52 protein-coding genes and 1 pseudogene (2 of these 53 cut by a window edge) are annotated in these 57,671 nt (G+C 39.4%); 31 read left to right on the top strand and 22 right to left on the bottom strand.

Annotated elements, in window-relative coordinates; translation table 11 throughout:
* On the bottom strand, window positions 1–25 hold the beginning of the coding sequence (locus kam1_RS09755; protein WP_039721459.1) for an L-histidine N(alpha)-methyltransferase. It extends 974 nt beyond the left edge of the window; the window shows 25 of its 999 coding nt (coding positions 1–25); it begins with the start codon at window positions 23–25; its stop codon lies off the left edge, out of view.
* A gap of 71 nt (window positions 26–96) precedes the next feature.
* On the opposite strand from kam1_RS09755, the gene kam1_RS09750 reads away from it, so the two are divergent.
* From kam1_RS09750 to kam1_RS09730, 5 genes are all read left to right on the top strand, one after another.
* On the top strand, window positions 97–825 hold the full coding sequence (locus kam1_RS09750) for an SDR family NAD(P)-dependent oxidoreductase (RefSeq protein ID WP_039721458.1): 729 nt from the start codon (window positions 97–99) through the stop codon (window positions 823–825).
* Window positions 826–871: 46 nt separating this feature from the next.
* Window positions 872–1,474 carry a riboflavin synthase gene (locus kam1_RS09745; RefSeq protein ID WP_039721457.1) on the top strand — a complete coding sequence of 201 codons (603 nt, stop codon included), beginning with the start codon at window positions 872–874 and terminating at the stop codon, window positions 1,472–1,474.
* 655 nt (window positions 1,475–2,129) lie between these two features.
* Entirely contained in the window at window positions 2,130–3,218 is a 1,089-nt protein-coding gene (rfbB, locus tag kam1_RS09740) for a dTDP-glucose 4,6-dehydratase (RefSeq protein ID WP_039721456.1), read from the top strand.
* A gap of 48 nt (window positions 3,219–3,266) precedes the next feature.
* On the top strand, window positions 3,267–4,154 hold the full coding sequence (gene rfbA, locus kam1_RS09735; RefSeq protein WP_039721455.1) for a glucose-1-phosphate thymidylyltransferase RfbA: 888 nt from the start codon (window positions 3,267–3,269) through the stop codon (window positions 4,152–4,154).
* A 499-nt stretch (window positions 4,155–4,653) separates the two neighbouring features.
* On the top strand, window positions 4,654–6,474 hold the full coding sequence (locus tag kam1_RS09730) for a pyruvate kinase (protein WP_039721454.1): 1,821 nt from the start codon (window positions 4,654–4,656) through the stop codon (window positions 6,472–6,474).
* 73 nt (window positions 6,475–6,547) lie between these two features.
* Here kam1_RS09730 and kam1_RS10895 read toward each other — a convergent pair whose 3' ends face one another.
* From kam1_RS10895 to kam1_RS09705, 6 genes are all read right to left on the bottom strand, one after another.
* Complete coding sequence (locus kam1_RS10895) at window positions 6,548–7,273, bottom strand: nickel-dependent hydrogenase large subunit (protein WP_244946073.1); 726 nt, start codon at window positions 7,271–7,273, stop codon at window positions 6,548–6,550.
* 35 nt (window positions 7,274–7,308) lie between these two features.
* Window positions 7,309–7,842 (bottom strand): nickel-dependent hydrogenase large subunit, encoded by a 534-nt coding sequence (locus tag kam1_RS10890; RefSeq protein ID WP_244946199.1) that lies wholly within the window; start codon window positions 7,840–7,842, stop codon window positions 7,309–7,311.
* A complete protein-coding gene (locus tag kam1_RS09720; protein ID WP_039721452.1) occupies window positions 7,829–8,590 on the bottom strand; it encodes an NADH-quinone oxidoreductase subunit B family protein in 762 nt (253 codons plus the stop codon). Before kam1_RS09720 ends, kam1_RS10890 begins: the two co-directional genes overlap by 14 nt.
* 324 nt (window positions 8,591–8,914) lie before the next feature.
* Window positions 8,915–9,760 carry an FAD/NAD(P)-binding protein gene (locus tag kam1_RS09715; protein WP_039721451.1) on the bottom strand — a complete coding sequence of 282 codons (846 nt, stop codon included), beginning with the start codon at window positions 9,758–9,760 and terminating at the stop codon, window positions 8,915–8,917.
* Window positions 9,744–10,157 (bottom strand): cyclic nucleotide-binding domain-containing protein, encoded by a 414-nt coding sequence (locus kam1_RS09710; protein ID WP_244946072.1) that lies wholly within the window; start codon window positions 10,155–10,157, stop codon window positions 9,744–9,746. Before kam1_RS09710 ends, kam1_RS09715 begins: the two co-directional genes overlap by 17 nt.
* 65 nt (window positions 10,158–10,222) lie before the next feature.
* Window positions 10,223–11,371 carry a 4Fe-4S dicluster domain-containing protein gene (locus kam1_RS09705; protein WP_039721449.1) on the bottom strand — a complete coding sequence of 383 codons (1,149 nt, stop codon included), beginning with the start codon at window positions 11,369–11,371 and terminating at the stop codon, window positions 10,223–10,225.
* 132 nt (window positions 11,372–11,503) lie between these two features.
* On the opposite strand from kam1_RS09705, the gene nifJ reads away from it, so the two are divergent.
* The 5 genes from nifJ (at window position 11,504) to kam1_RS09680 (ending at window position 19,230) form a co-directional block, all read left to right on the top strand.
* Entirely contained in the window at window positions 11,504–15,052 is a 3,549-nt protein-coding gene (gene nifJ, locus kam1_RS09700) for a pyruvate:ferredoxin (flavodoxin) oxidoreductase (RefSeq protein WP_039721448.1), read from the top strand.
* Between the two features lie 18 nt (window positions 15,053–15,070).
* Window positions 15,071–16,105: a dihydroorotate dehydrogenase-like protein gene (locus tag kam1_RS09695; RefSeq protein ID WP_079254252.1), complete on the top strand. Its 1,035-nt coding sequence runs from the start codon at window positions 15,071–15,073 to the stop codon at window positions 16,103–16,105.
* Window positions 16,106–16,128: 23 nt separating this feature from the next.
* A complete protein-coding gene (locus kam1_RS09690) occupies window positions 16,129–17,262 on the top strand; it encodes a 4Fe-4S dicluster domain-containing protein (protein ID WP_052250486.1) in 1,134 nt (377 codons plus the stop codon).
* Complete coding sequence (locus kam1_RS09685; protein ID WP_039721447.1) at window positions 17,259–18,119, top strand: FAD/NAD(P)-binding protein; 861 nt, start codon at window positions 17,259–17,261, stop codon at window positions 18,117–18,119. Before kam1_RS09690 ends, kam1_RS09685 begins: the two co-directional genes overlap by 4 nt.
* Before the next feature lie 295 nt (window positions 18,120–18,414).
* Window positions 18,415–19,230, top strand: coding sequence for an FkbM family methyltransferase (locus tag kam1_RS09680; RefSeq protein WP_039721446.1), 816 nt, complete (start codon window positions 18,415–18,417; stop codon window positions 19,228–19,230).
* 67 nt (window positions 19,231–19,297) lie between these two features.
* Here the strand turns inward: kam1_RS09680 and kam1_RS09675 are convergent, their stop codons facing one another.
* On the bottom strand, window positions 19,298–19,636 hold the full coding sequence (locus kam1_RS09675; RefSeq protein WP_172616769.1) for a hypothetical protein: 339 nt from the start codon (window positions 19,634–19,636) through the stop codon (window positions 19,298–19,300).
* 155 nt (window positions 19,637–19,791) lie between these two features.
* On the bottom strand, window positions 19,792–20,280 hold the full coding sequence (locus kam1_RS09670) for a glycosyltransferase family 2 protein (protein ID WP_143958422.1): 489 nt from the start codon (window positions 20,278–20,280) through the stop codon (window positions 19,792–19,794).
* A gap of 420 nt (window positions 20,281–20,700) precedes the next feature.
* Between kam1_RS09670 and kam1_RS09665 the strand changes: the two genes are divergently transcribed.
* The 5 genes from kam1_RS09665 (at window position 20,701) to kam1_RS09645 (ending at window position 25,767) form a co-directional block, all read left to right on the top strand.
* Window positions 20,701–21,063 carry a hypothetical protein gene (locus kam1_RS09665; protein WP_152606291.1) on the top strand — a complete coding sequence of 121 codons (363 nt, stop codon included), beginning with the start codon at window positions 20,701–20,703 and terminating at the stop codon, window positions 21,061–21,063.
* Window positions 21,064–21,549: 486 nt separating this feature from the next.
* A complete protein-coding gene (locus kam1_RS09660) occupies window positions 21,550–22,635 on the top strand; it encodes a DegT/DnrJ/EryC1/StrS family aminotransferase (RefSeq protein ID WP_039721442.1) in 1,086 nt (361 codons plus the stop codon).
* Window position 22,636: 1 nt separating this feature from the next.
* Entirely contained in the window at window positions 22,637–23,482 is an 846-nt protein-coding gene (locus kam1_RS09655) for a hypothetical protein (RefSeq protein ID WP_039721441.1), read from the top strand.
* Between the two features lie 40 nt (window positions 23,483–23,522).
* Window positions 23,523–25,019 carry an aldehyde dehydrogenase family protein gene (locus kam1_RS09650; protein WP_039721586.1) on the top strand — a complete coding sequence of 499 codons (1,497 nt, stop codon included), beginning with the start codon at window positions 23,523–23,525 and terminating at the stop codon, window positions 25,017–25,019.
* Window positions 25,020–25,032: 13 nt separating this feature from the next.
* Complete coding sequence (locus tag kam1_RS09645; protein ID WP_039721440.1) at window positions 25,033–25,767, top strand: Mpv17/PMP22 family protein; 735 nt, start codon at window positions 25,033–25,035, stop codon at window positions 25,765–25,767.
* 360 nt (window positions 25,768–26,127) lie between these two features.
* Here kam1_RS09645 and kam1_RS09640 read toward each other — a convergent pair whose 3' ends face one another.
* From kam1_RS09640 to kam1_RS09630, 3 genes are all read right to left on the bottom strand, one after another.
* Entirely contained in the window at window positions 26,128–27,285 is a 1,158-nt protein-coding gene (locus tag kam1_RS09640) for a VIT1/CCC1 transporter family protein (RefSeq protein WP_052250478.1), read from the bottom strand.
* 69 nt (window positions 27,286–27,354) lie between these two features.
* Window positions 27,355–27,864 carry a hypothetical protein gene (locus kam1_RS09635; protein ID WP_039721439.1) on the bottom strand — a complete coding sequence of 170 codons (510 nt, stop codon included), beginning with the start codon at window positions 27,862–27,864 and terminating at the stop codon, window positions 27,355–27,357.
* Window positions 27,861–28,484: a hypothetical protein gene (locus tag kam1_RS09630; RefSeq protein WP_039721584.1), complete on the bottom strand. Its 624-nt coding sequence runs from the start codon at window positions 28,482–28,484 to the stop codon at window positions 27,861–27,863. The genes kam1_RS09635 and kam1_RS09630 overlap by 4 nt, the downstream gene beginning before the upstream one ends.
* Window positions 28,485–28,821: 337 nt before the next feature.
* Between kam1_RS09630 and hisB the strand changes: the two genes are divergently transcribed.
* Complete coding sequence (gene hisB, locus kam1_RS09625; RefSeq protein ID WP_079254250.1) at window positions 28,822–29,433, top strand: imidazoleglycerol-phosphate dehydratase HisB; 612 nt, start codon at window positions 28,822–28,824, stop codon at window positions 29,431–29,433.
* 28 nt (window positions 29,434–29,461) lie between these two features.
* Window positions 29,462–30,364 (top strand): dihydropteroate synthase, encoded by a 903-nt coding sequence (locus kam1_RS09620; RefSeq protein WP_039721438.1) that lies wholly within the window; start codon window positions 29,462–29,464, stop codon window positions 30,362–30,364.
* Between the two features lie 255 nt (window positions 30,365–30,619).
* On the opposite strand, the gene kam1_RS09615 is transcribed toward kam1_RS09620, so the two are convergent.
* The gene (locus tag kam1_RS09615; protein ID WP_235277212.1) at window positions 30,620–31,537 is read right to left on the bottom strand and encodes an FkbM family methyltransferase; all 918 of its coding nucleotides are present in this window, start codon (window positions 31,535–31,537) and stop codon (window positions 30,620–30,622) included.
* A 763-nt stretch (window positions 31,538–32,300) separates the two neighbouring features.
* On the opposite strand from kam1_RS09615, the gene kam1_RS09610 reads away from it, so the two are divergent.
* Entirely contained in the window at window positions 32,301–32,657 is a 357-nt protein-coding gene (locus tag kam1_RS09610; protein ID WP_052250477.1) for a LysM peptidoglycan-binding domain-containing protein, read from the top strand.
* 180 nt (window positions 32,658–32,837) lie between these two features.
* Here the strand turns inward: kam1_RS09610 and gltB are convergent, their stop codons facing one another.
* Window positions 32,838–37,397, bottom strand: coding sequence for a glutamate synthase large subunit (gltB, locus tag kam1_RS09605; protein WP_039721435.1), 4,560 nt, complete (start codon window positions 37,395–37,397; stop codon window positions 32,838–32,840).
* A 627-nt stretch (window positions 37,398–38,024) separates the two neighbouring features.
* On the opposite strand from gltB, the gene trpA reads away from it, so the two are divergent.
* The 7 genes from trpA to hisF all read left to right on the top strand — a co-directional run bounded on the left by trpA (window position 38,025) and on the right by hisF (window position 42,756).
* A complete protein-coding gene (trpA, locus tag kam1_RS09600) occupies window positions 38,025–38,837 on the top strand; it encodes a tryptophan synthase subunit alpha (RefSeq protein WP_052250476.1) in 813 nt (270 codons plus the stop codon).
* Between the two features lie 27 nt (window positions 38,838–38,864).
* A complete protein-coding gene (ruvX, locus tag kam1_RS09595; protein WP_039721434.1) occupies window positions 38,865–39,305 on the top strand; it encodes a Holliday junction resolvase RuvX in 441 nt (146 codons plus the stop codon).
* Between the two features lie 21 nt (window positions 39,306–39,326).
* Window positions 39,327–40,010 carry an acyloxyacyl hydrolase gene (locus kam1_RS09590; RefSeq protein ID WP_039721433.1) on the top strand — a complete coding sequence of 228 codons (684 nt, stop codon included), beginning with the start codon at window positions 39,327–39,329 and terminating at the stop codon, window positions 40,008–40,010.
* On the top strand, window positions 40,007–40,780 hold the full coding sequence (gene truA / locus kam1_RS09585; RefSeq protein ID WP_039721432.1) for a tRNA pseudouridine(38-40) synthase TruA: 774 nt from the start codon (window positions 40,007–40,009) through the stop codon (window positions 40,778–40,780). Before kam1_RS09590 ends, truA begins: the two co-directional genes overlap by 4 nt.
* Window positions 40,781–40,923: 143 nt before the next feature.
* A complete protein-coding gene (locus tag kam1_RS09580) occupies window positions 40,924–41,385 on the top strand; it encodes a hypothetical protein (protein WP_039721431.1) in 462 nt (153 codons plus the stop codon).
* A 57-nt stretch (window positions 41,386–41,442) separates the two neighbouring features.
* Window positions 41,443–41,937, top strand: a complete 495-nt coding sequence (locus tag kam1_RS09575) for a tRNA (cytidine(34)-2'-O)-methyltransferase (RefSeq protein ID WP_172616768.1) — start codon at window positions 41,443–41,445, stop codon at window positions 41,935–41,937.
* 45 nt (window positions 41,938–41,982) lie between these two features.
* Window positions 41,983–42,756 (top strand): imidazole glycerol phosphate synthase subunit HisF, encoded by a 774-nt coding sequence (gene hisF / locus kam1_RS09570; protein WP_039721430.1) that lies wholly within the window; start codon window positions 41,983–41,985, stop codon window positions 42,754–42,756.
* Here hisF and kam1_RS09565 read toward each other — a convergent pair.
* The 3 genes from kam1_RS09565 to kam1_RS09555 are packed head-to-tail and all read right to left on the bottom strand — an operon-like array spanning window position 42,724 to window position 45,414.
* Entirely contained in the window at window positions 42,724–43,893 is a 1,170-nt protein-coding gene (locus kam1_RS09565; protein ID WP_143958419.1) for a glycosyltransferase family 87 protein, read from the bottom strand. The genes hisF and kam1_RS09565 overlap by 33 nt on opposite strands.
* Window positions 43,890–44,684: a polysaccharide deacetylase family protein gene (locus tag kam1_RS09560; protein ID WP_143958418.1), complete on the bottom strand. Its 795-nt coding sequence runs from the start codon at window positions 44,682–44,684 to the stop codon at window positions 43,890–43,892. Before kam1_RS09560 ends, kam1_RS09565 begins: the two co-directional genes overlap by 4 nt.
* Entirely contained in the window at window positions 44,656–45,414 is a 759-nt protein-coding gene (locus tag kam1_RS09555; RefSeq protein ID WP_039721426.1) for a dolichyl-phosphate beta-glucosyltransferase, read from the bottom strand. The genes kam1_RS09560 and kam1_RS09555 overlap by 29 nt, the downstream gene beginning before the upstream one ends.
* 135 nt (window positions 45,415–45,549) lie before the next feature.
* Between kam1_RS09555 and kam1_RS09550 the strand changes: the two genes are divergently transcribed.
* From kam1_RS09550 to trmB, 3 genes are all read left to right on the top strand, one after another.
* Entirely contained in the window at window positions 45,550–45,996 is a 447-nt protein-coding gene (locus tag kam1_RS09550) for a thiol-disulfide oxidoreductase DCC family protein (RefSeq protein WP_039721425.1), read from the top strand.
* A gap of 33 nt (window positions 45,997–46,029) precedes the next feature.
* Window positions 46,030–46,410 carry a dUTPase gene (locus kam1_RS09545; RefSeq protein WP_009061692.1) on the top strand — a complete coding sequence of 127 codons (381 nt, stop codon included), beginning with the start codon at window positions 46,030–46,032 and terminating at the stop codon, window positions 46,408–46,410.
* Between the two features lie 123 nt (window positions 46,411–46,533).
* On the top strand, window positions 46,534–47,142 hold the full coding sequence (gene trmB, locus kam1_RS09540; RefSeq protein WP_244946071.1) for a tRNA (guanosine(46)-N7)-methyltransferase TrmB: 609 nt from the start codon (window positions 46,534–46,536) through the stop codon (window positions 47,140–47,142).
* A 41-nt stretch (window positions 47,143–47,183) separates the two neighbouring features.
* Here the strand turns inward: trmB and kam1_RS09535 are convergent, their stop codons facing one another.
* Window positions 47,184–47,954, bottom strand: coding sequence for a porin family protein (locus kam1_RS09535; RefSeq protein WP_039721424.1), 771 nt, complete (start codon window positions 47,952–47,954; stop codon window positions 47,184–47,186).
* Window positions 47,955–48,241: 287 nt separating this feature from the next.
* Here kam1_RS09535 and pheT point away from each other — a divergent pair, with 287 nt between their 5' ends.
* Complete coding sequence (gene pheT, locus kam1_RS09530) at window positions 48,242–50,569, top strand: phenylalanine--tRNA ligase subunit beta (protein ID WP_039721423.1); 2,328 nt, start codon at window positions 48,242–48,244, stop codon at window positions 50,567–50,569.
* Window positions 50,570–50,797: 228 nt separating this feature from the next.
* On the opposite strand, the gene trmFO is transcribed toward pheT, so the two are convergent.
* The 4 genes and pseudogenes from trmFO to kam1_RS09510 form a co-directional block, all read right to left on the bottom strand.
* The gene (gene trmFO, locus kam1_RS09525; protein WP_039721580.1) at window positions 50,798–52,135 is read right to left on the bottom strand and encodes a methylenetetrahydrofolate--tRNA-(uracil(54)-C(5))-methyltransferase (FADH(2)-oxidizing) TrmFO; all 1,338 of its coding nucleotides are present in this window, start codon (window positions 52,133–52,135) and stop codon (window positions 50,798–50,800) included.
* Between the two features lie 195 nt (window positions 52,136–52,330).
* Window positions 52,331–54,102: pseudogene (gene ilvD / locus kam1_RS09520) on the bottom strand (dihydroxy-acid dehydratase).
* 20 nt (window positions 54,103–54,122) lie between these two features.
* Window positions 54,123–54,929: a TatD family hydrolase gene (locus kam1_RS09515; RefSeq protein ID WP_039721422.1), complete on the bottom strand. Its 807-nt coding sequence runs from the start codon at window positions 54,927–54,929 to the stop codon at window positions 54,123–54,125.
* Between the two features lie 61 nt (window positions 54,930–54,990).
* On the bottom strand, window positions 54,991–55,785 hold the full coding sequence (locus kam1_RS09510) for an MBL fold metallo-hydrolase (RefSeq protein WP_039721421.1): 795 nt from the start codon (window positions 55,783–55,785) through the stop codon (window positions 54,991–54,993).
* 189 nt (window positions 55,786–55,974) lie between these two features.
* On the opposite strand from kam1_RS09510, the gene kam1_RS09505 reads away from it, so the two are divergent.
* Both kam1_RS09505 and kam1_RS09500 read left to right on the top strand, forming a co-directional pair.
* A complete protein-coding gene (locus tag kam1_RS09505) occupies window positions 55,975–56,520 on the top strand; it encodes an STAS domain-containing protein (protein ID WP_235277195.1) in 546 nt (181 codons plus the stop codon).
* On the top strand, window positions 56,510–57,671 hold the 5' portion of the coding sequence (locus tag kam1_RS09500; RefSeq protein WP_039721420.1) for a PP2C family protein-serine/threonine phosphatase. The gene runs 80 nt beyond the window's last position; only the first 1,162 of its 1,242 coding nucleotides appear in the window; the start codon lies at window positions 56,510–56,512; the stop codon falls past the right edge of the window. Before kam1_RS09505 ends, kam1_RS09500 begins: the two co-directional genes overlap by 11 nt.

Raw genomic sequence — 57,671 nt, 5'->3', positions numbered from 1 at the left:
TAGGAAAATATGGAATAGACTTCATCGAAATAAAATGAATAAACTGTTTTTTCTTTACAATGAGTAAAAGGAAAATTTCTTCATAACCACATTGCTATGATAGGAAAAGAGAAAGTCGTTTTGGTCACTGGGGGGGCTAAAGGATTAGGTGCTTATTTATGCCGTAAGCTTAGCTCGGAAAATTGGAGTGTCGTCATCCACTACTACAAAAGCGAAGAGCAAGCCTTTGCTTTGGAAAAGGAATTAGAAAAGGAAGGGAAAAAGGCGCTCACGGTTCAAGCAGACCTTTCAAAACAGAATGAAGCAAGGGGAATTATTGACAAAATTAGGACAGTTTTTGGAAGACTGGATGCGGTCATCAATAATTCTGGTGTCTATGATGCCGTTCCTCTAGAATTAACAGAAGAAAAGGATTGGTTTCGGGGAATTAATTCTACAGCTAGTGCAGTCTTATTTACCACGCTTGCCTCATTGCCTCTTTTAAGGCTTTCAGGCAGAGGAAGGATTGTTAATATAGGCGATTCGAGTTGTGACCGAATCGGAAGCAGAGAAATGGCACTCGGATATCATTTAGGCAAAATAGGAGTGTATCTTTTAACCAAATCCTTCGCTAGGGAAAATGCGCGTTATGGCATCACCGTTAATGTCGTTTCTCCAGGTTATCTTGAAAACAGCCAAGGACTTCCCCCACTCAGTAAAATTCCAGCTGGCCGATATGGTACCTTTGAAGACATATGGCGTGGAGTAAAATTTTTTTTGGATGAAAAACAGAGCTATATCACGGGTTCGCATCTCATTGTAAGCGGAGGATGGAATCTTCGATGAGGGATTGAATAAAGTTTAAAAGGAAAAGAAACTATTAGGGTTTAAGATGTTCACGGGGATAATCGAATCGGTGGGAATCGTTGAGCGGGTCCCTGATTCAAAAAACAAAACGCTCAGCATCAAAGCAGGATGTCTTTCTGCTGAATTGAAACTAGGAATGAGCCTTGCAGTCAATGGCTGCTGTCTAACTGTTACGCAGATGGTTGAAGAGGAGGTGCAGTTTTTTATTCTTGAAGAAACTTTACGTGCTACAACCTTGGGAGAATTGAAAATGGGAGACGTAGTGAATTTGGAGCTTCCTCTAAGAATGAGCGATCGGTTCGGGGGCCATTTTGTTACAGGCCATGTGGATTGTAAACAAACCATATGTGCGATCGAAAAATTAGGAGAGGAAAAAGAGATATGGATACATTATCCTTCCTTTGCTAAATGCTATATGGTTCCTAAAGGCTCAATTGCCGTTGAAGGGATCAGTCTGACTATAGGGAAGATAACTAACGAAAGTTTTTGTGTTTGGATCACTCCCTTTACTTTAAACCATACAAATTTAAGGACCAAAAGACCGGGAGACAATGTCAACCTGGAGTTTGATCTTTTGGCAAAATACGCTCAAAAAATCATAAAAGAACGGATGGGCACTAATTACTGAATTGTTATGAAAGGGTAGGGATCTCCTCTCAATGGAGATGGGTGAAGGGGTTAGCTGGAAGCATAGTATTTGCCATCTCATAAAGAAGGAACTCAGCGGACTGCGCATTTGTTGTTTCTGATGAGAAAGTCGATTCAGTTTTGGAAGCATTCTTTCTGTTTACGCGAAGTCTATCCTCGAGAAGTTTTAGTAGGAATTCCACTGCTCATAATGGTGGAGCTACCACACAACGATACCCTTTGTTTCTTTCCATTTTCATGATCAATAATTGGAAGTGAAATAGAGGCTGTATTCAAAGATGAATGACTTGCGAGTACTTTCTATGACAGCTCTTCATAACGGTACTTTTCGATCCATATGCAATAATAGGCAATTTGATAGGTGTCCATATAGATGCTTCTTTTAGCAAGCCAAGAACAACTTCCGTATAAAATCATATTTTAATATTAAAAAAGCAAAAGGCCTCTCTTTGCCTATGATAGCGTTGATTTCTTAGCTGTTTCAAAAAGTGAATTTTCTGGAAAAAGGCCAAGGGATGCTTTTCTTGAAAGTCTCAAATGAATGCTTTACAACTATCTTTCCCATGGTATATAAGTTAGGGTTCTCGCTCTGAAGCCTTATTTCAACATAAAATACAACATAAGGAATCTTTGTAATGAAAATTCTTGTTACTGGTGGGGCGGGTTTTATCGGATCCAATTTTTGTGAGTATTGTTTTTCAAATGAGCCATCAAGCATTGTAGAAAAAATAATCGTTATCGATAAGCTTGGCTATTCTGGATCGATCGAAAATATAAAAGAACTTCAAAAAAGAGATAATTTTGTATTTATTCAAGCTGATATTTGTGATCAAGAACTAATCTCTAATATCCTATTTGAGGAAAAGATTAACGCAATTATTCATTTTGCAGCAGAATCGCATGTGGATCGATCGATCGATAATCCAGAAATTTTTGTCCAATCCAATGTTCTTGGGACCTTCAAACTTTTGGAGAGTTCCTTCCACTATGTGACCTCTCTTTCTAGAAAAGAGAGGGATAAATTTCGGTTTGTACACATTTCAACAGATGAAGTCTATGGTTCCATTCCATTGGAGGCTCCACCTGTAAAAGAGGGGGGAGTATATGATCCTTCCAGTCCCTATTCAGCCTCAAAAGCAGCTTCAGATCATTTTGTCCTTGCCTATCATAAGACCTATGGATTTCCGGCGATGGTCACTCATAGTTCCAATAACTATGGACCTCGACAACATCCAGAAAAAATGATTCCACATATGATTTGCAATGCGTTAGAGGAAAAGGAACTCCCTGTGTATGGGAAAGGGTTGAATATTAGAGATTGGATCTATGTCGATGATCATTGTGCGGGCATATGGAAAGTTCTAAATCGAGGAAGGCTGGGAGAAGTTTATCATATAGCAAAAGGAAGAGGAGTGACCAATTTAGAACTTGTTCAAAAAATATGCTCCCAATTAGATGAACTCTTTCCAAGATCTTCTGGCAGAAAGTATGCTGAGCTCATACGTTTTGTAACTGATAGACCGGGTCATGATTTAAGATATGCCATCGATGTCGCCAAGATGAAAAATGAATTGGGATGGGAAGCTCAGGTAGAATTGGAGGAGGGATTGCAAAAAACGATTTTATGGTATGTCCAACATAAAGATTGGATTCGGTCAGTATTGGATAGAGGTTATCTATTAAAAAGACAAGGACTCTATCGATCTGTAGTGAATAGTACATAAAGTTGGATTTTCTAGAATCGAACGAAAAGAACAAAGAATGGGGAAATTATGGAAAGATGTGGTATTGTTCTTGCTGGAGGAACTGGAAGCAGGCTTTATCCAGTGACTGTATCTCTTAGCAAACAACTGCTTCCAATTCATGACAAGCCGATGATCTACTATCCTATTTCCATATTGATGTTGGCAAACATTAGAGACATACTGTTGATTTCAACTCCGCGTGACATAGGCTTGTTTGAAAGGCTTTTGGGAGATGGCTCACAATTCGGACTCCATTTTAGCTATGCGGTACAGCCTTATCCTAATGGACTTGCCGAAGCCTACCTTATTGGTGAGAAATTTCTCAACGGAAGACCTTCTTGTTTGGTACTTGGTGACAATTTATTATATGGACACAGCTTAAGTGCAACTTTAAACAAAGCAGCCCAAAAAACACATGGGGCTACAATATTTGGTTATCATGTTTCGAACCCTTCTGCTTATGGCGTTGTGGAATTCGACCAATCAATGAAAGTTGTGTCGATAGAAGAAAAACCTGCCAAACCGAAATCTTCCTTTGCAGTGCCAGGGATCTATTTTTATGACGGTAGGGCATCTTTTTTTGCTAGCCAACTGAAGCCATCGGCTAGAGGAGAGTTGGAGATAACCGACCTTAATAAGAAATACCTAGAAGAGGGCAGTCTTGAGGTTGAGTTGTTAGGAAGAGGGATAGCTTGGTTGGATACAGGTACTCATGATCTGCTCTATGATGCTTCACTATTTGTGAAAACCATAGAGCAAAGGCAAGGATTAAAAATTGGCTGCCTAGAAGAGATAGCCTACCACAAAGGATGGATTGGGCCTAAAGAGCTTCATTCTCAGATAGAGAAAATGGGGAATTCCACCTATTCAGCTTACCTTCGTCATCTGCTAGAAATTCCAAGATCAGCTGTTTAAATGTCGTTTAATAGAAACCAAGCCAAACCATATCTTAATTTTTGAACATGAATCAAAAAGTAATAGGTTCGATTCAGCTCTAAAAAGCAACGAAATCAATTTTTCTTTGCAGAGAGGATAAAAGGGCAGAACAACCGCCAGCTGCCAATAATAGGCACTCGCCCATTCTTCATTAAGCTACAAAATAATAGTAGGTGCTTGGCATTCTAAATTTGTCGCACATGAATTAAGAATTTGGACAATTGAGGACCGGCATAACCATCCCCCTATCCGATGATGCAACAATCTTCGGACTTGGTAGATCAATTGTTTCTTTTTGGGAAATTTCTCTTAAGCGGCTATATTTTATCGGTACTGTTTAGGTGTTCTTAGAGAGGGAATTCAATATAGGGATAGAGTGCCTTTGCGTCATGAAGAAGGAGCAACTTTTGAATTTGTGGCTAAAAAGAAAAGTCAAGTGCTAAAACCTCAAAGGATTTTCCCGACGGTATGAAAAACCATGAGCCGGACCGAACTTATTAACTCTTTGTTGGATCTATATAACGAAGTCCTTCAAGCTGAAAAGTCTTATCAAAATCTTATAGACTCTGTCCACGAAGACAACAGATTGAGTGCAGCTAACCTTGTTCATTATTTAGCGTTACGCCGCTTTGACCTTCGCCAACTCCAAGACGAACTCACTGATCTAGGCATATCCTCTTTGGGCCGTTCCGAATCTTGCGTCTTATGGAGTCTTGAAAATGTTCTCAATGCATTGGGGAAAAAAGTTCATTCCTCGACCAAACATATTAGTCGGCAAGAGGGTGCTGAATTGCTTCTACGAAACACTAGAAGACTTTTAGGAGAACCCCATCCAGGCTGTGCCACCAGTATTATGGTTACCTTACCAACAGAAGCTGCGGAGAATCAGAAGCTTCTTGAGGATCTTCTAAAAGCTGGCATGAATGTAATTCGAATCAACTGTGCCCATGATTCTCCCGATGTATGGATTCGAATGATTGAAAATAGCCGCAGACTCTCTCAAGAATTAGGTTATTCCTGTAAAATAGTGATGGATTTGCCTGGACCAAAGTTAAGGATTGTAGCAATTGATCCATCTATTAAAGCGTGTTTTTTTAGACCATTAAGAGATCCCTTTGGAAGAATAATAGAACCGGCTAAAGTTTGGATTGGCAATGATGAATCCAAGGCTGATCCAATCCTAGAAGCAGATCTGTTTTTGAATTTCGACAAAGAATGGATTGATGGCCTAAAAGCGGGAGACGTTGTTAGGTTTTTTGATGCTCGAGGAAAAGCAAGAACTCTTAGAATCGATCATGTAGCCGAAAGGGGATGGCTTTCTTATTCAACCCAAACAGGTTATCTGAAAGAAGGCATTGTTTTCGTTCATCTTCCTGATAGCCCAGAATTACCCCAAAGAGCTACAATGCTAAAAAGTCTCTCCCCGCAACAACCTTTTCTGTTAGTCAAAAAAAATGATAGGCTATGGATTCAGGGTGGGCAACAATCCCCTACAAAAGGAATAAAGCAAGAAGCAATGGTTGGTACGCTGTGGATTTCACATCCACAAATTCTCCATGACATGAAGGTGGGGGAACCTATCTGGTTTGATGATGGAAAAATTGGAGGCAGAATACTCCAATGCGATGGCAATGGAGCGCTCATAGAGATTACCCATGCTCCCTCTAAGGGCTTAAAACTTCGGGTTGATAAAGGCATAAACCTTCCTGTATCAGATCTAAAAATTTCTGCTATAACTGATCAAGATCTTCAGATTCTATCCTTTATTGGTAGGCACGCTGATGCTGTTGGAATTTCATTTTTAAGGTTACCATCCGATATAGATGATCTTGAAAAGGCTTTAAACAACGAATCAATACAGAATTTAGGAATAATCCTCAAAATCGAGACTAGAAAAGCTTTTGAAAACCTACCTTTAATTTTACTCAAAGCGATGAAAAATCGCAGTGTTGGAGTCATGATTGCTAGAGGAGATCTTGCCGTCGAATGTGGATATGAAAGACTGGCTGAGGTTCAAGAAGAAATCCTTTGGATATCCGAAGCAGCACATATTCCAGTCATTTGGGCTACTCAAGTTTTGGAATCTTTAGCAAAGACTGGGATTCCTTCTAGAGCTGAGGTGACGGATGCAGCTATGGCTCAACGATCTGAGTGCGTAATGCTTAACAAAGGGCCTTATATAGTTGAAGCGGTAAAATCATTAGTAGACATTTTGAAAAGAATGGAAACTCATCAGAGAAAAAAACGCTCCATGCTGCGCAAATTGCATATTGCTAGCCTTTTAAATCAACCTTTCTAGAGTAATTCCAAAAGAAGATAAGCAACAATCCCTTCAAACTTTGCTATTAACTTAACTTTAGAAGCTTGCAGCCCTACCTAAAGTGGAGTTTTAGAAAATGAGTAGCGCAGGATATACAAGGATCGTAATTTCGAACGATTTGCTCGCAATCGAGCGTCAATCTTTCAATGGAATCTTCAGAATGGGTTTCGATCCACTTTTTTAAGTCATCTTCTGCAGATGCTAGATTAAAACAGGTAGGAGGAACAATTTTTGCTTTCTTAATGCTACCTTTATCGTCAAGTTCATATTTGTGGTATAGAAGGCCACGTGGAGCCTCGCTAATTCCATAACCAGTTTGCGGATTCGGATCAAAGGGAATAAAAGAAGGAGAGAAAGGTTCATAATCTTCTATAAGCCTTATGGCTTCGTAGAAAGCATAGGCAATTTCTGCTAATCTGACTAGTATAGATTGGAACGGATTATGGCAGGGATATTCCAAGTCAATTTCTTTCAGTTTTTCTTTTAAAAAAGCAGGGAACAAAGAATAGTTTAAATGGTATCTAGCCAGTGGACCAGCAAGACAGGATCGAGAATTGGTAGCCTTCCATCTAAGAGCATTGGAATAGGTTGTTTGTTCTTCTATAAAATTCTTTTCAAATTCCTTGGCATCGAATTGAGAGTCCTCACAACTGATTATCCCTCTTTCAATCGGATATTGCTTAGGATGTTTTAATCCTACATAGGTATAATTCCTCTTGAAATCAGGAAAATTAAATTTCAAACCTATCCATTGTAAGGCTAATAGGCTATGGTCCAAGCCTCTTTTTAAAGTATCTAGAAGGGATCGAAGTTCTAATTTTTTGGGAGAACTATAGAATCCCCTATACGAACATTGACAGGATGAATTTCTCTACCACCAATCTTCTGGATGAGAGTATTGCCTGCCTTTTTCATCTGAAGTGCCCATGCAGCCTCTTTAGGATAATCCTTCGCCATTTCCATAAGACTTGGGTATCCCAGAAACCCAGGGGCATGAAGAAAGAAAACATGTAGGCTATGGCTTTCAATCCATTCCCCACAGTAGAGCAGTCGGCGAAGATTCCAGATATATTCAGGAATTTGCACCTGACAGGCATCTTCAATCGCTGCTATAGAACTTATAAGATAAGCAACAGGACAGATTCCACAGATCCTTGAAGTAATGTCAGGAGGTTCATGAAAATTCCTGCCAATTAATAATGACTCAAAAAAACGGGGCGCTTCAAAGATTTTTAATTCGCAGCTTGTGACCTTCCCATTATTCATTTTAATGAAAAGCCCCCCTTCGCCCTCAACTCGCGCCAATGCAGAAACAGAAAGGATCTTTTGTGACTCAGTCTTCTTCATCAAATCTTTTGAATCCATCGGCTATACAATTAAAGGTATGAAAAGCCTGTTTTAAAGCAGTAGGCTCAATCTGTAATTTTTCTTTTGCCCATCGAGAAAGAGATGGACTATTCGGTGTTTCTTTTGGTCCGTAACAGCCATAACAACCTCTTCCAAAGCTTGGACAAATTGCTCCACAACCAGCATGAGTTACTGGGCCAAGACATAGTGTCTTAGAAGTCACCATAACACAGGGAGTGCCTCTCATTTTGCATTCCATACAAACGCTTCCAGAATTTAAAGATGGACGGAAGCCAAGTAAGTAGGAATATAAAACAGAAAGGAGCTGTTGTTTGTTGATAGGACAGCCTTGGAGTTCATAATCTACCTGTACATACTGGGAGATAGGTAAAGAGGTAGGAAGAACATCAATGAGTTCAGGGTGGGGATAAACTCTTTCTTTTGCTGTTTGGAGAGAAGCGAAATTTCTTAGTGCTTGAATGCCTCCAGCTGTTGCGCAGGCTCCTATGGTTACCAAAACGGTAGACTGGTTTCGGATTTCGATGATTTTTCTTTTTGCCTCTTCGGTAGTTATTGAGCCTTCGACAAGAGATATATCGAAAGGTGGCTCTGGGGACCGACTGCTGGCTTCTAAAAAATAGGAGATAACAAAATTTTTATCTAATTCTAAAAGCTCATCTTCAAGGTCTAATAGGGAAAGCTGACACCCATCACAGGATGTAAATTTCCAAACAGCTATCTTTTTCATCATCACACTTTCACTGTCGCGATAAATAAGGGTCGATTGCTTAAATAAAATATTATGGACATATGAAAGATAAGGAAGCAACGAATATATTCTTAGGATGCCTAGAAAGAAGGAAACGAAAGAATTTGAGGCCTTTGGACTTAACTGAAAGGGCCGTAGGATCCATCTTTAGTCCTTCCTTATATCTAAAAAGTTTGAAAACAGAAAGAAAGATCCTGCAAGGATATGACTTGGTCTAAGAGTCTACAAAAGAACTTTCTTTGGTCCTTTGCGAGATTTTCTATCAGCAATATTCTGCTGATGCCTTACAGGGTCCGTTATGCGTTATAATTCTTCAACAGTCAATAAGTGCTCAATTTTTTCATATGGGAAAACCGGGCCATCCTTGCATATAAAAAAGGGGGAAAGCTGGCAATGTCCACAAATTCCAATAGCGCATTTCATATTCCTTTCCATAGAAAAAAAGATATGTTCCCTAGGGAGGTTTTTTTGAATGAAGGCTCTAGCCATAAATCGCATCATAATTTCAGGGCCACAACTGAACACAAAAGTCTCTTTATTATCAAAACTAATGGAAGGGATAAGGGTTGTCACTGTGCCTACATGACCTTTCCAATCACGACTAGGGCGGTCCACTGAAACATGCAAGGTGATTATTTGCTCTGCTCTCAGTTGATGAAGTAAAGGCATAAAAAGAAGATCGTCCTTTGTCCTAGCACCATAGAGAAGAATCAGATTTTTAAAATACTCCTTGTTTTTTTGAGCCATATAAAGGAGTGGCAAAAGAGGAGGTAGTCCAATTCCGCCAGCAACAAGGATTAATGTTTTCCTTTTGACTAAGTCTATTGGCCAACCTCTACCATAAGGCCCTCGAACCAGTACAAAATCATTTTTGTCGAGTTTACTTAATGCCTTTGTCACGTTCCCTACGATGCGAATCGTATGAATAAGAATATGAGGATTGGCTGGATCACTGGCGATCGAAATTGCCGCTTCTCCTCCTCCAATAGCTGATAGCATGTTGAATTGTCCGGGAAGAAAATAAAAGGGCACTTGGTCTATCGGCCTGAGATAAAGACTAAAAACAGACGGGGACTCTCTCTTATTTTCTTCGATGACAAAAGGTTTAGGAATGAATGGGTTTTCTGGGAAATCAGGAAGGTGGTCCATAAATATCGAGAAATTGGAGTCTAGTTGCCTGTAACCTTTCGAGCATCAAAGGAATGATCCTTTTGGTTATTTCATAGCCAAAGGAAGGATCTTCTTCCATCATTTCCTTAAGATGAATTGCATCAAAAACAAAAGCATCCACAGGATCGATTACGCGAGCGGAAAAGTGCCAAAGAAAAGGAGGACAGATCCATGACCATCCTACGACATGTCCTATCCCGACAGTTTGTATAACTAGGATACCTCTTTCTGGAAAATAAGTTTCGAGAGCCACAAGTCCCTTTTGTAAAAGGAAAAATTTATCTGCCTTCTGGCCTTCTACAAAGAGATAGCTCTGAGCTTTAAAGGACAAATGAGTGGCTATTGTAGATAATTTTTGAATAAATGGCTCTGGCATTCCCTTTAGAAAAGGGTGTTCACAAAGCAGTGAGGGGGATGGATTCATATGCTTGTTTTCCTTCTTTAAGAGGGCATCTTAACGGGGCTTGTTTTTCTAATAATTTCAGCTTCCTCCGTGATGTCAATACCAACAGGACACCAGGTAATGCAACGGCCACAGCCTACGCAACCGGATAGCCCAAATTGATCTATCCATGAAGCTAGTTTATGGGTCATCCATTGTCGGTAACGAGATAAAACGCTTTTTCTCACACTTCCAGCTGGAGTATGCGTGAAATTCAGAGTAAAGCAAGAATCCCATACCATCCATCTTTCTATCTCTTGTGCCTTTCTGGGAATATCAATAAGAGTGGAGCAAAAGCAGGTTGGACAAACAAAAGTGCAGTTGGCACAGGAAAGACACCTTTGGGCTATTTCTGTCCATCGAGGGTGTTGCTGATTATTATAAAGCAGTTCTTTAATTCCTTGGGTTTCAATGCGACGAAGGATCTGTTTTTCAGCATTTTGAATAACACCATTCTCTTTTTTTAAGTCTTCTTCCGTAGCATCGGTCTTTTCGATTTGCGCAATGATTTCTTCTCCCTGAGAACTACCAGCTTCGATTAGATAGAAAGGTTCTTTTTGACCGTTTAAAACTTCGGTTACAAGAAGATCAAAACCACTTTTCGCTCTTGGTCCTGTCCCCATTGAAGAACAGAAGCAAGTGGCAGAAGGATAAGCACAATTAACAGCGAGGATAAATAGACCCCTGGCTCGGGATTTATAACCGGCGTGAGGGTAGGGACCCTCCAAAAAAACACGGTTCTGTATAGCAATAGCCTGCAGATCACAAGATCTGACCCCAATGAAAGCCAGTGGAGGAGGTTGCGTAACTGATGGATTAATCAAAGGAGGCGACGTTTTTTCGGTGGGCTGATGGATAGAAAATATTTTTTCTTGGGATGGGAATAAGAACTGTTTCCAGCTGTGGGGTGAAGATGCAAAACCAAATAGGGTAGCCTCTGTTCTTTTTTTAAGCCGATAGCTTCCTGCTTCCTGTTCATCTCCTATGCCTATGGGAAGATCGTTCAAAGAGTCAATTTCTTCATAGACAATAGCGTCTTTTGAAACCGTTGGACCGATGGTTTTGAATCCTTTTCTTTTAAGAGCATCGAGGATGGATTGAAATTCTCTTTTGGTAATTTTAAACTTTTTTGGACCAAATCTATCCATTGACCATACTATAACCTATGATTTTAGCCAAAAACAGGAAAAGCTCTCATTTCATTAGTTCTTTCAATTAGGGTTAAATCCTAAGATTCTTTAAAGTTTAACTATTCCTACTGCTAAGCTACATTAAAGACCATGGCTGGGGTTTCATGCAGAACAATTGACGCTAATGAGGCAGTTGCAAGAATTGCTTATCTTCTGAGCGAAGTGATAGCCATCTATCCTATAACTCCATCTTCGCCTATGGGAGAATGGGTAGATAAATGGAGAGCAGAAAGAAAAACAAACCTTTGGGGACTTCTTCCTCAGGTTGTTGAAATGCAAAGTGAGGGTGGAGTTGCTGGGGTATTACATGGTGCCCTTCTAACTGGAAGCCTTGCTTCGACTTTTACTGCTTCCCAAGGACTTTTATTAATGTTGCCAAATATGTACAAGATGGCAGGGGAACTGCTGCCTGCAGTTTTTCATGTGGCTTCTAGAACCATTGCTACCCATGCGTTGTCCATTTTTGGGGATCATAGCGATGTCATGGCTGCTCGAACTACAGGATTTGCTCTCTTATGCTCCCATTCTGTGCAAGAGGCAGCTGATTTGGCACTCATTGCCCATCTCTCCTCTTTAGAAGCCTCTTTACCCTTTCTTCATTTTTTTGATGGCTTTCGAACCAGTCACGAAATCAACACAATTAAACAAATAGAAGAGGGGCAAATCAAAGAGCTTATTTCTGTTGAGGCAATTTTGAAGTTTAGACAGCGTGGGCTTAATCCCGAAAGGCCGCTGCTTTATGGAAGTGCTCAAAACCCTGATGTATTTTTTCAAGCTAGGGAAAGAGCTAATCCATTTTACTTGGCATGTCCTGGGATTGTGCAAAGCATCATGGATAGAGTGGGGGCTCTGACGGGGCGTCACTATAAATTGTTTGAATATCATGGGGATCCCCAAGCAACAATGGTTGTGGTTGTGATGGGATCGGCTTCAGAAACCCTTTGTAGAGTTGTAGATAGCTTAAATTCTCTAGGCTATAAAACTGGAGTCGTTAAGGTTAGATTGTTTAGTCCTTTCGATCAGCAAAGTTTTTTAAAGTGCTTTCCTCGGACCACGAAGATTATTGGGGTGCTGGATAGGTGCAAAGAACCAGGGGCTGTGGGCGAACCACTTTTTGTGCAGGTTGCTTCGGCCATATTAAACAACGTGGACAAGAGTTGGTTCCCATTCTTGGATCTGCCTAGAGTTATAGGAGGCAGATATGGGCTATCCTCCAAAGAGTTTACTCCAGCAATGGCTAAAGCGGTATTTGATCACCTTTCCAAAAAGGATCCTCAAGGATCATTTACGGTGGGGATTGAAGATGACCTCACTCAGAGCAGCATTGCTGTCGATGAATCCTTTACTATAGAAAACAAAACTCTCTATGAAGCGGTGTTTTATGGATTAGGTTCAGATGGGACGGTAAGCGCTAATAAAAATACGATCAAAATTATCGGGGAAAATGTAGGTCTTTGTGCTCAAGGTTATTTTGTCTATGATTCTAAAAAGTCTGGTTCCTTGACGATTTCACACCTGAGATTTGGATCCAGTCCCATTACTGCACCCTATTTAGTTGAAAAACCTGATTTTGTGGGCTGTCATCAGTTCGAATTTCTCTTTAAATATGATATCCTCAAAGGCATTAAAAATGGGGGCATTTTGTTAGTGAATAGCCCTTATAGTCCTGATGAAACCTGGGATAAGATTCCGCGGGAAGTCCAGCAGAAAATATTATCCAAGCGTATCCAATTTTTTGTTATTGACGCCTACAAGATCGCTAAAGACTGCGGCTTGGGAAGCAGGATAAACACGATCATGCAAATAGCTTTTTTTGAGCTTACCGCTCTCATTCCAATTGATGAGGCTTTGGATTATATCAGAGACCATATTCGTAGCAGTTATGGATATCGGGGAGAGGAAGTGGTTAGAAAAAATTTCGAGGCTTTAGAAAAGGCATTAAAAGCTCTTTGTAGAGTTAAACTAGATGGGAAAAGCCTTGGTTCGGTTCCGGTGTTACCTCCAGTTTCCGAAAAGGCGCCTGAATATGTAAAAAGTGTCATTGGAGAAATGATTGCATTACGTGGCGACAGACTTCCTGTAAGTGCTTTTTCTCCTTTTGGTGCTTTTCCTACGGCAACCTCTCAGTGGGAAAAGCGTAATATTTCCCTTGAAGTACCTCTTTGGGAACCATCCCTTTGTATTCAATGCGGTAAATGTGTCATGGCATGTCCTCATGCGGTGCTGCGGGCTAAAGTTTATGATTCGACATTTGTTGAAAAAGCTCCAGGAGGTTTTTTAAAAGCGGATGCACGATACCCTGAATGGGATGGTTTATTCTACACCATTGCTGTTTCAGAAGCCGATTGTACGGGCTGTGGAATATGTGTGGATGTGTGCCCGGCATTTGATAAGTACTCCCCAAGCAAAAAGGCCATACATATGAGAAGCCGCAAGGAGCTTTTTACTAAAACTGAAGAGAGTCTTTTTGAATATTTCCAAGGAATTCCAGACGTTGAGAAAGAAAAAATTGACTTCGGATCTGTAAGACAAGTGGCTCTTTTACGTCCGTTATTCGAATTTCCGGGAGCCTGTGCTGGGTGTGGGGAAACACCTTACTTAAAATTATTAAGCCAACTCTTTGGTGATAGGCTGCTTATTGCTAATGCTACTGGTTGCTCCTCGATATATGGGGGCAACTTACCTACTACTCCTTGGGCAAAAGACAAGGATGGTAGAGGACCTGCTTGGGCAAATTCGCTATTTGAAGACAATGCGGAATTTGGTCTTGGCTTTCGTCTAGGATTGGATGCGATCGGCCAGTGGGCTCGCAAGCTTTTAACCCAATTAGGTGAAAGTGGTTGGATAGAGCAAAATCTAGTCCAAGAATTAATTAATGTCGAAGAGATGACGACAAAGGAATATTCAGATCAAAAAAAGCGGATTAAGTTCCTCAAGGAAAGATTGGAGGCATTGAAATTTCCGGATTCAAAAGTGTTTTTGACAGCGGCTGATTATCTTTCAAAGAAAAGCGTCTGGATTGTAGGAGGAGATGGGTGGGCTTATGATATTGGACTAGGAGGACTAATCCATGTCCTAGCCTTAAATTTCAATGTTAATATATTGGTATTGGATACAGAAGTTTATTCCAATACAGGCGGACAGGCTTCGAAAGCAACACCAAGGGGAGCAGTTGCAAAATTTGCGACTTCTGGCAAATCAACTCCCAAAATGGATCTTGCCCTTATGGCAATTTCCTTGGGTAATGTATATGTTGCATCAGTCTCAATTGGCGCTGATGAAGAGCATACACTGAGTGCTTTTACAGAAGCCGATGCTTTTGAAGGTCCAAGCCTTATCTTGGCTTATTCTCATTGTATAGCTCATGGTATTGATATGGCCAAGGCGATGCACCATCAAAAAATGGTTGTCGGCTCAGGTCGTTGGCCAATTTTCCGTTATAATCCAAAAGGCTATCCAGATGGAAAACGCCTTAAATTAGATTGGGATAAACAAGTATGTGATATTGAAAAATCTGAACTAGTGGAAAATAGGTTTAGGATGCTTTTTCTAAGCGATCCGGAGAGGGCTGAAGAATTACTAGCGCAGGCTATTTCGGATTGTCGGAATCATCTCGATTCTTACAAAAAGATTGGTTAAGATAAAAGGAAGAAAAGAATGAGTGTGAGTTTAGAAACAACCTATTTGGGATTGCAGTTGTCATCTCCTCTTATTCCTTCAGCTTCTCCACTGAGCAAATCATTAGATACAGTCAAGGCTTTAGAAGAAATCGGAGCAGGAGCCATAGTGCTCTATTCCCTTTTTGAAGAAGATATTGAAAACGAAGCCCTCCATTTGGAAAGATCCTTAACAATAGGGAGCGAATCTTTTGCTGAAGCCTTAAGTTATGTTCCTGAAATCCCTGGATTAAGGATAGGCCCTGAATACTATCTTGATCATTTAAGACGGGTCAAAGAAACAGTTAGTATTCCTGTAATTGCCAGTTTAAATGCTCAAAGTCCAGGGCAATGGATTAAGTTTTCTAAGCTTTTGGAGCAAGCAGGAGCTGATGCTTTGGAACTCAACATTTATTCTATCCCTTGTGATCCCGCTATGAGTTCTTCCGATTTGGAACAAAAATATTTAGAGATCGTCAAAGCCTGTCGCCAATCTATAAAGATACCCATTGCAGTCAAATTAAGTCCTTATTTTACTAATATTTTATCCTTTTCTACAGAGCTTGCAAAAACAGGAATCAATGGCCTGGTTCTTTTTAACCGTTTTTTCCAGCCAGATATTGATTTAGAAAACTTGCAGGTAGAACCTAGAATTGCTCTCAGTACCGAAAACGAACTTCTTTTGAGGATTACTTGGATAGGGATCTTATACGATAGAATTAAGCTAGATTTTTCGGCAACAGGTGGGGTATTGTCTGCCAGTGACGCTTTGAAAGCCATTCTTTCAGGTGCTACAACTGTTCAACTTTGCTCAGCACTTCTTTTTCATGGCATAGATTATTTGAAAACAATTAAAAATGGGATCATTGAATGGATGGAAAAAAAAGGATATCCCTCAGTGGAGTCAATCAGGGGAATTTTGAGTCAGAAAAATTGCACGGATCCTTCTAGCTATGAAAGAGCCCAATATGTTTATGCCCTATCTGTTTATCCGAGCCCTTCAATATCTGGTTTAGAAAAAAAGAAAACAACCTAAATTCAACCGAAATGGCTGACATTATGTTTTTAGAAAAAAAGAAGGTACTGCAAAGGCAAGATTTTGGTAAGCTCATCGATGCATTGCACCAAGAAGGATATACCATCATTGGACCTGTGTTGAGCGAGACTGCGATTAGCTATGGAGAAATTCAATCCGAAATGGATCTACCCATTGGATGGACAGATATTCAAGAGGCGGGGAAATACCAAATCAAAAGACGACCAGATGAAGCTCTTTTTGGTTATAATGTCGGTTTTCAGAGCATGAAAAAATATTTGTTTCCTCCAAGACAACGCCTCTTGACGGTTGATAAAAAAGCGGGCCGTCTTACTTTTGTTGAGGAAAATCCGCAAATACAGAAATATGCCTTCTTAGGAGTAAGGTCATGTGATCTTCATGCTGCTTTGATTCAAGACAAGATATTCTCTGAAGGAAAATCTCGAGACAAGGCTTATGTGAGAAGAAGAGAAGAGGCTTTTGTCATTGTAGTTCAGTGTGGACAATCTTCAAGTTGTTGCTTTTGTTTGTCTATGGGAACGGGGCCTAAAGCAGAAGGAGGATTTGATTTGGCGTTGACAGAATGTATTGATCAACAACAACACTTTTTCCTTATTGAAATTGGAAGCTCTAGAGGCGAAAAGCTTATCAGCTCTTTACCTTTAAGAGATGTAAAAGAAGAAGATCTTCTCTTTGCTGCTCGTGTTATTGAGAATGCCAAGACTCAAATGACAAAAGTAATGGATACAGCGGGAATAAAAGAACTATTTTATAACAATTGGGAGCATTCCCGCTGGGATGATGTTGCTAGTAGATGTATTGCTTGCTCAACCTGTACATTGGTTTGTCCTACATGTTTTTGTTGGACAATAGAAGATTCAGTATCTTTAAACGAACAAAAAGCGGAAAGATGGAGAAGATGGGATTTTTGTTATAGCATGGAGTTTAGCCATCTGCCTTCAGGTAGTGTTCGATCATCGATAAAATCAAGATATAGGCAATGGTTAAGTCATAAGTTGGCAAGTTGGATTGATCAGTTTGGAATGTCTGGATGTGTCGGCTGTGGCCGTTGTATAACCTGGTGTCCTGTTGGAATTGATATTACTGAAGAGGTTGCGGCCTTAAGAGTGCAATCAAAAGAAGGCGTTTCCCAATGAAAGCAAAGGAATGCCAATCTGTTTCCGAACCTCCTGATTCTCTTCTTCCTAAGGCTTTCATAATCGAAAAGAAAGTTGTTGAATGTTCTCGAGTGGTTAGTCTTTGGCTTTCCCCATTAGAAAAAAATGAATGCACTTTTAAGCCTGGACAATTTTTAATGGTCTATGTTTTTGGGGTAGGCGAAGCGGCTCTTTCGATTGCTGGGAATGGAGAGGGCCAAGGAAAATATTTTTTGACCGTTCGTTCTGTTGGCAGTGTTACTCGAGCAATTGAGCATGCAAAAGAAGGGGATATTTTAGGCATTCGTGGTCCTTTTGGCAATGGCTGGCCAATCCAAGAAGCATCGACCAAAGATATCCTTCTTATTGCTGGGGGAATTGGTCTTCCTCCTCTTTGGTCAACAATTCCTTTTTTTGTACAAAATCGGTCTAGTTATGGAAGGATTTCTCTTTTGTATGGAGTAAGGACCCCACAGGACATACTTTATAAGGATAAACTAGAGACTCTTTCTAGGGGAAAAGATATTTCGGTAAAAATTGCAGTAGAACTGGCAACAGCTAGAACCTGGAATGGTCATATTGGCAATGTACTTAATCTTATTTCTCAAGCGCAATTTCATCCTCTTTCCACTATAGTTTTCGTGTGCGGTCCTGAGCCTATGATGCGTTTTTGTGCTTATACTCTCTTAAAATATGGAATAGCTAAAGAGAACATTTATTTTTCAATGGAAAGAAATATGCGGTGTGCTGTTGGGTCTTGTGGACATTGTCAATTTGGTCCTCTGTTTTTATGCAAAAATGGACCGGTTTTTTCTTATCAAACTATTGAACCATTTTTGAATATAGCCGAAATTTAAACCAATCACTATGTAGGAAATAGGAAAAGAAGTCGAAGAGATATCACTAAAGAACCTACTTCTTGCTGTAACAAGAGTTGTGCATCGTCTACAAAAAGTGAGTTCTAGGCTTAAAAGAATGTGAATAAAAAAGGTCTTACAGTTTTCCCCTCTGCTCAAGCCAAAGTTCTGCTGTTTTATTTTAGATAGAATATTTAAATCGATAATGGATTTGAAAGAAATGTTGAATTAAAATCTATGTCCATATCAGAAGCAAGCCTTTGATAGAGGACTAAAACAGTAAGGGATTTTGTCAATGAGTTGGAATAAGCGGCTCATCCGGTATGCTAATGTGGTTAAAACTTTTGAAAATTGGCCAGTTTACTTTCAGTATAGAAAAGAGCGAAAAGGCGCCAATCCTATTCAAAAGCTTTCAGACCCTATTGTTTTTAAATGTAGGAATCATCAGATCCTAATTGCTGTTCCTAAATCAAAGATGGATAATCTCTTTGAAGAAATATTCGCTTTGAGAATCTATTGGCCTAATTTTTGGAGTTGGGCTAATAAAGAAAAATTGACTGTGATAGACATCGGCTCAAATATTGGACTTTTTTCGTATTTTGTCTTTAGCCAATTTCCAAATTCAAAAGTAATTGCAATTGAACCAATTGAAGAAAACCTTCGATGGATGGAATCCCTTCATCAGATGAATCCAACAACACAGTTCTTCGTTAAAAAAGGAGTTATATATTCGGAGAGAAATGAAGTTGACCTTTTTCTGGCTTCAGAGGGTCCGTTCCCAGTTCTAAGCTCTGTTCTTTCTACATTTAGTCAGAACATATCAAAAAAAATTCGGATTCCATCCTATCTTATAGAAGATCTTTTTAGCGAATATCAGATTGAAAAATGTGATTTGTGCAAACTGGATTGTGAAGGAGCTGAATATGAAATTCTCTTTCATTGTCCATCCAAAATCTATGATCGGATTAATCGTATTGTTCTTGAGGCTCATCATATCTCACATCCCGAATGTTCTCCCTTTTTGCTCCATAATTTTCTGAAAGACAAAGGATATTCTGTTTATAGTGAGCCGATGACAGAACAGACCACCATGATCTATGCATGGAAATAACACGCTAAAGAAAACAGGGACTACAACCAAAAAAGCCTTTTGCTATTGGATTATAGGAAAACAAAGATTATTTTATAATCTTTTTTTCTATTCTTTTTGCTGCAAAGCAGTATCTTCTCAACCAACTTCTCATTGGGAAGCCAAATATTCTGCCAATCCAGCTTTTTGAGAACTTTCTATACCATTGCTTCATTGGAAGAACATTTTGTTGGAGAAGTCGAGAATATGTAGCCAAAGCTTCATCATAACGAAAAAGGGCTAGATCTTCCAAGATTCTGAAATAGGCTCTACAGGCTGCTAATTTTCGTTGTTCCGAAAGCATATTTTTTTGTTGGAGCCATTCAACCATTTGATCAAAAAGCTTAATTTCTGTTCTTAAAACCTCAACAGGATAACTTTTAGACAAACTTTTTGTTGTCCAATTTTCTCTGTACACCGCTCTTTTTGAACAAGTCCAAAAACATCGGAGACTAGATTGGAAAATGCGCATGTAAAGCTCATTGTCTTCACTCCCAAACCTCAGCGATTCATTCCAACCTCCAATTTTCAATAACGCTTCTCTTAAAAATAGGCAGCCGGCGACATTTGGATTATACCTATTGAACCATTGGATGAAGGGATCCAAATAAGTGTGCGTAAGATATTCAGGTTGAAAACAATTCTTTTTTCTTTGGCCTCTTTCCCATTCTTCGACGAGCAATCCCCTAGCAAGACATCATATTTTTGAATATTAGGGCATTCCTTAATCTGGGTTTCTATTTTATCTTCCAATAGATAATCATCTGCGTCTAGATATTGAATCCAAAGGCCTTTGCTTTCTTTAAGAATCACATTGCGTGCTTTTGAGACTCCTTGGTGTTCAATGCGAAATGACCGGATATTTCCTTGAAAAGATCTAATGATGGACTGCGTCGAATCTGTCGAACCATCATCGACTACCAAAATTTCTTTTTCACTCCAACTCTGCGACAGGGCACTTTTGATCGATTCCCTTAAGAATCTTTCTCCATTGTAGACTGGAATACCTATGCTAATGAGGAATCGTTTCATCGTTATTTCATTAAGTTAAAGACCAAAAGGTCCAATAGATTTCTATAAAAATCTATGAACTATGAGTGAAAAGGGAAGGAAGGAGGAAGGTTTTACATTAAAAATAAAGAAAAATAAAAAAAGGGAAAAAACAATTGAAGAGCAATTGACAATTTAGCAGGGTGCTTTGAGAAAGAGGCAAAAAGAAATTCAAGTTTATAGATTTTTCCCCCATTGGCCCGTAAGGCTTGGGGAGATAGAAAACATCCTCTACCCCTACAAGGTTTCCTATGATGACGGAGGAAATTGGAAGAGCCAGAGGCAGGCTCATGCTGCGTTACGAGCATCATCTGTTGACTTGTGGTACTCGAGTTGAGGCCAAATGATCGAACTTTGTAAAGAAGGGCCATACAGTTGTTTTTTTCGACAACCCAGTGGGTGATGCGAAAAAATCATACCGGCCGTTACCACGGCCTGCGCATGAGCCGGTGGGAAGAAGCAAAGATATTTCACCAGAAGTTAAGAAAAGACCATATTGTGTACATCACTGAGGGGGAGCATAGCATCTCCAGTCGCAGTGCTGAAGGCAGTTATTGTCATAAGCCCAAAGAGGGGCTAGCGGTACAAAACCTGTGGATTGAAGGATCACAGGGACAGCATGGGCGTGTTTACCATGCACCCTATCGCCTATGGTTAGGTGGTGTCGTTTCCCAAACGCATCATGTATCTGCCCCCGGGAAGGCTCCTGTGAAGTTGCAGCCTGGAGACTGGATAGTGTGGTCTAGTTTTGGTCACAAGCATTAAGTACCAATTCTTTTCTGACTCTTCCATGTTTTTTGTCTTCCCTGTCTTCAAGACTAACTGGATCAGTACTAGAAATGTATGGCTCTAAATTTCATCCTTTCTTTTAATTTTTTATCTTTGATCCAACTTCCCGCTATTTCGTATGTCTCCTAATAGGCACTATATTGTTCTTTCCAATAATTCATTTGCCATTAATTGATTCCTTAAATTGTAATTTTCACTAAGCAATCTAAGAAGCAATATAAATATGAATAAGACATTAACTAATTATTAAAAAATATTCATCTTTTAGCTTTATGATAACTTTTTTCAGTATGCTATGTTGGTATCTATTGAACAAGGAATAATAAAAAGTATATGTAATGTATGTAAAAAATATTAACATATATATAAAATATTCTTACATATATATAATATAGAAAATTTTTAATATTTTTTTTATTTTTCAGCAATAAAATTAACTACATTTTTAATAATGTGATGCATATGAATATTACAGTGACAAAACCTTTTTTACCTCCAATAGAGCGTTATTTATCTTATCTAAAACTTATATGGGAAAAAGAATGGTTGACCAACAATGGACCTATGGTTAGAGAATTTGAGGTTAGATTAAAAGAATATCTTAATTTAGATTATATCGTATATGTCTCAAATGGAACAATCGCCTTACAACTTGCACTTAAAGTTTTGAACATAAAGGGAGAAGTTATTACTTCTCCTTTTAGTTTTATCGCTACAACCTCAGCAATTTTATGGGAAGGATGTGAGCCACAAATGGTTGATATTTTTTCTGACACATTGAACATCAATACTTCCTTAATCGAAGAAGCAATTACGAGCAAAACTAGCGCCATTCTGGTTCCTCATATATTTGGAAATCCGTGTGATGTGGAGAAAATAGAAGAAATAGGAAAAAAATATGGATTAAACATCATTTATGATGGAGCTCAAGCTTTCGGTACTTATTTTAATGATAAACCTATATTTGCTTATGGTGACATCACTACTATTAGCTTTCATGCTACAAAAATATTTCATACTGTTGAAGGTGGAGCATTGGTTGTTAGATCAAAGGAAATAGAAAGAAAACTGCGTATGATGAGGAATTTTGGTTTTGCCGATGAATATGCGATATGCAGTTTAGGAATTAACGCAAAAAACTCAGAATTGCACGCGGCTATGGGATTATGCAATCTGATTCATGTAAAAGAAATTATCAATGAACGAAAAAGACTCTCAGAGAGGTATGATAAAAATTTAGAAGGTTTGCCAATTAAAAAACAGAAAATAGCAGAAAGAACTCAATATAATTATTCCTATTATCCGGTAATATTTCCTGAAAAAGGAATTCTGGAATGGATAGTATCTCAATGCAAAGAAAGGGGGATATATCCTAAACGTTATTTTTATCCTTCACTTAATCATCTTTCCTTTATGAAAAAAAGAAGTATATGTCCAGTAAGCGAGTATATAGCTGAAAGAATTCTCTGCCTGCCATTGTATAATAACCTTGCCGTGTCGACGGTAGACCTAATCAGTGAAATTATAGTTAATGCCTTAAAGAGATAAAATGAAATCGTATTCAAAGATATTAATATCTTGTGTTGCGGAAAATAACGAGGAGCATTATAAAAAAAGTAAAATACTTTTTAAAAGCTTACGACTTTTTGGTGGACGTCTTGCTAAATCGCCAGCAGTGGTCTGTTTTGTTAATACGATTCGTCCTGAATATCAAAAAGTATTTCAGGAAATGGATGTAGAAGTTGAGATAATCAAGCCGTTCAATGCCAAATATCCACACACAAATAATCTGAGAATATTTGAAATACAGAAGGAATATGACTATCTTATAGTACTTGATAATGATATAGTAATAGCTAGAGATTATTCATCATATATAACATCGTATCATGTTCTTGCAAAAATAGATTATCATGACTATCTTTCTCTTTTTTCCTTAGAAGATTATATTCAGTTATTTAAATATTATAATCTAGAAATACCATTAAAAATATATAATACGGAATCACTCGATAAATTAACATATCCGCATTATAATGTTGGTGTGCTGATTATACCTAGAATGTACGTAGACATTATAAAGAATGAATGGGCTAACTGTATTAATGATTTAATTAGAGCGTATCCAAAATTTAAGACGATTGAAAAACAATCTTATTATACAGATGAAATAGCTTTTTCTCTCATGCTTCAAAAGACAAAAATTCCGATACAACCTTTGCCTATATCAATGAATTTTCAAACAGCGTATCCAATTCATCCTTATTATAAACCTGATGAAATCGAACCTTATATTATTCATCATCACGACCGTATAGATAAAAACGGTAAACTATTACCATGTAACTACAAGAAGGCTAATGAGGTTATACGAATAATAAATGAAATGTTATAATAAAATAAACGATAATAAAATAAACGATCTGGAGGTAACAATGGATAATAGAACTGTATTGCCTGAAGTAGAAACGTTTTTGAAAGATTCTCCAAAAAAAATGTTAATTGATGGAAAATGGGTAGAATCATTATCTGGAAATACGTTTCCGACATATGATCCGGCAACCGAAAAAATTCTTGCTTTAGTATATGAGGCAAGAAAAGAAGACGTAGATCGGGCTGTCAATGCCGCTAGGCAAGCTTTTGAACATGGAACATGGGCAAGGATATCTCCATCCGATCGTTCTAAGCTTATGATGAGACTTGCCGACCTGATGGAAACCCATGCCGAAGAGCTTGCCCAGATTGAATCCTTAGACAACGGCAAACCGCTTCATGCTGCAAAAAGCTCGGATGTTCCTGCTTCGATCGAATTGTTCCGTTACATGGCTGGCTGGGCTACCAAGATTGAAGGGAACACCATCCCCTTTTCTTTAGCTAGTCCAAATCGTTATTTGGCCTATACATTAAAAGAACCCATTGGTGTAGTGGGACAAATCATTCCATGGAATTATCCTCTTCTCATGGCCTCCTGGAAGCTGGCTCCAGCTTTAGCAACGGGCTGTACAGTAATTCTTAAGCCTGCAGAACAAACGCCCCTTACGGCGCTTAGACTTGGAGAGTTGATTGTGGAAGCGGGATTTCCAGAAGGAGTTGTGAACATTCTTCCTGGATTTGGTGAACCTGCTGGGGCAGCGATTGCCAATCATTGCGGCATCGACAAAGTGGCCTTTACGGGTTCTACAGAAGTAGGCAAAAGCATCGTGAGAGCAGCGGTTGGGAACTTAAAAAAACTAACCTTAGAGCTTGGAGGCAAATCCCCCAATATAATCTTTGCCGATGCAGACTTAGATAAAGCGATTGGCGAAGCGGCAAACGCGGCTTTTATAAATAGTGGTCAAAACTGTTGTGCTGGGAGCCGGCTTTTCATTGAAAAGAAAATCTATGAGGAATTGACAAAAGCCATAACTCAACAGGCCAAGGAGCTAAGGGTAGGTTCTGGATTTGATACAAATAGTCAAATTGGTCCTTTGATCTCTGCCGAACAGCTCCAAAGAGTATCTTCATATGTGCAGTCGGGCATTCGCCAAGGAGCAGAAGTAGGCTGTGGAGGGGTAAGAATAGGAGAAAAAGGCTATTTTTTTGCTCCGACTCTGCTGACTAATGTCCATGCGCAAATGAAGGTTTATCAAGAAGAGATTTTTGGTCCAGTTGTCTGCGCCCTACCTTTTGATGCTGAAAAGGAAGAAGATTTGATCAAAATGGCTAATGAGACTATCTATGGCTTGGCTGCAGGGATATGGACAAGAGACATTTCCAAGGCTCATCGGCTTGCTGCAAAGATCAAAGCGGGGACAGTATGGATCAACTGCTATAATGTTGATGATCCAGCCCTTCCTTTTGGAGGGTACAAACAATCAGGCTGGGGTAGAGAAATGGGACATGAAGTTTTGGAAAATTACCTCCAAACAAAATCGGTCTGCGTGCAGCTTTAAGCGAAAAATCCAAATGGATATGGCCTTTAGTAGGGAAAACACTCATTCTTTTCTTTCAGATTGGTGTTCTCAAAAGAAAGGGGAGATTAAAGCAGTCTTTAAAGAAAATCTTCTGCCAGCGTTAATTATCGGCATCTTTGTTGCATTTCTTACGATTGGTTATTATCAGGGATGGAAAGTTAAGGAATTACTGGAGCATCTAGAACGTTTAAACAGAGAAAAAGGGATTTGGTTTACAGTTAGTGTCAATGCGATCTGCTGCGGACCCCTTGCAGTATTGTTACATGTGATAGTATGGGAAAAAGGCAAAGTCCGGTATTACCATCTTGAGTCCTCGGTTTACAAAGCTTTTATTTTTGGACTCAGTATTTTCTTTTCAAACTATGTCTTTAAAGCGGTTGGCTTGCTTTTTGGTGAGGAACCTTCATTTCATGGGATTATCTGCAAGGTTTTTGTAGACAATTTCCTTTATACTCCTTTTTTTTGGCTCCCTTTTATTATGGCTCTTTTCAAGTGGAAAGAAGCTAGATATCAGTTTTTCCCATTTTGGAAATGTTGGAATCCCTTGATATATATGAAAGAAGGAACTCCGTTGCTTCTTTCTAATTGGATCATTTGGATCCCCGCTACTACATTTCTTTTTGCGATGCCTTTGGCTTTGCAGCTTCCCTTTGCAATGTGTTGTTATATTGTCTGGTCTCTTATAGTTAGTTGCCTGTTAGAACAGAAAAAGGGCCAAGAACAATAGACGATCTTCTCATTGGGTAAATTGTCAGTAAAGGACAAAAGAATCCTGGCAAAGAGACCGGTAGAAGTCTTCATTGAAAGCTAATTTTCTTTTAAATTGTATTTCTGTGGATGGCATCTAGAAAAAAGGGTCAGGGGATGTTCTCCTAAAGTTAGGACAGATCAAGAACGAGGATACAATATGCCCAGACATTTATTTAAAAATGATTGTGTCCGATTGGTTTTTTTAAAGAGGCAGGGAAGCAAAATAACGGCAGGCATTGTGAATTTTCACCTCTTTTTTATGCAAAAATAGACCAGTTTTTTTATCAAACCCTTGAACCGATTTTGAATTTAGTTGAAAATTAATCCTTTCTAATCACTATGAAGGCAATCGGAAAAGAAGTCCAAGAGAATAAGTAACAACTGCTTCGATCACACCCACTACTGTCATTTCTAGACCACTAAAGAACCAATTTCTTGCTGTAACAAGAGTTTTTGCAGCGCCTACAAGAAAGTGGGCAACTAGGCTTATAAAAAAGGAAAAGGAAATGGCGTATATTCCTGATAGAAAGAAAAAAGGAACCAAAGGGATAAAAGCGCCAAGAGCCGTTGAAATAGCAGCCGATAGGCAAGCATTCCAGGGCTTTGGAAAGGTAGCTTGCGAAAGACCAAGCTCAGAGCTAACCATCGCCGAAAGAAAATGTTCTGGCTTTTGGTACAGCTTTTCTGCGATCCATTTTGATTCTTCTTCGTTAAAGCCTTGTAGCTGATAAAAAAGCGCCATTTCTTCTATTTCTTCTTGCGGATTTTCTTCAATTTCTCTTTTTTCCCTTTCAATCTCCGCTTCGTATACTTCCTTCTGGCTTTTGGCAGCTAGATAAGCTCCCGCCCCCATAGACAAAGATGAGGCAATCATTCCGGCAAGCCCAGATATGAGGATGTAATGGGTTTGGTTTTCTGTAGCCCCAGCTACACCAGAGACTATTCCAAAAACAGCTCCTAATCCGTCATTAATGCCATAAATGGAGTCGGTTATCCAGTTCCCTCCTTTACCGTGCCATTTTTCCCTAGTCAAAATAGTATCTATCTTGTTTTCTGGTGCAGGACTTTTTTTGATGAGATTATGTAAAATGGAGACATGACTCTTTTCATCTTTTGCTAATTCTTCAAGTGTCTGCTCTAGCTTAGCCGATCCTTTAAACAATTCTTTTTGTTTCAAATACCTCAGTTCATCTTTTGCTTCGGCATTTTCCATTCTTCTCACTACATTCCAGATACCCAAATTTTGATTTAACCACTTTTCAATGCTTCTTTTGAATTTTAAATCCGTTTCTTCACAACTTTGACCCAACGCTTTGAGTTCTTGCTCCCATTTAAGAGCATGTTTTTCTTCCGTTTCAGCTAGTTTTAAGAGAATTTCTTTTTTGTGGGGATTTTTTTCTATTTCTGCAATATCTCTATAGGCTCTTGCCGTTTTCTTTTCGTTTAGCCAGTTCTGATGCAAAATCTTGACAAGTTCATGTTGCTTCAAATTCATAAGGAAAATACATTAAGGATAAAAAGAAGAAGGGAAAAAACTACCTATTTACTCTGCAAAAACATTCAATCATTTTTCGTCCTGTATCAACCCCAACTTTTTGTAGGCTTCTTTTTGAATGTCGGTCATTGCTGAAGGAGGATCGAACCACATTCTTCCCCAATTTCTATCCACAAAAATTGCTTTTTCATGCTCAGCGAAAATCAGAGCGATAGTAAACTGTTCTGCATGCGATAAGTTAGGGAGAGGAATCTTATAGGGCAGATCATTAAGAAATAAAAAACGGCTACCCGATTGAGTCAATTCGAAAACTAAAACCCCATGGCCCGCTTCGGTGGTCTCATCAATTTCAATAATTCGTTTAGAAGGCTCGGCTTCAACTTTTTTATCGCCTATGAGGTCATAAGAGAGGGTTTCTTTAAATGAACTTGTGATTTCATTTTGAGCATTTTGAGGAAGACTTTCAAGGAATTTTGCAAGTCTTGGGGTAATGTTGGGCAGCAGTACTGGTGTTTCTTTCCCTGAAAGGGAATGATGCACAAGAAAGAAAAGAAAAAAAAGAGAAATGATGTATTTCATGGCCCGTTGGAAGTAGATTGAGGAAGTGGTTTGAGAAGACGAAAATAATAAACATTTAACTTGAGATCTTTTTCAAAGTATTCTCTCCATCTTGAAAGAGTCCAATTCTTCAAAAATAAGCAGCTATCAAGAGAATTCGAATAGATAGCAAAATCAGGTCTTTCTGAAATCATCTCTCCTATAATTCCCACATGACCTTGAACATCTCTGGAAGAAGGAGAAATAATGATATCTCCAGAAATCAGTTCGGATGGTTTTTTAATCAATATTGCATGAGCTCTAAGCCAATCATATAAGTCGGCTATATAAGGGATTTTTAGAGGAATTTCCAATGCTTGGCTTATAATTTTACTAACAGCAGCAGCACTAGAATATATCCCTCCACCAGGAAAACTTCCCGTATCCATTCCAACAGAATTCAAGGTTATTAAGTAGATTCTGGAACTCAATGTTTCATTTTTTTTGTTTCCTCTGCTACTTTTTAAATACAAGTCATCAAAGGATGGGGGAAGAGCTTCTCCATGTAGAGCTGTGATATTGGGATAACTCCCTCCACTCATAGAAATATTATAAAACAAAAAAAGAAATAAGAGGACATTATAGAAGCTTTTCTTTCCCATAGCCACAGGTTTGTAAAACACAATTAAAAAATAAGAAATACAAAAGTTTTTCTTTTTTTCCTAGCTATTTATATTGGAGCCTTAGTGAAAAAGGAGAGTTTTCTTCTTGCCTCCTACTATTCAATATGAACGCTTGACTACTTTGCTAGAGTATGATAGCAAAGGTTTCAGGGAGTGGAAATGGCCTTAGGCTTCAGATAGAAAGAAGCCATTGATGTACTCCAAGATAATTTTCTAGAAAATCTCAACATTATGGACCAAGAAATGTTTCTCAAAGTAGAGCCAAAAAGGCCTTAAATTTCTATAAATAGCTTTCCAATAGGTTAATTAACTCGTAATGATTGCTTCAAGAACTGCATTAATTCAAAGGAAAACAAAGGAAACGGACATTTCCATAAAAATGACCCTAGATGGGAAAGGGACAAGCGAAATAAAGACGGGTATTGGGTTTTTTGATCACATGCTTGAACTCTTTGCCTATCATGCTTCCTTCGATTTAATCCTTGAATGTAAAGGGGATCTTGGAGTTGATTTTCATCATACAGTAGAAGATTGTGGCATTGTTCTTGGCGAGGCTCTTAATAAATCTTTGGGCGATAAAAAAGGAATTGCTCGTTATGGATATTGTCTTTTACCTATGGATGAAACTCTAGTCCACTCAGCGATTGATATCAGCGGAAGGCCTTATCTTTGTTTTCGATCCCCTGACCATTTACCCCTAGTTTTTCTCTCTGCTGGTAATTTCCAAGCACAACTTTTGGAAGAATTTTTAAGGGCCTTTGTCACACATGCTAGACTTTGCCTTCATATCCATATATTGGAAAGTAAAGAGACGCATCATTTGATTGAAGGCACCTTTAAGGCCTTGGCAAGAGCTTTAAAGATGGCTGTTTGTTTAGAGCCAGCATGTGTTGAGCGTATCCCAAGCACGAAAGGAACTATAGGATAGGGATTAACACGGCTTCAGTGAAAATCTCATGCTGACGTTATCTTATCTCTCTGAATTATATTTATTGCATTCCAACGAGTATTCTAAAGAAGTTCGTCGTTTTGAGCTTCGCGGAAGATATTTTCCTGATCCTCATAAGCCAAATCTTATGGGAGTCATTAATCTGTCCTCAGAATCTTGGTACCGCGAAAGTGTGGCTTTAGATACAAGTGCGGCAATACGAAAGGTGAACATTCTCCAAGCCTCTGGAGCGGATATAGTCGATATTGGTGCTGAGTCTTCTTTGTCGTATGCTCAAAGGATTGATGATATCCAACAACTTGAACTGCTCCTTCCTATTATTAAAGAGGTATCGACTACAAGCACACTCATTTCTGTGGAAACCTATCATCTTAATGTAGCCAAAGGCTGTTTTAAGGCAGGAGCTGCTATTTTAAATCTTACAAAGGGGGATAATTTAAAAGAATTTTTTAAAGTTGTGGCTGACTATGACGGGGGAGTGATTATTAACTTTGTTCGAGGTGATAATGTTCGCGAAGTCCAACCGATTGAGCTTCCCAATGATCCACTAAGTTTACTTTTCCCTTATTTTGAAAAACGGGTTGAAGAAGCTTTGTCGTGTGGAGTAAGAAAGATATGGCTAGATCCAGGTCTTGGATTTTATTATCCCAATCTCCTCGATGGTCCAACCCGAATCCAAAGGCAAATGGAAATATTTCTTCATACTTTTCGACTTCGAAAGTTTGGTTGGCCAATTTGCCATGCCTTGCCTCATGCCTTTGAGTGTTTTCAAGATGAAGTAAGGACTGCGGAAGCTTTTTTCGCCGTGCTCGCCATTTTAGGCAAAACGGATCTTTTAAGAACCCATGAATTAAACAAGGTTCTTGGGGTTGTAAAGACGATGCAACTTTTTTCAAGCAAAAATCCATAAGGATCTGCCTTAGATAAGCTGCATAAGTGTTTCGAAGTCATTATGCATAATAGAAAAATAGAAGCTGGGTAAGAGGAGTAGGCAGTTACAGAAAAAGTAAAAGGATAATCTCCATCTGTTGTCACACAAACAGCAAAGAAAGTTTGGAATGGCATCAAACGTTTCAAGGGCACTGGATTTTGGTCCTAGCCTCGAAAGCTTCCTTAGCTATTCCCATACCCATTGAAATAGTATATTAAAGCATCTTAACGAACCTCATTCACTGTGCTTTTTATCTTTTAGTCGGTTTTGGACAAACTCTATTTCCCTTTGATGGATGGCTAAAGAGTTTAAACAATGCTTCCAGGGTTCTTTTTTACATATGAGAGTGTTAGACCATGGAGTGTAAAGATAAATATGATAGCCGAAGGCTAAAAGAAACTCTTTAAGATCGTGGGCTGAATATCCATAGTCTTTGGTCAAGTTTGTTATTTCTATTTGAATAGCAGGAGGATTTGCATTTTTAAGCATTTTTTTCAGTCCCTGAAGGACAAAAAGTTCAGCTCCTTCGACGTCAATTTTCCCAAATACATAATGAATTCTGTCGTCAAGAAGATCTTCAAGGCATCTTACTTCGACTGCCTTTCGGTAAGGTTTTGTATTTTTTGGATCTAGGCGACTGTAGGGACCGTTTTCAAGAAAGAATGTTTTTCCTTCCTTGTTAGCAACAGCAACTGGATGGACTTCAATGCAATAAAATTTATTTTCATTTTTATTTTTATTAAGAGATTGAATAAATTTTTCGCAAGGTTCAATGGCAACAACCTTCCCTTTTTCCCCAACAAGTTTTGCCATGTAGATGCTATAAAGACCTTGATTGGCTCCACAATCGAAAACATAATCTCCTTCTCTCAAAAACCGACTTAGGAACTTCATCTCTCTATAATCAGTAATTCCAGAAAAAGAAAAGGATAGGGGGATAAAACCTTGTTCAGAGCGGTAAATAAATTTCGATCCGTTATCAAGATAAAGACTCCATTCTCCTTTAAAAATCTTTTTATAAAAGGTCCAAAGGATAATTTGGCAAATTTTAGATCTTAAAAAACAAGAAGATTCTCTGGTATAAGAACTGAGATCTTTTTTGTAAAGAGCTAATTTCCTTTTCCAATAATACCAATAAGAATATCCATCCATCCCAAAGCCCATATTATTGGAGCAAATATGATATTATTCTTTCTTTGGAATACTTCTAACTAATTTTTTAAATCTAGCAAATGGCAAATCTCTTCGTGATAAAAGATAGAACAAGGGTGTGATCGCTCTTGGGTATTAGTTTTCAATATATGAGCTATGTAAGGGCTATGGACTGAGTAGTGAAAACACTTATACTTCCTCTTGAGGAATTGGGGTTTGAATGGATTGCGTATGGAACTAGAATCCCAGAACCCAACTGTGAACGTATCATCCACTCTTATATGGGAATTCTCAAGTGTTTTGGTACGCAAGCATAGATGAGGGAATGAGGAAGTCTGAGAAAATCTTGACCCTGAGCCCAGACAAGCATCATACGGCAAGATAGCAAATCTAATATTAGTCTAGCAAAAGCAAGATTAATGAAACTTAAGGAACTACCGCTGGATAGCAAATGTGTCCTCTCCTTCAAACCCGTTCAATAGGACTTTTGAACATTTGAAACTGTAGTATCGACTCAAATCTAACAGCTCATCTAATATGCCAATCGGATAATCTAATAGTCTAGATCAGTCTTTGGGTTAAAGACTTAAAGTGTGTTTTCAGAAAATTAAATCTCCGATGGATTCTATCCTGGAGATATTTCAAATTGCTAATTTGATTGCAGAGTTTTAAACCTTGGTAGTATCTATTAAATTTTTAAGGAAATTGTAAAAAAAACATATTTTCTACTTTGAAAAAAAAGGCGCTAAGATATGATAAAAGCATGCCACTTTTTTTCATTGTCTTTGTTTTGTTTCTTTCGGTTGCGCAAGCTACGGAGCCCTCTGATTCTAAAACAAAATCTGTTGACAGTTCTACGAAAAAACCTACCGAAGTGAAGTATGTTGTAAAAAAAGGAGATAGTCTTTGGAAGATTTCGAGAAAGTATAAGGTCACAGTTGAAGCACTGATGGCTATCAACGAATTAAAAGATGATCGCCTAAAACCAGGTCAAGAATTAATCATTCCTCCAAAGGGATATAGGCCACCACCTCTTAAGGATATCAATCCTACACCATCCCAAGAAGAGAAAAAAGATTCAACAAAGAATCAACCTGTTCCACCTTTGCAAAGTCAATAATCTAGCCTAAAAGGAACATATTTCTTAGCTTTTTTGATTAGCGGACCAGTAAACCAGGCTTAAGCCTTTTGCGCTGATTAGAAAAGATAAAACGGGAAAAAATGACACCGCTTTCTCACAATCTCTGAGCACTTAGGGTGATTTCAGCAGAGGCAATACGATGTTATGCCCTCGAAGTTCTCAAATTTTTGATTCCTGTAAAATGCTCCTTTGAGGTTTTTCCACAGTCTTTGGTTTTCCCGTATGAGGTGACTCCAAGGGGACGACTTTCCAAAATAAAGCTTTTGCTTTTTTCCAGTTCTCAAGAATGTGTTTGGCCTTGGTACTGCCAGTTTTTTCAAAATGAAAATAAATTAACTGTTGCAGGTCTTTAGCTTCATCCTCGTCTGAAAATCTTTCCAGTCTAACCATCTGCAGGTTACAATTGTCCGGGAAACTGCCATCTTCGTCGTATACATAAGCAATGCCACCAGACATTCCTGCTGCAAAATTTTTACCAGTCTTTCCAAGCACGACAACTTTCCCTCTAGTCATATATTCACATCCATGATCCCCTATGCCTTCTATGACTGCAGTTGCTCCACTGTTCCTAACGGCGAATCTTTCTCCAGCTTTTCCGCAACCATAAAATCTACCGCCCGTTGCCCCGTATAACACCGTATTACCACAGATTACGTTTTCTTCAGGCTTGAACAAAGCGTAATCTGGGGCTTTAAGAACAATTTCACCGCCACTCATGCCTTTCCCAACGTAGTCATTGGCTTCTCCTTCAAGGCGAATGTTAACTCCATTGACCAGGAAGGCGCCAAGACTTTGTCCAGCACATCCTGATAGATTAAGTTGGATAGTGCCTTCAGGAAGACCAGTGTCACCGTAAAGATAAGCGATAGTCCCAGAGAGCTGGGTGCCAATGCTTCTATTAACATTTTTAACCTTATGGGTTATAAGAACGGATTTTCTGGTCCGTATTGCGGATTTAGCTTGTTGAAGAAGCAGTTCATCCAGCGGCCGATCGCCTTGGGGATCATTTCTTTCCCACGTATGATACCGAGGTTCTGTTTCCATTCCCTCGGGTTTCCAGAGTAACGAACGAAGATCCAAAAGTTGGGATTTGGGGTGATTAGGAAATGATTTTTGTTCAAGAAGCTCTGTTTTTCCTATTACTTCGTTTAAGGACCGAGCTCCAAGACTGGCTAATATTTCTCTGACTTCTTGAGCAACGGCATTGAGATAGGCAATAACGCCTTCAGGAGTTCCCTTAAAGCGTGCTCTTAGTTTTGGGTCTTGAGTAGCAATGCCCGTGGGACAAGTATTTAGATGACAATGACGGACATAAACACAACCCATTGCAATAAGGGCCATGGTTCCAAAGTTAAATTCTTCGGCACCCAGGATCGCTGCAATGACAATGTCTCTTCCCGTTCTTAAGCCTCCATCTGTTCTCAAGGTAACTCTACTCCTCAGTCCGTTGAGCATGAGAACTTGCTGGGTTTCGGCTACCCCTAATTCCCAAGGGGTTCCTGCATATTTTATAGAAGAAATCGGGGAGGCTCCCGTTCCCCCTTCATTGCCACTGATCAGAATGATGTCAGCATGGGCTTTGGCAACCCCAGCAGCAATTGTTCCAACACCAGCTTCGGAGACAAGCTTGACACAAATTTTTGCCCGTGGATTTGCTTGTTTTAAGTCATAAATTAACTGAGAGAGGTCTTCGATGCTATAAATATCATGATGAGGGGGAGGGGAGATAAGAGGAACTCCAGGAGTGCTCCTTCTGAGTCTGGCAATTACTTCATCGATTTTGAAACCAGGAATTTGACCTCCTTCCCCAGGTTTTGATCCCTGAGCCATTTTGATTTCTATTTCAGCCGCATTTGATAAGTATTCAGCTGTCACTCCAAATCTTCCGGAGGCAACTTGTTTAATCAGGCTGTTTTTCGAGTCCCCATTAGGCAAAGGACTATACCTGTCCGGATCCTCGCCTCCCTCTCCTGTATTGGATTTGCCTCCAATCCTATTCATAGCAATGGATAGAGTTTCATGAGCTTCAGGTGATAAGGCACCATAAGACATGGCAGCCGTGGTGAATCTTTTCCTGATTTCTTCAATTTGTTCCACCTCTTCCAATGGAATGGGGGTTTGTTGCCGAAAGGTTAAACAGTCTCTTATTGAAATAGGACCGTTTGACAGGATGATGTTGGAAAATTTTCTATACTCTTCTATTTGTCCTGCTTTTTCTTTGCCTTTTAATCCAACATAAACATGAAGGGGATGAATAGCTTGAGGAATCAAAGCATGTTTTTCTCCTTCTCTTTTATAACGGTAATACCCCAAATCCATCAGTTTTGGAGCTTGGTCCCTGAATCCCAGCTCATGCCTTTGGATAGCTTCTTTGGCTATTTGCCTGTACGTCAGACCACCGATGCGAGAAGGAGTATTTTCAAAACAATCATTGATGACTTCTTCTCCAATTCCAAGAGCTTCAAAAAGTTGGCTGCCGTGATAACTGGCGATCGTTGAAATCCCCATTTTTGACATAATTTTTAGCAGCCCTTTTTCAATCGCCGATTTGTAGTTTTTAGCTATTTCCTCTCTTGTCAAATTGCCAAATGCACCGTTTTGGTGAAGACTAGAAAAAAGCTCCAGACACAGGTATGGATTTACGGCTGTTGCCCCATAGCCGATAAGACAAGCAAAATGGTGAACATCGCGGCATTCCCCCGTTTCGCATATTATAGAGAGTTTGGTCCGCTTCCCAACCCTAATCAGGTGATGATGAACGGCCCCCACCACAAGCAGCATAGGGAGAGGAGCAAGCTCTTTGGATGGTCCTTTGTCTGACAAAATGAGAATGGCTATGCCTTCGTCAGCGGCTTCTTCAGCCTCCATTTTAATTTCCCAGAGCCTAGATAGAAAGGCTTCTTCTGAACCATTGATAGGGAAAAGACATTGGATAGTCCTTGCTTGCAAGGATGACTCTGGCCTAGATCTTAAATCTTCAAGCTCTTCATTGAAAAGAAAAGGCGAGCTTAGACGAATGACTTCGTGGTCTATTGGACCTGTAAAAAGCCATTGCGGCAGTCGGCCACACCAATTTTCTAAAGACATCACGAGTTTTTCCCGTATGGGATCAATTGGTGGATTGGTTACTTGGGCGAACAGTTGTCTAAAATACCAATAAAGAATTTTCGGTTTGTCCGAAAGAATTGCAATTGGAGCATCATCTCCCATGGAGCCAACCGCTTCTTCAGCTTTTTGAGCCATCGGTTTTAGAACATATTGTATTTCCTCTTCGTCATATCCAAAACACAAAAGCTTTTTGTTAAGTTCTTCGGGGTCATTCTGGAGAGGATCTGCAAAGAAAATTCTTTTTCCTATTTTGCGTTGAGAGTTTTTTAAGAACAAACTGTAAGGGTATTTAGAGCTAACCTGTTCTTTAATTTCTTTATCCCTAAGAACTTTTTTAGCTTCGAGATCAATGGCAATGATTTCTCCTGGACCAAGTCTTCCTTTTTCAAGGACAGTTTTCTCATCGATCTTTCCGATCCCTGCTTCAGATCCAAGAATAAACAAACCATCGGAAGTAATCCTAAACCGGGAGGGACGCAGCCCGTTGCGATCCAGACAAGCACCGACAATTTTTCCATCGCTAAATACTAGCGCTGCAGGACCATCCCAAGGCTCTGAAAAGAGTTCATGATAGAGATAAAAATTTTTTAGCTCTTCAGGAATGTGCTTTTCAGCCTGCCATGCAGCAGGAACAAGCATGAGGATAGCTTCTAACGTATCCCTTCCGGAAAGAGTGAGGAACTCAAAAACATGATCAAGACTTGCTGAATCACTTGTTCCAGGTGGTATGATTGGAAGCAGGTTTTCAATCTCATTCCCCCAAGGTTCACACATTTCAAGCGCTTTTTCTCTTGCCTTGGTCCATAATCGATTCCCCTGAATCGTATTGATTTCCCCATTGTGGGCAAGCATTCGAAACGGCTGTGAGAGAAACCACGAGGGGAAAGTGTTCGTGCTATACCTTTGATGGTAAATAGCGAAAGGAGTTTTGAAAAGAGGATCGTGGAGATCCGCGTAGAATTTTTGGAGTTGAGGAGAGACAAAAAGCCCTTTGTATACGATTGTTTTAGAAGAAAAGGAAGGAATATAAAAATCTTTAATATTTTGTTTAGCAATTTTATTTTCAATTTTCTTCCGACATAGAAAAAGGAGCTGTTCAAAAGCCAACGAGTTTAGAGAGCGATCTAGAGGTTTTGCCAAGAGAATCTGTTCGATGTGAGGACAGGTTCTTTGAGCTTTGTCACCAAGAGCATCCATATGGATGGGAACAAGACGCCATCCCAAAATATATAAGCCATGTTCAAGGACAGTCTCCTCTATAATTTTTTTACAATGGACTTGCGCATACAGATCTTTAGCGGGAAGAAAACAAAATCCGACAGCCAAATCTTCGTTTTTAAAAAGATGGTGCCCTGATTTCTCTATTTCTGGACGCAGGAGATCATAGGGAATCTTGGTCATGACTCCAGCCCCATCGCCTGTTTTCATATCAGCATCAATAGCACCTCTGTGAGAAAGGGCACAGACGCATTGAAGGGCGGTATCTAAGATATGGTAAGTCGAATTTCCATGGATATCCGCTACAAAACCTACCCCACAGCTTGACCGCTCCATCTGTTCGATCCAAAGTGGTGGAATCGATTTATTGTCTAAAAATTTTGCAAAATGCATGTTGTGTTAATTCTAGGTATCTTTTGAAAAGTGGCAAGATACACATTTGTTTTTTTTCTTTATATAATTTGATGAATAAAAAATATTCATTAAAAAAGTCCATTTGCCTCAACATTGAGGTTGACTGAAAGTTGCATTGCGGTTGGCGAAATAGGTCTGACTCAGAGCAAGAAAAAGCCGTAGGGATTTGTAATTTTTTATAGCTAATAAAAAATCGGTTATTTGTTTTTAGGGAAGGGCATGAGCGGATGAGAAAAATTCTAAGCAGCTAACAAAGAGTATACTCACAAAACGGCTATCCACTCTTTGGAAGGTATTTTTTAGCCCTGCTGCCACTTATCATTACTTTCTTATTTAGGATGCAACGGGCTTATCAAGCCAAAAGTAAAGCTTTTAAGTTCCAAAGGAGCCAAATAGTTAACGTTCAACGTGGAGGAGGGAAGGATCACGCAAGAATTTCTAGGAGAATTGCTTAGAAGGAAAGAGAAAAGCAGCGACTGTTTGGATGCCAACGTCTTAGTTTTTGAAGAGGATTTTTTGACTGGATAGATAGTAAAAGCCACTATATATGTTTGTCTTTTTTTAAGCTAGATTACTGATAAGTTTTACCTATAAGGAAGATCCAATATGATAGGCAGAATTGAAAAAACTTTTTTAGAATTACAGCAGCGTGGCACCAAAGCTTTCATTCCATTTGTAATGGCTGGAGACCCAACTCCTGATGTATTCCTTCATGTAGTGGAAATTCTTGAGGAAGCAGGGGCAGATATCTTAGAACTAGGTATCCCCTTTTCAGATCCATTAGCGGATGGCCCAATAATCCAACAGTCGGCTTTTCGCGCTCTAAAGGAGGGAATGCATATCGATCGGGTATTTTCTCTTTTGAATAGGATCCGAAAGAAATCCAATATTCCAATTGTTCTTTTTTCCTATTTAAACCCCATTTTTCGTTATGGCATAGAACGGTTTGCCACTCAAGCCTATGATTATGGTGCAGATGGGGTATTAATCGTGGATCTACCGCCAGAAGAATCTCTTGAGGGAATTAATTTTTTGGAAGAAAAATTAGATCGAATATTGCTTGTTACTCCTGCAACCTCCACGATTAGAAAAAAGAGGATAGCGGAAAGAACCAGGGGATTTCTTTATTGCGTTTCGCGTAACGGCATCACTGGCTTACAGAAAGAACTTTCTAAGGAAGCTTATGAATTGGTAAAATCCATGGAAACTATAAGCAAGGTGCCACTTTGTGTTGGTTTTGGAGTATCGACTCCACATCAGGCAAAAACCGTAGCATCCTATGCCGATGGAGTGGTTGTGGGGAGCGCCTTAGTGGATGAATTAGCCCGGATCGTGGAAGGCAAAAGCACCCTAGAAAGATTTAAGGAATTTGCTTTTTCGCTTGCAAAAAGTATTCATCAAGAGCAAAAAGATAATTAATCCCTGTGAAAGGAAAAAGTAGAAACGATGTCTATTTTGTCCTTAGATTATGGCACGAAGCATATTGGATTAGCCATCAGTGATGAGACATTGTCCATTGCTGTTCCGCTGGATCCATTGCAGGCTGAACCATTTGGGAAGTTTATAGGAAAGCTTAAAGAAACGATAAGGCAGTTTGAAGTAAGCCTTATTATTGTAGGGTTACCAAGAAACATGGATGGTTCCTATGGGATTGCGGCAGAAAAGGTCAAACAGTTTGTTTTTAAACTAAGACAGTGGATTCAAATCCCAGTGGAATTTCAAGACGAGAGACTGAGCACGAAGCTTGCAGATAGGCTATTGACTGAAAAAGGCTGCCACGGAAAAGAAAAGAAAAGAAGGATTGACAGTTGTGCGGCGGCAGTTGTACTACAATCCTACTTGGATGGGTTGCTTTTAAAAGAAAAAAAAGTTAGAAGTGTTGTTTAACATTTTGATAAGAGAAAACAGATGCGCTTTCTATGTTCTTTTCTCCTAGGCTTGGCTATTTTATTGCCTACGCTTTTGAAGGCTAATCCAGGGGGATCTAACTATTCAGAAGAAAGTGGGCAGAAAGTAGAAAATGTCTCTTTGAAGACAGAAGAAATTCCAGAAGTGGCTCTTTTCAAAGAAGGGGCTAACGAAATCATGTTTATGGCTGGAGGCCTTTTTTCTACGGGTTCTGGTAATGGGAGATATACTTTTAATGAAATCCCCACCTTAACCTATTGGGGTTGGATGTTGACTACTCCGGACAAAGGAGGAATTTTGCGTGGGAATCTCGAATTGCTGATCGGCCTTTATGCAAGCGCCATAGAAAAAGGCTTTGGCAGTACTGTGATTGGCCCTCAAATTATGGTTAGGTACAATTTTGTACAGCCTGATAGTCGCTTTATCCCTTTTATTGAAGGAGGTTTAGGATTCGTTTATAACGATGCCTATACGGTCAAAACTCAATCAATGGTTGGACAGGTAATAGAATTTACCCCACAATTGGGTGCCGGTTGCAGATACATGCTTGATACGCATTGGTCTTTTAATTTTGAACTTCTTTTCCATCATATGTCTAATGCGGACATGGCAAGCAGAAATATTGGGGTTAATGAGTTGGGTGGAATGATCGGATTTTCTTATCTCTTGGGTCGGCCACATTGAATCTTCCTTTAGTCGGTTATAAGATCATTCTTTCTTATTGTGGGACTGGCTTTCATGGCTGGCAAAAGCAAGGCCAATTACCTACAGTCCAGCGTTTTCTTGAAGAAGCTGTAGCTAAAATATGGCAAACAGACATTCATGTTGAGGGAGCTAGCAGGACGGATGCTGGCGTTCATGCCAAGGGACAGGTCGCTTCTTTTATCGCTCCCAGAAAACTTGAAGCTGAGGTATTACAACGAGCATTGAATTATTACTTACCTGATACAATTAGGGTTTTAGATGTTAGACTTGTCTCTAAAGAGTTTCATGCCCGGTTTCATGCTATTTCCAAAACCTATCAATATAGGATATGGAATGATCCCGTGATGGATCCTTTTTATCTCTGGCGAGCCTGGCATATTCCAAGGCAGCTGGACTTAAGAGGTATGAATGAAGCGGCAACGCTTTTTGTAGGCAAAAAAGATTTTGCTTCTTTTGTTAGCTCCCCTGGTTTTGTCTTGAAAGACACAATAAGGACTGTTTTCGACTGTGGTTTTACTGTCCAAGGGCCATTGCACCTTTTTACGATCAAAGCCGATGGGTTCCTTTATAGAATGGTCAGAAATATTGTAGGAGCACTAGTCAAGATAGGATTAGGTCGATTGGATCTTGAAAAGCTAAAAATTATTTTTGAAAGCAAAAATAGGAAGCTTTCTCCTGCCTCTGCCCCTCCGTGGGGCTTGTATCTTATGAAAGTCGATTATCCTCCAGACAAGGAGATAAATGATTAAAATAATTGCTTAATCTATTATTAGATTTAAAATATTTATACTATTTTTAGCATATAAGAATATCTAATATTATTTTTATTTGACATATTATAAGATAAGATCAATATTCAAACTATTAAAATTATAAATGAAAGGAGGATTACATGACTGAACCTTCAACAGTTCAGAATATGGAACATACTTTAAAAAAAGGAGGGATTGATATTGTTCCTCTACTCCGTCTTTTTGCTTTAGTGTATTGCTGGATAGCGGTACCTGCGCTTTTGGCTTATTTTTATGAAATGACAGCTAGAGCCGGGGTGGATCATCTTTTCATATTCCAAAGAATTATGGAAAGGAACTTCTTTTTGTTAATAGCTGATCTCAGCTTGATTGTCCTCGCTCTGCTTTTGCTTATGAGGACAAAAGAATCTGATGAGCCCACTTCAAGCCAAAGCCTTCTCCCATTTTGGGGTACCCTGTGGATTGGGTATATTGTTGCTAGGCTATCCACTCCGGGGCATATTCCAATGAATCTTTGGATGGGAATATATGCACTTTTTTTAGCCCTTATTGTAGTTGCTTTCAATGAACTTTTCTTTAAAGGAATAAAGAAAAAAATATAATGAGTTTGTATTCCCCGCACCATTTGCTGGGTGCGGGGAATCGCTTTTTATTTTAGTATGGAATGTAATGGATTTGGTTTTGGAATAGTTCTTGTTGCTCCTCAAATTCCTCAAAATACGGGCAACATTGCAAGAATATGTGCTGCCACAAATTCTGAACTGCATCTTATCGAGCCGCTCGGTTTTTCGTTGGACGATGCAGCTATGAAAAGAGCAGGATTAGATTATTGGAGAGCGGTTAAAATATCTTTATGGAAGGGCTGGGATTTCTTTTTAGAAAAACAAAGGGAACGGAGATTGTTTTTTTTTGAAACAGGTACTTATCCTCCTTATTTTACTGCTTCTTTTCAACCTCATGACATTTTTGTCTTCGGACGAGAAACAAAGGGCCTTTCCCAAAGGATTCTTTCTTTGAATCCTCAGTCCATTTTTTCAATCCCCATTCTCAATTCTTCAGTGCGCAGCCTCAATTTAGCTAATTGCGTCTCAATCATCCTTTACGAAGCCATAAGGCAAAACTTGCTTCGAAAGAAAAACTCTACTTTGCGCTAGGAATAGATAGACAAAAGGCTTTGTTTTCAACATTATTTTTCCTGTATGCTTGCGAAAAGAATTATTCCCTGTCTGGATGTTCATGCGGGGAGAGTCACGCGTGGGAAGAAATTTGGAAGAGCCGAATTGGGCGAACTGACCGATGTAGGAGACCCGACTCTTTTAGCTTTGAAATATAACGAAGAGGGGGCTGATGAGATCGTCTTTTATGATATAACGGCTAGTCATGAGGGCCGAGGGGTTTTACTGAATGTTCTAGAATCGGTGGCGCGTCGCTGCTTTATCCCCATCACTGCTGGTGGTGGGATTCGAACCCTGGAAGATATAAGGCAAGTTTTACTTTCGGGAGCCGACAAGGTTAGTTTGAATACCGCCGCCTTGGAGAATCCGTCACTCATTGAAGATGGAGCAAAGAAATTTGGTTCTCAATGTATTGTCTTATCTATCGATGCCAAACGGAAACAAACTAATGTATGGAAAGTGTTCAGTCATGGCGGTAGAAAAGAAACGCCATGGGAAGTTGTCTCATGGGCTATGAAAGGGGTGGAACTGGGGGCTGGAGAAATAGTTATTAATAGCATTGATGCAGATGGAATGAAGGAGGGCTACGATATAGATTTGATTAGGAGCTTATCACATAGAGTCTCGGTTCCAGTAGTAGCCAGCGGCGGAGCGGGGAAAATGGAGGATTTTGCACTAGCTCTAGAAATTGGCCAAGCAGATGCTGTCTTAGCTGCCGGCGTATTCCATCGTGGTGAAATCCAGATAGCCGAGTTGAAAAAATACTTAAAGGAGAGGGGATTGGCTATTCGGATTTGATTCGATAGTAGGTTTTGTTTGTTCTTTAAAGAGTTGCCAGGTTAAAGGGATCTGAGATAAAAGACAGATCAATGGTTTAAGCCAGAGTCCAATCTCTACCCATCTTTTCCCAAAAGCTTCTATTCCTAGGAAAGGTTGCAAAGCTAGCAAGAAGAGTCCAATTGTTTTTTGCTTTTCAACAAATAAAAAGTAGAGGGAGAAGAAACCCAGTGAGAGCCCAAGAAAGACATAGGAATTCAGTTCTGTGCGAGGATTGCAGAGGAGTAAGTAGGCGGTAGAAAAAGAATAGAGAAGCATAGAAAAAAACAATGGACTTTTACTCCATCTTTTAAGCCTAAAAGCTAAAAGAATTACTCCTATGGCTGCTAAACTGCGAATCAGAAGAGAAAGGACAAAAGGAAGTTCCACATGTACTACCCGAAAGAGTCCTTGAATATCTGCAAAGTTTGCTTCGTTTGGTTGGGAAACCGTTGTCATCCGCTTCGTGAAAAGCAGGTACTGTTCGGCCATGTAGAGTGGATGATCTAAACAAAAGAAAAAGGGGAAGAGAACAAAGAGCAGGACAAGCCAAAAAGCCGTTTTTTTGAAAGAGGGATAAAAAATGGTCGCATAAACAAAAGGAAACAGCGCGATGGGTTTGAGGATCAAGCTTAGGAAGAAAAAAAAAGCTGCTTTTAGCCAATTTTTTTCCCCACAGGCCAAAAATGAAAGCACTAAGGAGCCGCTAAGAGCTAGATTAGTTTGTCCATTTCGGATCGATGCTAGGGCACTGAACATGATAAGTAAGGAAAAATAGAAAAAAACCTTATCCTGGTGGAGCGGGAAAAAAGAGGACGTGAGTTTTCGGAGTGCCCCAACAAATATCACAAGGGAGAATATTCTCCATAATATTTCTCTTGGAATTGGAGGCAGCAGGGCAAAGGGAGTAAAAAAAATGGCAAAATGAGGAAAATAAAGAAACCCATGAATGCCACTAGATTCGTAAAGAGGGAGTTTTTGTAAAAACCTTATAGAGGCTTGAACGTAAGCCAGAGTAACGGTTCGACTTGTTGGATTATGGAAGATAAGAAGGCTGAGGGAAAGAAGTAAAACTGACCAAAGGACAATGCTGGCTAAGGCCAAATAAGAACTTTTCATAACTGTTCCACTGGCCTTTCTTTCTGAATAACCTCATTGAGGGTACAAAACCTTAGCTCTAAAGATTGCAGCCAAGAAATGTATGCCTCGAGTCTTTGTAAAAGCACCAGGCCATCGATCGCCTTTGTTATTCTAGGAATGGCATATTTCTGGATATTGGCAAATTCCCATGGGTGAAAAAAAATATTGAGATAGCCTTTTTCCTGTAATGTCCATAGGGGAAAGGTTTTGAATAAGGATAAAGGGATATTTTTAAAGGTCAGCCAACAAAGAGGAATACGAAACAAGGGAGTAGTTGAAATTGGGATTTGAACAAGACCCTGCTCGCAAAAAATTTTTCTTGGTAATGATAAATAATTGTATCTACCAGGTAACCAGGTAGGATTGATCGATGAGTTGTACTTATACCCAGAACAAATAAGTGATTGGTAGTTTACAGCTCTGAATCTAGGACTTCGGTACCCAAGAATTTGAACCGAGCAAATATCTTCTAGAATTTTCTTTGAAAGGAGAAGTTCTTCATCTTTTCCGACAGGATTGTGGCTCAATCCATGCGATGCGATTTCGTGTCCGAACGCTAGAATAGTTTTAATAAGTTCGGTTTTTTTTAAAGCAAAAGAAGCCGTTGTAAAAAAAGTGACTTTTAGCCCTTTTTTTTGGAGTAACTCCAAGAGAGCCTCTGCGCCTTCATTGGATACCTGAATCTGTTCTTCCTCTTTTAAGTAATGTCCGTACTCGCAAGGAATATCAAATTCTTCGAGATCAAAGTTCAAATAGATTTTGCCGATCATATTCCCCTTTGTTTGCAAAATATTTGATTTGCAACAACTCCTTTAACATCCGAAGGGAGTCACCAAAAAGTTTGATTTTAGAATGTTTATAAGAGTGTGTGGCAGAAACCTTCACAGGAATTTCTTCGACTTTATAACCCAATTTTCTTGCAAGAAAAATCAGTTCCACATCAAAAGAAAAGCCTTCAATTCTTTGCAATTTAAATAGCTTTTCAGCTACAGTTCTTCGAAAAGCTTTCAGTCCGGCTTGTGTATCTGAATAAGGCAAGTCAAGTATGAAACCAACCAGTTTATTAAAACAGTAGCCAAGAAATTTTCTTCTTAAACTCCGTTCCAAGCAAAATCCCTTTGCTTCCGATACTCTACTGCCAATGACAATATCACAATTTTGTAGTTTTTTTTCAAACAAAGGTAGATAATCTAAAGGATAAGCTAAATCCCCATCAAGAAAACAGAAATTGTCTCCACGGGTGTGCCGGAAGCCTTCTTTTATAGCATAGCCTTTGCCTTTGTTGGTCTTATAATCGATAAGTTGCACATGAGCAGAGGCAAATTCTTTTTCTTTTAAAACGGCTTTCAGCAAATTCCCAGTGTTGTCTGTAGAGCCATCGTTAACAAAAATAAATTCGTAACGAGGATTTTGCATAGAAAATAGGCAGATAGATCGAGAGACTTCTTGAATGATTTTTTCTTCGTTATAGACCGGAAGAACAACACTGAATATGGTCATGGAAATAATTGCAATTAAAAAAAAGAAAATGGAAGTTCTTTGTTTCGATAATTTTCTTGCTTTGCTAGTTTATTATAGTTCAGGCCATTTCGCCTCCCCCCTTTCCTTTGAATCTTCACTAGGATATTATAGATTGTGGATTTTAATGCTTTTGTCTCTGAAAAAAAAGACAAACAAATTATCTTTTTTGATGGAATATGTGTTTTATGCAATTCTTTTGTATCCTTTGTTCTAAGAAAAGATAAAAAACATTCTTTTTTGTTTGCCCCAAGACAAGGAAAATTGTTTGAACAATTCCAATGGCTGATGAGTCCAGAGGCGAAAATGGCCGATTCTATAGTGCTATGTCGTTATAACGATAAGAGGCATAAATGGGAATTTTTTATTGAATCCCAAGCTGTTGTGGAAATTTTGAAAGGTCTTTCTGGATTTTATTTGCTAGGACTTCTTCTTTCTTTTTTTCCTACTTCATTTTTAAATCAATTATATAGACTAATCGCCAAAAATCGGTACAAGCTGTTTGGAAAAGAGAAAAATTGCCGTTTGCCGAATCAAGAGGAAAGAAAATATTTTTTTGATTGATCCCCTCTTGCCCTCTTTGCCACAATAATAAAAATGCAAAGTCAAGATAAATTAGACCAAATATTTGAACTGCAAAAAAAACTGAATCTTAAAATAGGAGTTGATCCTACCACTATGGATCAGGAGACTCGAATACAGTGGCTTTTGAATTATACTCGTGCGATTGGGCAAGAGCTGGCCGAATTGGTTGACAGTATTCCATGGAAATGGTGGGCGAAGTATCAAAAATTTGACCTACAGAATGCCCGTGTAGAGGTCATCGATCTGTTGCACTTTCTTGTTTCCACAGCTCAACTGTTAGGAATGAGTCCAGAAGATCTTTTCGAAGCCTATCATAAAAAACATATGGTCAATGTAAAAAGGATCGACGAAGGGTATCATTTTAAAGATGAAAACGATTGCAAGCACATTTGATTATTTCATCTTTAGGATGAATCTGCATGTTTTTTAACTTTTATCATTTTTCTTTTGTAGGGTTAATTTCTTAAGAAAAGAAGGAAAAGGATGGGAGAGGGGGGTTGCGACAGTCTGGAGAAAATGGAGTACATCCCTCCATTAGATTATTGGATTCTTTCTACGCCCCATGCTGAGGGTCCAATGGACCTATCCAGCATCTTTGCTGTCAACGGCTCGTTGATATTAGATTTAGGGGCTGGAGAAGGGTCTTTTATTATTGATTATGCAATTAAAAATCCCCAAGCTTGCTTTTTGGCCATTGAAAAAAAAATTAGTAGGGTACGAAAAATAGCTTCAAAAGCAAGACGTTTAAATTTAAAAAACCTTAGGGTTCTTCATTGCTGCTGGGAACAATTTTTATTAAGGCATTGCCTGCCTTCTACAGTCGACGAAATACATATTCTTTTCCCTGATCCTTGGCCGAAAAGAAGGCATCATAAGCGAAGATCTATCAAAACTGCCGTTATTCAAGCAATAGCCAATGTTCTTAAACCCAATGGGATATGCCGACTACTAACTGATAACAGAGAATATTTTCTTTGGAGTGAAAAACTTTTTCATCTTTCAGGATATTTTGAAGAAAAACCACTATCATTGCCTTCCGAATATCCTGAAAGCCTATTCCAAAAAAGGTTTAAAGAAAGGGGCATCCTTTGTTATCATGCGTTGTGGACAAAAAAAGCTGCATAGTAAATGCCCCTTTCAGCTTCAGTTGATTTTTCTTTCTGCAATCAGAAAGCATAACCGATCGCTAAGAGTCCTAATGGAATCATGGCATGGCCAATGGTAACCTGTGTGGCCCCGAGATTATATCCTGAAAGGGTATCCGTCCAAATCCATTCAAATTGGGCGGCTGCCATCCAGTGTGCAGTGATAAAATAGCGAACACCGGCGATGGGTTGAAAGGCAAAAGCCCAATTAGTCCCAATATTGGCACTGGCTACTTCGGCGTTGACAACGACGGCTCCCACTCCAAAACCAATATAAGGTTCGAAATTGCCAATATGATAACCCACAGTGCCATTTACCATGAAGGCACCAATGTTTAGGGCAGTATTCATATTGGGAAGGCTCAAATAATGTCCAGTGCCGATGTAGGCGGCTTCAGCATCGACAGTCCACGCGAGGTGGGTTTCGGTATCAAGCCAATGATACCCACCAAGTATTCCAAGAACAGTGCTAAAGTTGGTGTTGACGGTAATGGGTCCACCTGGATTGACAAATCCATCATTGGCGCCTACAAAACCGGTCCCAGCACCACCGGCAATATACCAAGCACCGACGATTCGCTTCGATTCAGCACCAGCTTTTTCCATTGCCTTTTTATTTTCCAAGTATTTTGAACTATGATCTTTATCTACTGCTATTTCATCTCCTTCCGCTAGGGTCGATGTATTGTCTTCGGCTTTCAAAGGCAAAGCAGAAAAGCCAAATCCAATGCTGAAAAAAAGGAGAGCGCACCGTAGGATTTTCAAAGCCCAAAGCTTTCTATTTTTTTTCATTTTTCCTCCTCTTAATTTTTTATTAATTATTTTAATGGTTTTTTAAAATAATTCATGTTTTTTACCTTGTAGGCTTTATCTTAATCTTAAAAAAAAATCAAACCAAAATTATTGGAATTTTAATCTAGGTATTATGACTAATTTTTCTTTAGTTTAATGCATGGTTTTGAACAAAAAGAACGTCAATAGCGAGTAATGCTTTTAGTAAATCTGTGATCAAGTATAAAATGGGGAAAGGATTTAGAGGAAAAAAAATTTTGGTATAGGTTTTATAGGATAATAGAACAATGAAAATATCTATTAATTGGCTTAGAGATTATCTTGAATTGGAAAAGCCTTTGGCTCTGATCGTCGAAAAATTGACATTGGGGGGAGTTGAAGTTGAAGAAGTTAATGAGATAGGAATCGAAGATGAAAAGATAGTAGTGGGAGAAATAGTGAGCTGGAGGCCGCATCCGAATGCTGATAAACTAAGGTTGTGTGAGGTCTTTACAGGCTTAGAGAAGTTCAGCATTGTATGTGGTGCTAAAAATTTTGATGTTGGAGATCGGGTCGCCTTAGCTTTGCCTGGGGCTGTTTTGCCTGGAGGCCTGCAGATTGGGGTAAAAAAAATACGTGGCGAAACTTCTTACGGGATGCTCTGCTCTGAAAAGGAACTAGGATTGTCGGGAGAATCTCAAGGAATAATGATTTTATCAAAAGAAATAGCCTTAGGAACTAGCCTCAGCTCTTTATTTCCAAAAGACACGATTCTTGATTTAGAGATCACTCCGAATCGGTCCGATCTGCTCTGTTATATTGGGATTGCCAGAGAGCTTGCAGCGTTTGGTGTGGGGAAACTAAAATCTTCAAGGGCTTTTCAGCTAGCATCCATGGGAGAAGGGTTAATGAGTAGTTATGGAAGAGTGACAATAGAGAATAAGAAGAAATGTCCTTTGTATTCTGGATGCTGGGTGGAGAACATAAGGGTTGGACCTTCGCCTATTTGGCTTGCTTCTAGGCTTAAAGCAAGTGGTTTTAAGCCAATCAATGCTGTGGTGGATATCACCAATTATGTTCTTCTTGAGACTGGACAACCACTTCATGCTTTTGATGCCGAACAGTTTGGTTCCCAGAATATTATTGTAAGAGACGCTCAGAAAGGTGAGCTTTTTGTTGGATTAGATGGTAAAGAATATATACTGGATGAAAGAGATTTGGTTATTGCAAGTCCCCATCAGATAGAAGCTCTTGCAGGAGTAATCGGAGGAAAGGCTTCAGCAGTCAGTAGCTCTACTACATCGATTCTCCTAGAGTCGGCTTGGTTTGAGCCCTTTACAATTCAACAGACATCGAACAGGCTAGGGATAGTGACCGAAGCCTCTTATCGATTTGCAAGAAGGGTAGATCCGCAAGGAGTAATTCCTGGCAGAATCAGGGCTGTGGAGCTATTGGAAAAAGTCATTGGGGCGAAATTGGTTGGAGGTACCATAGAAGGAGTGATTGAGACAAGAAAAAATAGCATCCGGCTTAGAAAACAAAAGCTTGAGAAGTTTACTGCTTTGTCTTGGTCGCAACCAGTAATAGAAGAAAAACTCAAGTCTTTGGGATTACTGTTAAAGCATCAAACAGAGAAGGAAACTTATTGGGAAGCTCCTTCTTTCAGATCCGATTTGGAAATAGAAGAGGATCTTATTGAAGAGTTGGTACGTTTGCGTGGCCTTGCTGATATTCCATCGCGGATTCCTTTTGGGTTGGCTTCACCTTCAGCTTCAGAAAAGGAGTGGGCTAAAGTCTTTGAGCTTAAACAAGCACTAGCTTCAAAGGGATATCAGGAATGCATGACGATTCCCTTAGTGGCTGATGAAAAGAAGCAGGAAGAGGATAGAATTTCCTTATCTAATCCGGCAAGCAATTATCATGTAGTCCTCAGAAAATCTTTTTTGAGATCTTTGGTTGAGGTAGCCAATACGAATTGGAGGCGAGGTAATAAGGAAATTCGAATTTTCGAAATCGGCACTCTTTTTTTTAACAATAAGGGGAAGGTGTGTGAAGAGCAAAGGTTAGGCATTCTTGTCGGTGGAGAAACGAATCAATTGGATACACATAAGCTACAGTGGTCAATGAAACAACGAAAAATAGATTTTTATGATTTGAAGCAGCTAGTGGATTTTCTAGAACAAAAAAAGGGTTTTTTGGAGGAAGATCGCAAAGAGTTGTTTTTAGTCCGTTCAGAGGACTTAGAAGGATTAGCAGTCGATTTTCCCTGTTATTATGTTGAATATACCCTTGAACGATGGAAAAGGAAAAATGAAGAACTCCCCACCTATAGGCCGCTTCCAACTCAGCCATCCATTCGAAGGGATATAGCATTGATTGTGGACAAGGAATTAAAGCATAAAGAAATCTTAACAGAGATTCAAAACCAAGAAATCCCTTTTCTGGAATCAGTAGAGCTTTTTGATCTTTTTGAAGACCTAGAGGGGGTTCGAATTCCTAAGGAGAAAAAATCTTTGGCTTATGCTTTAACCTTTCGAGCCAAAGATCGCACTTTGACAGATGAAGAAGTCAACGCTATTGTAATAAAACTAAAAGAAGGGTTACGGAAAAAACTTTCTTGTAGTTTTAGAGAATAAGGGAGGATATTTTCAAGGATTTCCCTTCGCTGTGCGTGATTGGAATGTTAGCCTTTCCTCCGATGTTTGAAATATTAGGGCCTTAACGCTTTGCTGATTGAACGCCAGGCCTTAACTGGAAGGCGGGATTTCAGAGCGCGTCCTTTTCTGTACATAAAGGGACGAAAGGTCTCATTCACACGGCAGCGAGGGGATTTTTTTTCTAGCAACATCGTTTGTGGAAAAGATTTAGGCAAGGATAGCCCTGACGAAAGCTTCTATATTTCGTAGACTTCTTTGACTTAAAAAAAGGTTTCTAGCAGCTTTGTCTTTAGGGAGATTCTTTTCTAAGGTCAGATCGAACAATCCGAAATTGGCTTTCATCGGTTGAAAGTGCAGCGGATCGGCATGGCAGATATACCAGAGGAGTTCGCCGATCATTGTTTGTCTTGGGAAAATAACAGGCTCTTTCCCTTGAAAGAGCCTTGAGGCATTTATTCCTGCCACTAATCCACTAGCAATGTTCCCTGCATACCCTTCGAAGCCAGCGAGTTGACCTGCAAAAAATATAAAAGGATTGTCCTTGAACTGAAGGGTTGGGAGCAGCAGCTTGGGTGCATTAATAAAGGTATTACGATGTAATTGGCCATAACGAATAAATTCGGCATTTTTTAATGCAGGGATAATTCTAAAAATTCTATCTTGTTCTTTGTAAGTAAGATTGGTTTGAAAACCGACCATGTTATAAAGAGAAGCTGCTAAATTATCTTGTCGTAGCTGAACGACGGCATATGGTCTTTTGTTTGTCTTTGGATCGATCAGACCTGTTGGCCGAAGAGGGCCAAATCTAAGGGTATCTTCACCTCTTTTGGCCATTATCTCGATCGGCAGACAGCCCTCAAAATACAGTTCTTTTTCAAAATCATGCAGTTTAATTCTTTCTGCATGGGCTAGCTCTCGACTTAACTCTAAATACTGCTCTTTTGTAAGGGGACAGTTAACATAATCCCCAGAATTGGCAGGGTCCATGTACCGAGAAGCTTTAAAAGCAAAGCTGAAATCAATGGAGCTAGCATCGACAATAGGACATATGGCATCATAAAAATAAAGGGAATTGGATTGGGTCAAAGCTTCCAGTCTTGATGCAAGACGAGGGCTTGTCAAAGGGCCTGTTGCTAGGATACAAATCGAATCGAATGCTAAATCTACTACCTCTTCTCTTATTAAAGTAATGTTGGGCTGTTTTAAAATATTTTGCGTAACCGTTTGAGAAAATCTTTCTCGGTCAACGGCCAGAGATTTTCCTGCTGGAACCGAGCAACTATCAGCAATGGAAATAAGCAAAGAGCCTAGAATCCTTAGTTCTTGAAGCAATAATCCAGAAGCATTGCTCAGTAGATTGGAACCTAAAGAATTACTGCAAACTATTTCAGCAAGATTACTGCCAGTATGGGCCCCTGTTGGTATAAAAGGACGCATTTCATAAAGAAAAACAGGTATTCCCCGTTGAGCAATCTGCCATGCGGCTTCGGATCCTGCAAGCCCTCCTCCAATGACCACAATGCCTTTAGCCGAGCAATAATTCATTCTAAAAGAAAAATACACTCAGCTAGAAAAAAGTTAATGATTTTCCTCTATGTCAGACTATTTTCGTTAATTTTAGCATCAAAGAAGATTTGTAGGAAGAATAGACTCAAGGGGCCTACAAGTAGCAATACAGTAAAAGGGCATTTAGAGTTAATTCAGACTCCACAACAACAAAAGGGCATTTCATCGGATCGACTACAACAAATCAGTAACAGCTCCTAGATTGGCTTGGCTTACTGTTTTTGCAAACTTATATAAGACTCCGCGGCACTTTAAGGGAGGAGGCGACCATTTGGATTGTCTCTTTTGAAGGACTTCTGGAGTCACGTGTAGTGTAATTTCTTTTTTTTCAGCATCGATAGTAATTTGGTCTCCTTCTTCCACAAGAGCAATAGGACCCCAATCGCTGCTTCTGGACAAATATGCCCAACCACAAAGCCGTGGGTACCTCCAGAAAACCTGCCATCAGTAATTAATGCCACCTCTTTTCCCAGTCCTCTACCCATAATAGCAGATGTAGGGGCAAGCATTTCTCGCATTCCTGGCCCACCTTTGGGCCCTTCATAACGAATGACAACAACATCTCCTTTTTTAATCGTCCCATCGAGTATTTTTTCCAAAGCCTGTTCTTCAGAATCAAACGGTCGGGCAATGCCCGAAAAGGTCTTTCCTTCCATTCCCGTTATTTTTGCTACGGCTCCCTCAGGGGCCAGATTGCCTCGTAGAATAACTAGATGACTATCCTTTTTAATCGGGTTCGAAAAGTCATGAATGATAGTTTGAAAAGGCGGATAGTCCGCAACATTTTCAAGGTTTTGGGCAAGGCTTTTGCCAGTCACCGTCAGACAGTCGCCATGAAGAAGTCCTTTGTCCAGTAACCTCTTCAATAAGGGTGTTAAACCTCCGATCTGAGAGAGATCCGCAACGGAATGTTTTCCTGAAGGCTTAAGATCAGCTAGGACAGGGACTTTCTGTCCAATACGGTCAAAGTCTTCAAGGCTCAGTTCAACTTCAGCGGCATGGGCGATAGCCAGAAGGTGAAGGACGGCATTCGTTGACCCACCTAGAGCAATAACAACAGTGATGGCGTTTTCAAAAGCTTTTTTGGTTAATATGTCTCTTGGTCTTATTCCCTGATCGATCATCTGTAATACTGCTCTGCCTGCAAGCCTAGCATCCTCGAGCTTCTCAAGCGACACAGCTGGGTGTGTAGAACTATTTGGAAGAGACATCCCCATTGCCTCGATAGCACAAGCCATAGTGTTTGCCGTGTACATCCCCCCGCAGGAACCAGGACCTGGAATGGCATGTTGCTCAATCGCAAGCAGTTCTTCTTTGGAGAGTTTTCCCTGAGAAAAAGAGCCTACGGCTTCAAAAACCGATATGATGTCGATGTTCTCTCCTCTATAACATCCTGGAAGTATTGTGCCTCCATAAACAAAAACAGCGGGCCTGTTTAGTCGGGCGATAGCGATCAAGCATCCTGGCATATTCTTGTCGCAACCTCCAATGGTTACGATGCCATCCATCCCCTCACAGCAAACGACCGTTTCTATGGAATCAGCGATTACTTCCCTAGAAACAAGGGAATATTTCATGCCAGCAGTCCCCATGGAAATCCCATCAGAGATAGTAATCGTATTGAATATCAGAGTCTTCCCTCCAGCTTCAGTGGCTCCTGAAGCTGCTTCTCTAGCAAGTTTATCAATATGCATGTTGCACGGGGTTAATTGACTCCAGGTAGAAGCTATGCCAATGAGATCTTTTTGAGCCATGTCTGTTGAAGAAAATCCCAGCGGATAAAACATAGACCGATTGGGAGACCGAACAACACCATCAAAAATTGCAGACGAATAGGCTCTGTGGAGGGATTTTTTCACGTTTTGCGGTGATCCTTGGGTTTTCTCTGTTGTCGAGGAGGATGAAGAGGAAGATAAAGAGGAAGCATTTGAGGCTTTCATACGCATTACAATTTTTTTAATAACCATCAGTTTCTTTTGGAGTTTTGAAAAGAAAAAAATTCACTTGCCGTACGGGTGGTCCGGGAAGCTACTTCTTCAAGGGATATTTTTTTTATTTTAGCGATTTCTTCAGCAATGATCCGTACATGAGAAGGCTCAGACCGCTTACCTCTATAAGGTACGGGAGCAAGAAAAGGACAGTCTGTTTCCAGCATCATATTTTCAAGAGGTATTTCTAGAACCGTTTGCCGAACGGTCTGAGCATTGGGAAAAGTGATAATTCCGGTAAAAGAAACAAGGTGGCCTTGATTAAAAAGAAGGCCTGCTTCTTGAGAAGTCCCAACAAAACAGTGGAATACTCCTCTTAAGACACCTTGATAGGGAGATAACAAAGAGAGGGTTTCATGGAAAGCTGCCCTTTGGTGTATGATGACATTGAGTTTGGCTTCTTTGGCCAGTTCTAATTGACTTAAAAAAAACTCTTGTTGTATCTTTTTCTGCTCTTCAATTTCTGCTGGAGACAAGGATGGATCAAATTTGTGAAAATCCAGTCCAGTTTCGCCTATGGCTACGATTTTGGGATGGTCCAAAAGATCAGAAAGATCCTTTTCAAAAGACGGAACTCTTTTATGAGCTTCCAGCGGATGGATGCCAACGGCAGCCCAAACTACTGGAAATTTCTCGGCTATGCTCAAAGCCTTTCTTGAACTATTAAGATTGGTTCCTATGGTAATGATTTTTTCAATGCCACTGTCAATGGCTCGCTGAATGACAGTTTCCAAATCTTTAGAAAATTGTGGAAAATCAAGATGGGCATGCGTTTCGATAAACATAAAATTAGAGGGTCTTGTTGGTTGTTCTCTCAAAAACTATTTCCTAATGATTAAATGAGTTTTAAAGATCAATTGCAAGTCCATCATAAGCTACGTAAATATTTGGAGGCAAGCAGGCTTGCCTCTCTTTGTGGGATTTATGATGGGTTAGGTGGGTAAAATAAGTTTTTTTGGCGCCAATGCGTTGAGCCATTGTTATGGCTTCTGAAGTACATAGGTGGGTTGGATGAGGTTCGTCTCTTAAAGCATCGATAATAAGAACTTCGACATCCAAAAGCCGTTCGATAATTGTTTGAGGTATAGTTTTGCAATCGATCAGATAAGCCAGTATTTTTTTCTTCTCCAGTTCAAAGAGAAAGCCCAAGGTGGTTATTTTGCCGTGAGGTAAGGGAAATGGATGGATGGTGAATCTACCAATTTGGAAAGTTTCCTCAATAATATGGGGAATGATTCTGAGATAGCCATTTTTTTCCAGCGAAGGATCAAAAGCATAGGGAAAGATTCTTTTTAATGTGGCTATGACCTCTTCAGAAGCATAAATAGGAAGTCTAGTGCCAATGAGATCACAAAATCTTCTCAAATCATCAAATCCCATAATATGATCGGCATGCTGATGGGTAAAAAGAATGCTATGAACGTTTTGGATATTCTCTCTGAGACATTGGAGACGGAGTTCTGGAGTAGTGTCGATGAGAATCGAACTGATGCCATCGGTGAGATAAAGAGAGGAGCGTGTGCGTTTATCTCTTGGATCTGTCGATAGGCAGGTGGCACATCTGCATCCGATCATTGGAACTCCTTGAGAAGTTCCTGAGCCAAGAACAATAGCTTTTGGTCTTAACAATGTTGAAGGCATAGCAAAAAAAATGTATCAACTGCTCTCTTTGAACAAGAGACATCCCAATCGTAAAGTAAAAACAATCAGCCATTTTAATAGCAATAAAGGAGGAGAAAAAAAAGAATTTAAAAGGAGATTGCATTGGTGAGATAGCAATGGTAATGAATTTTATTTATATTAAATTAAAATATAAGAAAATTTTATTTTTTGAAAGATGAACTAGATATGATTCCTCATGTAGGTAATGGCTCGCTCTATTATGCTTTAACAAAAGATTGCGGCTATCTTAAGGTAGTCGGGTGGGGTTCTTTTGATAAATGCAACTCTTTAAGATTGTTTTACAATCAGTTGTTAAGTAGTGGCATTCGGCGGCTCATCGTTGATCTTCAGGAATGTACCTACATGGATAGTACCTTTTTAGGGACATTGGCGGGGATTCATATCAAGTTTAATCAAATCATGGGTGAGTTGAAAATTGTCAATGTTAGCAAAAAGAATTTGGATTCGATTGCAACTCTTGGATTGGATAAGATATTTAAAATTTTGATGCAATGGGATAATGCTCCCTTTGCGGATCACATTGCTCCTTTCGATCGACATTCTCTCCGGAAAGAAGATACGCCACTGACGATGTTGGAAGCTCATGAGCTTTTGATCCATTTGGATCCACGGAACAAAACGAAATTTCAAGATCTTGTTGATTACTTGAAAGAAGAGGTAGGAAAGTCTGCATCTAAAGAAGATGTTCAGTAGTATTATCCTTATTTCTGTTCTTGCGCTTGTGATGGGGTTATGGATCTATGAAAAACTGCTGGAAAAATCGTTGCAACTCAATTTGACAAAAAGCGAAGAATACAATCAGAGTTTTATTCAGTATATAAAGAGTCTTTCCTCCCAAAAAGCACTTTCAGAACATATTCGCAGCCTATTGGAGCTCGTTATGAAATTGATCTCGGCCAAAGGCTTGGTGTTGCGGCTGGAAAACATCCCTGAAAGAGCTTTGTTGGAACCTTGTTATCAATTAGGAGATATTTCTCTAGAAAAATTGAAGGAAAATTTAAAAGGGAAGACAACAAAAAAAGATGAAAAGGACACGCTTTTTTCCAACATAGAAAAAAATGGAATATCAATTGGATACTTTTACGCCGAACTGAAGGAAGAAGGCAACGAAGAGTGGCTAAAAAAAGTCATAGCTATGATGATAAGCCAAATCTTTTTTTTCTTAGAAAACCATAGTCTACAGCATGATTTAAAAGAGGATACGATCAGATTCTTTGGGGAAATTCAAAAAGGATGGGTGCCCAACATAGAAAACTCCTTGAAGGGTTTTAAAGTTTCTGCCAGATCCATACCTTCTTCCCGGTTTAATGGAGATTTTTATGATTCGATTAGGATAGATGATCATCACTGTGCCCTTGTGTTAAGCGATGTGGCTACTAAAGGCTTGTCTTCCCTTTTAATAAGTGGTATGTGTCGCACAGCAATTCGTTCTCTTGTGGATCATATCAGATCGCCATGGGAGATTCTCTGTAGACTGAATGAAGTTCTTTATCCAGAAATTTGTGGAAAAACCATTATTTCCTTAATTTATCTTTTTATAGATGAAAAACTTAATACAGTAACCATGGCCAGGGCCGGTCATGAAATGCCCATTTTCTGTCGCAAGGGCAAAATAGAAAAAATCGATCTGCCTGGTATTTGTTTAGGGATTGACGAAGGGAAAATATTCAACAAAATGGTTAAGGAGCATGAGCTCAAATTGCAAAGTGGTGATTTTTTGCTTTTATTTACAGATGGACTTGTCGAAGCGGTCAATAAAGAAGGAGCATTTTTTGGTCGAGAAAGGGCTGAAAAAATAGTTCAAGAGATGTCAGAGAAAGACCCTGATATTGTGTTAAGTGCAA

This window comes from Methylacidiphilum kamchatkense Kam1, assembly GCF_007475525.1.
Lineage (GTDB): Bacteria > Verrucomicrobiota > Verrucomicrobiia > Methylacidiphilales > Methylacidiphilaceae > Methylacidiphilum > Methylacidiphilum kamchatkense.
This window is presented reverse-complemented; position numbering and strand designations above follow the sequence as displayed.

Bases quoted from the DNA above. Each gene is read 5' to 3' on its own strand.
- kam1_RS09750 (WP_039721458.1), top strand. From the start codon at position 97: ATGATAGGAAAAGAGAAAGTCGTTTTGGTCACTGGGGGGGCTAAAGGA.
- kam1_RS09745 (WP_039721457.1), top strand. From the start codon at position 872: ATGTTCACGGGGATAATCGAATCGGTGGGAATCGTTGAGCGGGTCCCT.
- rfbB (WP_039721456.1), top strand. From the start codon at position 2,130: ATGAAAATTCTTGTTACTGGTGGGGCGGGTTTTATCGGATCCAATTTT.
- rfbA (WP_039721455.1), top strand. From the start codon at position 3,267: ATGGAAAGATGTGGTATTGTTCTTGCTGGAGGAACTGGAAGCAGGCTT.
- kam1_RS09730 (WP_039721454.1), top strand. From the start codon at position 4,654: ATGAGCCGGACCGAACTTATTAACTCTTTGTTGGATCTATATAACGAA.
- kam1_RS10890 (WP_244946199.1), bottom strand. From the start codon at position 7,842: ATGAAGAAGACTGAGTCACAAAAGATCCTTTCTGTTTCTGCATTGGCG.
- kam1_RS09720 (WP_039721452.1), bottom strand. From the start codon at position 8,590: ATGAAAAAGATAGCTGTTTGGAAATTTACATCCTGTGATGGGTGTCAG.
- kam1_RS09715 (WP_039721451.1), bottom strand. From the start codon at position 9,760: ATGGACCACCTTCCTGATTTCCCAGAAAACCCATTCATTCCTAAACCT.
- kam1_RS09710 (WP_244946072.1), bottom strand. From the start codon at position 10,157: ATGCCAGAGCCATTTATTCAAAAATTATCTACAATAGCCACTCATTTG.
- kam1_RS09705 (WP_039721449.1), bottom strand. From the start codon at position 11,371: ATGGATAGATTTGGTCCAAAAAAGTTTAAAATTACCAAAAGAGAATTT.
- nifJ (WP_039721448.1), top strand. From the start codon at position 11,504: ATGGCTGGGGTTTCATGCAGAACAATTGACGCTAATGAGGCAGTTGCA.
- kam1_RS09695 (WP_079254252.1), top strand. From the start codon at position 15,071: ATGAGTGTGAGTTTAGAAACAACCTATTTGGGATTGCAGTTGTCATCT.
- kam1_RS09690 (WP_052250486.1), top strand. From the start codon at position 16,129: ATGTTTTTAGAAAAAAAGAAGGTACTGCAAAGGCAAGATTTTGGTAAG.
- kam1_RS09685 (WP_039721447.1), top strand. From the start codon at position 17,259: ATGAAAGCAAAGGAATGCCAATCTGTTTCCGAACCTCCTGATTCTCTT.
- kam1_RS09680 (WP_039721446.1), top strand. From the start codon at position 18,415: ATGAGTTGGAATAAGCGGCTCATCCGGTATGCTAATGTGGTTAAAACT.
- kam1_RS09670 (WP_143958422.1), bottom strand. From the start codon at position 20,280: ATGAAACGATTCCTCATTAGCATAGGTATTCCAGTCTACAATGGAGAA.
- kam1_RS09665 (WP_152606291.1), top strand. From the start codon at position 20,701: ATGCGAAAAAATCATACCGGCCGTTACCACGGCCTGCGCATGAGCCGG.
- kam1_RS09660 (WP_039721442.1), top strand. From the start codon at position 21,550: ATGAATATTACAGTGACAAAACCTTTTTTACCTCCAATAGAGCGTTAT.
- kam1_RS09655 (WP_039721441.1), top strand. From the start codon at position 22,637: ATGAAATCGTATTCAAAGATATTAATATCTTGTGTTGCGGAAAATAAC.
- kam1_RS09650 (WP_039721586.1), top strand. From the start codon at position 23,523: ATGGATAATAGAACTGTATTGCCTGAAGTAGAAACGTTTTTGAAAGAT.
- kam1_RS09645 (WP_039721440.1), top strand. From the start codon at position 25,033: ATGGATATGGCCTTTAGTAGGGAAAACACTCATTCTTTTCTTTCAGAT.
- kam1_RS09640 (WP_052250478.1), bottom strand. From the start codon at position 27,285: ATGAATTTGAAGCAACATGAACTTGTCAAGATTTTGCATCAGAACTGG.
- kam1_RS09635 (WP_039721439.1), bottom strand. From the start codon at position 27,864: ATGAAATACATCATTTCTCTTTTTTTTCTTTTCTTTCTTGTGCATCAT.
- kam1_RS09630 (WP_039721584.1), bottom strand. From the start codon at position 28,484: ATGGGAAAGAAAAGCTTCTATAATGTCCTCTTATTTCTTTTTTTGTTT.
- hisB (WP_079254250.1), top strand. From the start codon at position 28,822: ATGATTGCTTCAAGAACTGCATTAATTCAAAGGAAAACAAAGGAAACG.
- kam1_RS09620 (WP_039721438.1), top strand. From the start codon at position 29,462: ATGCTGACGTTATCTTATCTCTCTGAATTATATTTATTGCATTCCAAC.
- kam1_RS09615 (WP_235277212.1), bottom strand. From the start codon at position 31,537: ATGGATGGATATTCTTATTGGTATTATTGGAAAAGGAAATTAGCTCTT.
- kam1_RS09610 (WP_052250477.1), top strand. From the start codon at position 32,301: ATGCCACTTTTTTTCATTGTCTTTGTTTTGTTTCTTTCGGTTGCGCAA.
- gltB (WP_039721435.1), bottom strand. From the start codon at position 37,397: ATGCATTTTGCAAAATTTTTAGACAATAAATCGATTCCACCACTTTGG.
- trpA (WP_052250476.1), top strand. From the start codon at position 38,025: ATGATAGGCAGAATTGAAAAAACTTTTTTAGAATTACAGCAGCGTGGC.
- ruvX (WP_039721434.1), top strand. From the start codon at position 38,865: ATGTCTATTTTGTCCTTAGATTATGGCACGAAGCATATTGGATTAGCC.
- kam1_RS09590 (WP_039721433.1), top strand. From the start codon at position 39,327: ATGCGCTTTCTATGTTCTTTTCTCCTAGGCTTGGCTATTTTATTGCCT.
- kam1_RS09580 (WP_039721431.1), top strand. From the start codon at position 40,924: ATGACTGAACCTTCAACAGTTCAGAATATGGAACATACTTTAAAAAAA.
- kam1_RS09575 (WP_172616768.1), top strand. From the start codon at position 41,443: ATGGAATGTAATGGATTTGGTTTTGGAATAGTTCTTGTTGCTCCTCAA.
- hisF (WP_039721430.1), top strand. From the start codon at position 41,983: ATGCTTGCGAAAAGAATTATTCCCTGTCTGGATGTTCATGCGGGGAGA.
- kam1_RS09565 (WP_143958419.1), bottom strand. From the start codon at position 43,893: ATGAAAAGTTCTTATTTGGCCTTAGCCAGCATTGTCCTTTGGTCAGTT.
- kam1_RS09560 (WP_143958418.1), bottom strand. From the start codon at position 44,684: ATGATCGGCAAAATCTATTTGAACTTTGATCTCGAAGAATTTGATATT.
- kam1_RS09555 (WP_039721426.1), bottom strand. From the start codon at position 45,414: ATGACCATATTCAGTGTTGTTCTTCCGGTCTATAACGAAGAAAAAATC.
- kam1_RS09545 (WP_009061692.1), top strand. From the start codon at position 46,030: ATGCAAAGTCAAGATAAATTAGACCAAATATTTGAACTGCAAAAAAAA.
- trmB (WP_244946071.1), top strand. From the start codon at position 46,534: ATGGAGTACATCCCTCCATTAGATTATTGGATTCTTTCTACGCCCCAT.
- kam1_RS09535 (WP_039721424.1), bottom strand. From the start codon at position 47,954: ATGAAAAAAAATAGAAAGCTTTGGGCTTTGAAAATCCTACGGTGCGCT.
- pheT (WP_039721423.1), top strand. From the start codon at position 48,242: ATGAAAATATCTATTAATTGGCTTAGAGATTATCTTGAATTGGAAAAG.
- trmFO (WP_039721580.1), bottom strand. From the start codon at position 52,135: ATGAATTATTGCTCGGCTAAAGGCATTGTGGTCATTGGAGGAGGGCTT.
- kam1_RS09515 (WP_039721422.1), bottom strand. From the start codon at position 54,929: ATGTTTATCGAAACGCATGCCCATCTTGATTTTCCACAATTTTCTAAA.
- kam1_RS09510 (WP_039721421.1), bottom strand. From the start codon at position 55,785: ATGCCTTCAACATTGTTAAGACCAAAAGCTATTGTTCTTGGCTCAGGA.